The sequence below is a fragment of the Promicromonospora sp. NPDC059942 genome (assembly GCF_042731755.1).
Classification (GTDB): domain Bacteria; phylum Actinomycetota; class Actinomycetes; order Actinomycetales; family Cellulomonadaceae; genus Promicromonospora.
In genome coordinates this window covers 1-43,667 of record NZ_JBHWLR010000031.1, presented here as the reverse complement: position 1 = coordinate 43,667, position 43,667 = coordinate 1, and the positions used below count along the sequence as shown (strand labels likewise).

Below are 43,667 nucleotides of genomic sequence, written 5' to 3'. Positions count from 1 at the left end.
CCCATGTGGGGGCCCTTCCCCCGTGGGGTCTTCCCGAGGAAGGGGGGGGGTGTGGAGTTTTTTGTTGTTTTTCGGTCTCTCGACCACCCCCCCCGAGGCGCCGACCCCCACCCGCTTCTACGACGCCGCCGGGAACGTGGTGCGCGAGGCGGTGCTGTACGACGCTCCCCCGGTGCCGGGCGCGCCCTACCCCGGCAGCCTGATGGTGGGCCAGCAGCACACCGAGGCGGCGCTGCGCGAGCGGCTCACCTCGCTCGGCACGCGGGTGGAGCTCGGCACCGAGCTCGTCGGGCTCGTTCAGGACGACGACGGTGTGACGGCGTCCGTGCTGGTCGGCGGGCGCCGGGAGCAGATCCGGGCGCGCTACCTGGTCGGCTGCGACGGCGGCGGCAGCACCGTGCGCAAGCAGGCGGGGATCAGCTTCCTGGGCGAGACGTGGGACCGGCAGCGGATGCTGTTCGGGAACCTCGTCGTCGACGGGCTGGACAACTCGGTGGCGCACATGTGGGCCCAGGGACCTGGCGGGATGCTCACGCTGTCGCCGATGCCGCGGAGCGGCACGTGGTTCTTCACGGCGCCGCTTCCGGCCGACGAGGGCGTGGGGGCGTCCGCGGTGTCGGTGGAGACCTTCGCCGAGATCTTCGCGCAGCGCGTCGGGCTGCCCGGGGTGCGGTTCCGCGACCCCGTCTACCTCTCGGTGTACCAGGTCAACATCCGGATGGTGGACCGGTACCGGACCGGTCGCGTCCTCCTGGCGGGCGACGCCGCCCACGTGCACACCCCCGCCGGCGGCCAGGGGATGAACACGGGCGTGCAGGACGCGTACAACCTGGGCTGGAAGCTCGCGCGCGTGCTGCGCGGCGCACCCGAGGCCCTGCTGGACACGTACGAGGAGGAGCGCCTGCCGGTAGCCGAGCACGTGCTGGCCTCGACCACCGCCCGGGGCAGGTACTGGACCGGCTCCGACACCGCGCGCGTCTCGGAACGCATGGTCGGCACGTTCCAGGGCCGGGACCCGTTCAGCGACGTCAGCCAGCTCGGTGTGACCTACCGGGGCGGCAGCCTGGCCCGCGACCTGGACGAGGCGCTGGGCGTCCGCGCCGGCGTCCGCGCCGGCGACCGCGCCCCGGACGCCCGGATCGTCGACCCCGCGACCGGGAAGAGCGTGCGGCTCTTCGACCTGTTCCGCGGAACGCACCTCACGCTGCTGGTGTTCGGCTCCCGGCCCGTGCCCCCGGTGGACGACGGCGCGTACGGCGAGGTCCGCGCGCACCGGATCCTCCCCGTCGGCGAGGCGCACGACCTCTACGGGGTCGAGGGCGACGGGCTGGTGCTGGTGCGCCCCGACGGTTACATCGCCCTCGCGGGAGGCGACTGGGACGACCGGTCGGTGTCCGAGTACCTCGAGCACCAGCTGGGTCGACAGGCGGCGCCGGCGATACAGTGACCACGCGCCCACACTCCCGTGGTCGAACGCCCTGCGCCAGCCGCCCGGAGGAGGACCATGCCGACAGGTGTCGCCCTCCCCGACGCACGCGCGCAGCTCTTCGCCGCCGTGGAGCGGGTCCTGGTGCGCGACGGCGCGGGCGGGCTGACCAGCCGCTCCGTGACGGAGGAGGCCGGGGTCGCCAAGGGCGTGCTCTACCGCCACTTCGCGGACTTCGACGACGTCCTGGCCGAGCTGGTCCGCGGCCGCATCGCCCAGGTCGAGGCGGACCTCGCCGCGCTGACCGACGACGCCGGCCCGGACGCCCGTCCGGCCACGCTCGCCGACGGCGTGTCCGAGGCGCTCACCCGCATCTTCACGCCGGTGAACCTGCGGCTGGTGAGCGTCGTGATCGCCCGCGACGACCTCCGCGCCCGGCTGCGGGCGACCGGCACGCCCGGCATCCCGCTCCTCACCGAGGCGGGCACCTTCCTCAGGGCCTACCTGGAGGCCGAGCAGCGCAGCGGGCGGATCACGGCGGAGACCGACGTCGCCACGCTCGCGCTCACCCTGATCGGCACCGGCCACCTGCTGTTCGCCGGCGAGGTCGGCGCGCTCCCCGACGCCTCGGCCGTCCGAGAGGTCGTCGAGACGATCACCGCCGGCGTGGAGCCGGGCGTCCGCCCCTGACGGATCAGCCGGCGTCGTCGGCGGGAGCGGGCGCGCCGTCCGCCGGAACCGTGACGACCACCGTGAAGGTCTCGTCCCCGCGCCGCACCTCGAGCCGGCCGCCCGCCTCCGCCGCCCGGCGCGCGATCCCGTCCAGCCCCGCGCCGCCGCCGTCCTCGGCGGTGGCGGTGGCGGTGGCCGCGACGTCGTTCGAGATCTCGTAGCGCCACACCCCGTCCGCCCGCGTCAGGCTGAGGTGGGCCCGGCGCCCGCCGCCGTGGCGCAGCACGTTCGTCGTCGTCTCCCGGATCACCGGCCCCAGGGCGGACGCCGGGGCCGACGCCGCGTCCGGGTCCACCGTCGCCGCGGCGTCAGTACCCGCGGCGCGCAGCAGGTCGACGGCGTTGGCGAGCTCGTCGGGCAGCGGGACGGAGCGGAAGCGGGTGGCCAGGTCGCGCGTGCCCTGCCGGGCGGCGTCCACGCTGACGCGCGCGGCGCGCAGCTGCTCCAGGCCCGCCTCCGGGTCGTGCGGCATGAGCCGCTCGGAGAGCTCGAGCTGGAGCGCGATCACCTGGAGGTGGTGCCCCTGCAGGTCGTGCACGTCCGTGGCGACCCTCAGGCGCTCCTGCGTCGCGGCGAGCCGCGCCTCCGAGGCGCGGGCGCGGTCGAGCGCGACCAGCACGTCCCACCACCACAGCGACGAGACGGTGACGGCCGGCAGCGTGGCGGCCAGGAAGACCAGCTGGGCCCAGCCCGCACCACCGGTCTCCTCCAGGACGACGGCGGAGTCGATCAGGGACAGCGCCACGAGCAGGGCGGTCGCCGCCAGCACCACGCGGAACCGCACGCCCGGCGGCCAGTTCAGCAGCATCGCCGCCTGGATCACGGGCAGGGCGCCCAGCACCCACAGGTCGGTGACGAGGCCTGCGGCGAGCCCGTAGGCCAGGCCGATCAGCAGCGCCGGGCCGTGCCGGCGCCAGACCAGCAGCGGCGCGGCGTCCGTCCGGCGGCGGTAGTCGGCCAGTGGTACGAGCGTGGCCAGCCACCACAGCAGCCCGCCGACCGCGACTGCCGCGACCTCGGCGGTACCGACGCCGCTGCGGACGAGGGTCTCCACCGAGACGACCACGAGCATGAGCTCGAAGACCACGATCGCGACGGCCATGTACCACCACGTCGCGGTGATGTTCCGGGTGAGCCGCACCGCACTGCGGGCCTCGGCGGCCGCGGACGCGGCGTCAGACGCGGCGTCACGCACCGGTAGGGTCGTCATCCGCCCAGGCTACGGGCATGACACATGTCATGGACCGGGCCGGCGACGCGCCCCGACGGCGGGGTCAGGCGACCGGCGCCCCGAGCACCTGGTGCACCGACGCGACGGCGCTGGAGCCCTCGCCGACGGCGGCGGCCACGCGCTTCATCGAGCCCCGGCGTACGTCGCCGACCGCGAAGACCCGTGGCACGGAGGTCTCGAACGGGAGCGGGCCGCGCCCCAGCGGCTGCCACTGCGCCAGCGCCTCCGGCGAGACGTCAGCCCCGGTGCGGATGAACCCCGCCGGGTCCCGGTCGAGCGCCGGGAGCCAGGACGTCGCGGGCTCGGCGCCGATGAAGCAGAACAGGCCCCGCGCCGCGACCTGGCCGGCGGTGTCGATCGCGACGGACTCCAGGTGCCCGTTGCCGTCCAGGCCCACGATGTTCGACTCGCGGTGCACCTGGATGCGCGGGTCCTCGACGAGCCGGTCGACCAGGTAGGAGGACATCCGCGCGCCCAGGTCGCTGCCCCGGACGACCAGGTGCACCGGGCACCCGTTCGCCGCGAGGTACAGGGCGGCCTGGCCCGCGGAGTTCGCCCCGCCCACGACGACCACGGGCGACTCCGTGACCTGCTTGAGCTCCAGCGGGGTGGCCGCGTAGTGGATGCCGGCCCCTTCGAAGTCCGCCCAGCGCTCCAGGCGGAGCCGGCGGTAGGCCGCCCCCGACGCGACGATCGCGGCGCGGGCGCGGATGACCCGGCCGTCGGTGAGCGTCACCGCGAGCTCGTCGCCGGCCGGGGCGAGCGCCGCCGTCTCGCACGGGGCGCAGACCCGCACCCCGAACTTGATCGCCTGCAGCGTCGCCTGCCCGATCAGTGCGCCCCCGCTGACCCCGAAGGGGAAGCCGAGGAAGTTCTCGATGCGGGACGTCGACGCCGCCTGCCCGCCGGGGGCGATCGCCTCCAGCAGCAGCGTGCTCAGCCCCTCCGACGCGGCATAGATGGACGCAGCGAGGCCGGCCGGGCCGCCGCCGATCACCACGAGGTCCACGACGTCCTCGTCGGTGGCCTCGTAGCTGAGCCCCAGCTGCTCGGCGATGATCCCGGGCGTCGCCCGCAGGACCGGCTCGCCCTGGACGAAGGCGATGGGCAGGTCGTCGACGGCGTACTCGTTGTGCAGGGGGTGCGTCAGGGCGCTGCCGGGGTCGAGGGGGACGGCGGTGTGCACCAGGTCGAGGCGTTCGGCGAACCGGCGCAGGGCGAGGAACTCCCCCGAGCCCTCCAGCCCGACGAACTTCAGCGTCAGCGCCGCCGGGCCGCGCCGCAGCAGCTCCCGGCGGGCCCACAGGGCGTGCAGCACGGCGTCGCCGAGCTCGTCCTCCTGGGCCAGGAGGCGGCGCAGGTCCGGGCGGGCAAGGAACCAGACGCGGCCCGGCCCGGTCGCCCGCGCCGAGAGGAACGCGCTCTGGCCGTTGAGCAGCCCCAGCTCGCCGACGAACGACCGCGGCCCCATGGTGGCGACGACCTCCTCGCCGACCCAGCGCAGCGCGTCGCGCACCACCTCGATCTCGCCGGACTCGACCAGGACCATCGGGTAGTCGCGCTCGCCGGACCGGAAGACGTAGTCGCCGCGCTCGACGTCACGCGGCGTGGCGTGCGCGACGAGCTTCTGCCACTGGGCGTCGGTGAACCGCAGGTCGAGCGCCGGATCGGTGAACTGCTGGTCGGTCGTGGTCATCTCAGCCTTCCTCCGCGGGGCAGGGGGCCAGGATATCGCCGGCCCCCTGCCCACGGTGGGGCGGGCGCGAGGGCCGGCGTCAGGCCTGCCGCTCGTCGAGCGCCGTCGCGAGCGCGGCGAGCGACCGCCCGGCGACGGCCGGGACCGTCACGCCGTGCAGCACGTCCAGGTCCGCCGCCTCCGGGGCGCTCCCCGCGGCGCCGCACAGCGCGCCGACCAGGGCGGGCAGGCTGTCCTGGTGCCGGGTGACCGACAGCGCCAGGGGCAGCGCCGTCTCGTGGTCGCCGTCCGCGAGCACGAGGATCGCCACGGCGAGCGGCAGGGTCTCGGCGACCGTGCCGGGGTGGCTGTAGGTGCGCGGGGCGAACCGGGCCACGAGCGACGGGACCGCCGCGAAGGGCGAGCGCGCCTCGGCCGCGATCCGCAGCGCGTCGCGCACGCCGTCGGCGAGCCAGTCGTCGGCCGCGAGGTCCTCGTCGACGGCGCCCAGGGCGTCCCCGATCGCCGCACCCTGGAGCAGGTGGCCCAGGAGGCGGGCGAACGCCGCGGCCGCGTGGACCCCGACGGCGTCGTGGGTGATCGTCGCGTAGGTGCGGGCCAGCCCGGCCGCCGACGCCGGGTCGGCCGTGGCGATCGCCGCGGCCAACGCCCCGGGCAGCGCCGTGTCGTCGTAGAACGCCGGGTTGTCGGCCCCGGTGTGGGGCGGGCGCAGCCCGGCGGCCGCGTTGAGCAGCGCCGAGCGCTGCGCGGCGCCGGTCCACGTGTCGGGGGTGTCGAGCAGGGCGCGCCAGGTGTCGAACAGGCCGTCCTGGTCCCACCCCGGGGCCTCCAGCAGCACCCGGGCGGCCACCGCGAACGTCTCGGCGTCGTCCGTCGCCACGAGCGACGGCGAGTCCACGGCGGTCAGCACGAACGGCACCACCGGGCGCAGCACCCGGGACTCGTCCAGCTCCAGCGCCCCCTTGCGGAGCATCTGCCGCACCCACGGGTCGCGGACGGTCCGGTGCTCGCCGGCCGGCGCACCGAGGGCGTCGCCCAGCGCCAGCCCGTGCACGGCACCGACGGCGCGGTCGAGACGGTGGGTCATGCTCGGTCCTCCTTGTCCGCGGCCGCGCGCCCGGCCAGCGCGTCGGCCAGGTCCACCAGGTCGGTGCCGGCCGTCGCGGCGATGCACTGGCCCGTCACGGACCGCACCTGGGCCACGTGCGCCGGGTCGAACGCGCTCTGCCCGTGCAGGGCGCCGGCGACCGCGCCGGCCATCGCCGCGATCGTGTCGGAGTCGCGGCCGATGTTGACACCCGACTCGATGACGCTCGTCGCGCCGTCGTTGGCCCGCAGCAGGCCGATGGTCAGCGCCACGGCCTCGGGGGCGACGTCGGCCCACATGTAGTGCCGCAGCGGGATCGTCTCGAAGAGGGCCTCCTCGGCCTCCTCCGGGGATCCGGCGCGGGCCGCGATGTCGAGCGCGCGGCGGGCCGTGCGGGCCGACCAGGAGTCGGCGGGCATCGCGGCGAGCATGGCGTCCAGCACGGGGTCGACGTCGTCGGCGACCATGGCGACGGCCACACCGGCGGCGATCGCCTGGGCGCACCAGATGCCGTCGCGCGAGTGGCTGACCTGCGCGTCGGCACGGGCCATCCGGATCGCGAGCGCGGGGTCGCCGGCGGCGTAGACGCCGATCGGGGCGACCCGCATGGCGGCGCCGTCGCTCCACGTCTCGGCGTTGCGCTGCCCGCTGGCGGGCGGGGCCATGCCCGCGTGGAGGTTGGCGATCGCGATCATCTCGCTGAAGCCCGCGCGGTTGAACCCGGTGCGCTGCGCCTCCAGCGCCTCCAGCCACGTGTCCGCGACCACCTCGGACGTCAGGTCCGCGCCGGCCCGCAGCACGCCGCGGGCACACAGGACGGCGTACTCGGTGTCGTCGGTCCCGGCGGCGTCGGGGTCGACGAAGCCGCGCACCCGGCCCCACTTCTCGCGGATCGCGGGAAGGGTCATGCCCTCGGTCGGTGCGCCCATGGCGTCGCCGATCGCCAGGCCGAGCAGCGCTCCGCGCGCACGGTCGTTGTTCATGCTCCTCCGGTCTTCCGCTGTCATTTCTCCGGCTTCGTTGCCGCAGAACGCAACGTTTTGCATGCAGCAAGCAGGCTGAGCATGCGTGGCGCCGAGGTGTTTGCGCACCTATTTGCGCTTGTGTCTTGCATCACAGGGTGACTTTGCAGGATGCTACTCCAAAACCTTTTGCGCATGCTGAGGCGAACGGCGGGTCGACGAGGAGCGGGTGATGGTCGGAATACGCGAGGTGGCCGAGGTCGCGGGCGTGAGCATGTCGACGGTCTCTCAGGTCGTCTCCGGCAACCGGCCCGTCTCGGCCGCGACCCGGGCCCGGGTGGAGGCCGCGATCACGCACCTCGGGTACCGCGCCCACCCCGGCGCGTCGCAGCTCCGCGGCGGGCGCACCGGCACGATCGCCCTGATCGTCCCCACGCTGGAGAACCCCTTCTACCCGCTGGTGGCCGCCGGCATGCAGGACGTGCTCGTGCCCCGCGACATCCTGCTGACCGTCACCGACGCCAGCGGCATGGACCGGTCGACGAGCGCCATCCACCGCCTCCTGTCGCGCCGCGTCGACGCGATGGTCGCCGCGCCGTTCGGCATCCCCGCGGCAGGCCTAGCGGAGCTGCACGACGCCGGGATCCCGTTCGTCACCCTCGGCGAGGAGCCGCCGGGCGGCGGCGACTACGTGCACAGCGACGACGTCCGCGGCGCCCGCGACGTCACGGCGCACCTCATCGCGCGCGGACGGCGGCGCATCGCCTTCCTCGGCGGCGAGGAGTCGGTGATCCCCACCCAGCAGCGCCTTGAGGGGTACCAGTCCGCGCTGCGCGCGGCGGGCCTGCCGCTGCGCGACGACGACGTGGTGTTCACGCGGTACACGCGCCAGGGCGGTCGCGACGGCGCCGCCGCGCTGCTGGACCGGGACGACAAGCCCGACGCGATCGTCGCGGCCAACGACCTGATCGCCATCGGCGTGCTCGACGCGACCCGGGTCCGCGGGCTGCGCGTGCCCGAGGACGTGGCGCTGACCGGTTACGACGACATCGACGCGGCGTCCCTGGTCAACCCGCCGCTGACGACCATCGAGAACCCCGCCCGCGAGATCGGGCGCGCGTGCGCGCGCCTGCTCCTGGAGCGGCTCGACGGCGAGGTCACCGAGGTGACCCGCGCCGTGGGCCTGTCCAACCGTCTCATCGTGCGCGACTCGACCTGACCGTACCTCCGCAGTTCGTTCCACCCGCTCTATCCGCCAGGCACCATCCACCCTCGCGAGAGAGACACGAGAACCTTGAGAATCACCAAGCACGTACTGGCCCCTGTCGGCTTCGCCGCCGCGCTGTCGGTCGCCCTGGCCGGCTGCGTGAGCGGCGGCGGCAGCAGCGGCAGCAACGGCGAGGTCACCTACTGGGGCGCGTTCTACGCGCCGACCACCGAGGAGGCGTTCCAGGAGATCTTCGTCGACTCCTTCAACGCGGAGAGCGACGTGCAGGTCGACATGGAGGTCAAGGAGCTGACCACCATCGGCCAGCTCACCGACACCGCGGTCTCGGCCGGCCAGGCCCCCGACATCGTGTACTCGGACGGCCCGTCGTCGGCCTCCGACTTCGCCCGCGCGGACCGGACCATCGCGCTGGACGAGTACGCGGACGAGTACGGCTGGAAGGACACGTTCCTGCCCTGGGCCTACGAGCTCAGCACCGTCGACGACAAGGTCTCGTCGGTCCCGGCCAGCTACGGGTCGATGGTCCTGTACTACAACACCGAGGTCTTCGAGGAGCACGGCTGGACCCCGCCGACCACGCTGGCGGAGTTCGAGAAGATCGCCAAGGAGGCGGACGAGGCCGGCATGGTGCCGCTCGGCGGCGGCAACTCCGGCTACCAGGGCATGAGCGAGTGGCTCGTGACGGCCGTCCTCAACGCGGCGGTCGGGCCCGAGAAGATCCACGACGTGCTGACCGGCGAGGCCGAGTTCACCGACCCGGAGTTCGTCTCCGCGATCGAGCTGATCCAGGGCTGGATCGACAAGGGCTGGCTGGCCGGCGGCGCGGAGTCCTACTTCACCACCGACGACACCGCGAACGTGACCGGCCTGGCCAACGGGACCACGGCCATGTACCTGAGCGGCACCTGGTCGTTCAACTCGCTCTCCGAGGTCTTCGAGGACCCGTCGGTGTGGGGCTGGGCGCCCCTGCCGTCGCTGAGCGACGCAGTCGAGCCCGGCGTGTTCCCCCTGGCGATCGGCACCGCGCTGTCGGTCAGCGCCGACTCGGCCGACCCGGACGCCGCGGCGTCGTTCATCGACCACGTGGCCGGCGACGTCGACCGGGCGCTGTCCTACACGGCGGCCACGGGCGAGAACCCGCCGCCGCTGGCCGTGAGCGCCGACCAGTTCCCCGAGGAGGTCGACGAGCGCACGGTCCAGCTCTACAGCCAGATCCCCGAGTCGACCAACGTGGGCTACGCGACCTGGACGTTCTTCCCGCCCAAGACCGACTCCTACCTGATCACCGAGTTCGACAAGGTCGTGACCGGTGACAGCACCGCCGAGCAGTACCTGTCCGGGATGCAGGACGTGTTCGACGAGGAGTTCGAGGCCGGTGCCACCCTGACCCCGTTCACCCCCCAGACCGGGGACTGACGGGTGACCACCGAGACGGCGACCACCGGGACCGCGCTGGCGGCGGCCCCGGTGCGTCGCGGACCGCGGCCGCCCCTCCGGGCCCGCCCGCTGGGGGCCAGGAGGCAGCGCCGGCTGCTCGCCTGGGTGTTCGTGGCACCGCTGCTCGTGGTCAACCTGCTCGTGATCACGGGGCCGGGACTGGCCTCCGTGTACTACTCGTTCACCGACTGGGACGGGCTGAGCACGCCCCGGTTCGTGGGCCTGGCGAACTACGCCGAGATGCTCCGCTCCGGCGCGGTCGGCGGCGCGCTGGTGCACAACGTCGTCTGGACCCTGTTCTTCCTGGTGGTCCCGATGACGATGGCGCTGGTCGGCGCGTTCCTGCTGTCCCGGCTGCGCCGGCACCAGACGTTCTTCCGCGTCCTCTACTTCGTGCCGTACGTGCTGGCCACCGTGGTCTCGGCCGCCGTCTGGCGCCAGATCATGGACCCGGACGGCGGGATCGGCGCCGCCCTGGCGACCCTCGGCATCCCGTTCCTCGCCGACGTGAACTTCCTCGGCAACCCGTCGCTCGCCCTCGGCTCGGTGGCCTTCGTGAACACCTGGCAGTGGTGGGGCTTCCTGCTCGTGATCTTCCTGGCCTCGATGCAGTCGGTGGACCCGGCGCTCTACGAGGCCGTGCGGCTCGACGGCGCCGGGCCGGTGCGCGAGTTCTGGCACATCACGCTGCCGATGATCCGGCCGACGCTCGTGTTCCTGGGCCTGATGACCGTGATCTGGTCGTTCCTCGTCTTCGACTACGTCTACGTGCTGACGCAGGGCGGACCGGCCGGATCCACCGACGTGCTCAGCACGGTGCTCTACCGCGAGGCCTTCCAGAACCAGCGCCACGGCTACGCCTCGGCCGTCGCGATGCTGCTCTCGGCCATCAGCGCCGCGACCGTGCTCGGCTACCTCGCGCTGCGCCGACGACTGCGATGGGACATCTGATGGCCGCCACCGCCCGCAGGGCGCAGCCCGTCACCTGGATCGTCCTCGGGCTGCTCGGCGTCTACGCGCTCGGTCCGCTGCTCGTGTTCGCCTCGAACTCGCTCAAGTCCGCCCGCGAGATCGACAGCAACCCGCTGGGCCTCCCGCAGTCCTGGAGCTGGGGCAACTTCGCGGTGGCCTGGGAGCGCGCCCACATGGGTGGCGCGCTCCTGAACAGCCTGGTCATCGCGGTGGCCACCGCGGCGGGCGTGGCGCTGATCGCCACCATGGCCGCCTACGCCATGACCCGCCTGGACCTGCCCGGCGGGGGCGGCTGGATCCTGTGGCTGCTGGTGTCCTCGTCGCTGCCGATCCAGCTCTTCCTGGTCCCGCTCGTGAGCTGGTGGTCGACGCTGGGCCTCTACAACCAGCCCATCGGCCTGATCATCATCTACTGGGCCGTGTACAGCCCGTTCGCCACCCTGCTCGTGCGGGCGTTCCTGATCGGGATGCCCCGGGAGTACGAGGAGGCGGCCCGCCTGGACGGCGCCGGCGAGCTGGGCGTGTTCGCCCGCATCGTGCTCCCCATGATCCGGCCCGCCGTCCTGACCGCAGCCCTCGTGTCCGGGCTGCAGGCCTACAACGAGTTCATGCTGGCCGTCACCTTCATCCAGGACCGCGACTTCCAGCCCGTCGCACTGTCGCTCTACTCGTTCCAGCAGGGGTTCACGACCGACTGGTCCCTGGTCAGCGCGGCCGGCCTGATCATGGCCCTGCCCGTCGTCGTGCTCTTCCTGACCATGCAACGCACCTTCATCGACGGCTACGTCTCCCGCGGGATCGCCGTATGAGCCGCCCGTCAACGCCTCAAGAGCCCCGACCAGCCCAAGGAGTGTCCATGCCTTCCGCGAAGGAAATCCTGCGCACCACCGCGGCCGACCAGATCGACCTCGGCCTGGTGGACCTCGTCACCGTCGAGAACTACAACCGCCTGGTCGGCGCCATGCTGGTGGCCAGCGACAACCACCGCCTCATGATGGAGGACCTCGGCGACGAACGGATCCACCTGTGGTCATGGACCCCCTGGGTCGACGGCCGGTTCGGCGAGACCGGGATCACCCGGGACGAGGTGGTCGCCCGGTTCGCCGTCCAGCAGTGGCTCACCGACGCGCCGCCCATCCAGCGTGAGCAGGAGTACGACATCTCGTCGGTGCTGTCGGCGGACGAGGACTGGCGCTGACCGTGCGGCCCGCGCACGCGGCGGCCGGGTGAGCTAGTCGGCGCGGTAGCGGTGCCCCTCCGTCATGTTCAGCGCCACGAACCGCCGCTCGCCGCCCGTGCCCGGGTCGAGCTCCGCCAGGACGTACAGGTCGTAGCGGGCGCCGGGCAGCCCGGCCCCCGGGTCGGCGAGGCACGTCCGGCCGGGCTCGCCCATGGGCAGCTCGGCGAACGCCTGGCGCTCGCCCTTCTCCCGGAGGCGCACCACCGGCTCGGACCAGACGTCGGTACCGACGTCGACCACCCGCCCGTCCAGCAGCCAGACCAGCGTGAACGGGGTGCGGGTGGTGCCGGCGGGCTCCTCGTGGGCATCGTCGAAGGTCAGGCCGATGTCCCTGGCACCTTTCCTGATGATCACCAAACCCTGCGCCAGCCTGTCGTCCGCCGCGGCGCCCGGGATGGCCTCCGCCCTGACCCCGCAGGCCAGGCTCGTGCCCTCCAGCCATGGCGGCTGGTAGCCGTCCCGGATCTCGACGGGCAGCGGCCGCACCTCCGGGACGTCGATCGCGGGGACGTCCATGGTCACCGGCTTGCTCACGGCCAGGCCGACGGCGCCGACGACGTGGTCGCTCCACAGCACGGCCGCGTACACGTCGTAGGTGCCTGCCGGGCGCTGCTCCAGGTACGTCTCGGTCTGCCCCAGGTCCATGGTCCAGGGGCCGCACGCCGTGGTGGCCGCCGCGTCCGCCCGGCCGGCGGCCGACCCGCCGGCCTCCGGCAGCTCGTACCCGTCCCTGCCCGCGGCCGGGCCGAGGCCCAGGTCGACGACCTTGCCGTCCTGCGCGAAGACCAGCACCGGTGTCGTGCCATGGAGCGTCGGCCCCGCGGTGGCGCTCCGGGTGATCCGGACGGGCACCTCCAGGCGGTCGCCCTCCTCCTCGTCGCCCACCACCACCTCGACGTCGCCGGTGATCGCGATCCGCGCCTCGTCGGACGACGACGCCAGAGCCGCCACGTCCGCGCCGCACTCGAACTCCGGGTGGTCGCCCCGCCAGCCGGACGGCGCCCAGCCCTCGGCGCCCACGGCCGACACGGCCGACGTGTCGGGGCTCGGGGTGGCGGGCGGCACCGGTTCGGACCGCAGGCGCCCGGGGCCCCACACCGCTGCCGACGCCAGCAGCACGGCCAGGACCGTCACCCCGCCCGCCACCGCCCCGACCTTCGCCGCACGACGACGGCGCACCGCTCCCGTCACCGCGCCCAGGCGCTCGTCGAGCGCGGTCTCCACCTCCGGCACCGAGACCTCCGCGAGCGCCTCGCGCAGCACCGCCATCGCGTTCGACAGGTGCCGCTTGATCGTTCCCGGCCGCGTCCCCAGGGTGCGCGCGACCTCCGCGATCGTCATGTCCTCGAAGAACCGCAGGACCACCGCCTCCCGCTGGCGGGGCGAGAGCCGGGCCAGGGCCACCCCCACGTCGACGCGGGCCGTCGCCACGCGGTCCGCCGCCGGGGCGTGCTCCTCGTCGGCGAGGAGGTGCTTGAGTCCCGACCAGTGGTTCCCGCGCCGGTACCCGTCCAGGTAGATGGTCAGGACCGCGCGCCGCACGTACGCCTCCGCGTTGGTCAGCCGGGGCTGCTCCAGGGCGATGACCTGCTGTCCTGCGTCCGAGGGAGCGGGCGGACGGCGCAGGCGCGAGTACACCTTGACGAGCGCGTCCTGCACCAGGTCCTCGGCCGTACCCCGGTCCCGGCACAGGGTGTACGCGTACCCGACGAGCGCACCGCCGCGTCGCGTGACCAGCTCGGTGAGCTCCGACTCCCACTGCGCCATGTCCGTCACCTTTCCCTCTCATGCTCTCTGACGGACGGGAGGGGCAAAGGGACGATGCCGATGCCGAAGAGATCGCGGGCGAGATCTGTCAGGCCTGACCTAGCAGGCGCTGGACCAGCAGCCCCGTCTCGTACGGGACCTCGCCCGCGTACGTCCCGGCCGCGTTCGCCCGCAGCTCGGCCGCGGACCGCTCGGCCGCCCGGGCGTCCGCCCCCTCGCCCAGCCGGTCCAGCACGGGAGCGCTCCGGTCGAGCGTCCGGGCCAGGGCGCGCTGCGGCCCCACGTCGTGCTCGTCCGCGAGGCAGGCGCTGTAGGCGAGCCCGACGGCGCGGCGCAGCAGGTGGACCGCGCCGTCCCGGTCGCCGGTCCCGGCCTTCAGCCCGGCGATGGTCAGCAACGTCGCGCAGAGCGGTTCCGTGTACGACAGGTCGGCGTCGCGCATGACCTCGCCGACGATCATCGCGGCGCCGTGGCAGAACAGGGCCCAGTTCGACGCGCCGAGGCCGACGAGCTCCCGGCCCGCCTCGTCGCACCAGTGCATCAGCTCGCGGAGCAGACCACGTTCGTAGGGGTCGATCTCCTCGCGGACCAGGGCGAGATGGCCGCGCCGCAACCAGCTGCCGTACGGCGAGTCGATACTGACCGTGGCGGCGAGGAGCACGCCGGCGACCTTGTCGAGCGGCACGATCAGCCGGATGCCGTCCCGCTCCGCACACACCGAGACGACGAGTGCCTCGGCGAGGTAGCGGGCGGCGGCGAACGGTAGTCCCGCGTCGTTGCACAGGTCGCCGAGAGAGGCGAGCGCGAGCGCCAGGTTCGGCACGCCGGCCCGGTCCTGCGCCGCGCCGACGCGGGCGACCGCCAGGGCCTCCTCGTCGAGGTCCAGGACCGCGCGGGGTCCCTCGCGGTCGAGCAGACGGCGCGACGCGGCCTGGAGGGCCACGAGCCGGCTCGTCATCCGCTCGACGTCCGCGTCGAGCACGGCGTGGTCGGGCGCGGCCTGGTCGGCGAGGTCGCCCTCCGCCGCCCGGGGCGCGATCTCCCCGGCGGTCAGCAATGCCTGGGCCTCGTCGACGCGCCCGAGCGAGGTCCAGCAGCCGGCCAGGTCCCGGAGGGCCGTCCGGGTCCCGGGAGCCCCCGCGCCGTCGAGGTTGGACCTGATGCCCAGGGCAAGCCTCAGCAGCGGCTCGGCGTCGCGGTGGCGTCCGGCTCGCTCCGCGGAGCGGGCGAGGTCTGCGAGCGCGGAGAGCTCCTCCTCCACGCGCTGCCGGAACTCCCTCAGCAGCGCCCGTTCCTCTGCCGTCAAGCCCGGGTCGGGGAGGTCGAGCAGGGCGACCGCCCGGGCGATCGCCGCGGCGTCGGACGACGCGTCGCTCCCGGTGCCCGGGTCGGCACCCCGGACGACGGTCCGGTCGACCTGCCGGCGCAGTTCTTCGCGGGCGAGCTCGGCGTCGAGGAGGCGCAGCCACGGTGCACCGACGCCCTCGGCGCCGTCGCCGAGGTCGAGGTCGGCGCCCGTCCCCGCGGGCACGGCGTCCTCCGGCGTGCCGGGGTCGAGGGGTCCGCCCTCGACGGGGAGCTCCAGCTCCCAGTCGAGCACCCAGTCCCGCAGCCTGCCCAGGCTGTCGAAGGTGGTCAGCGCGGCGCCGTCGGGGGCGAGCACGAGGTCCTCCGCCGGGTGCGGCGCCAGATCGACGGACCGGACCAGCTCCCCCGTGACCAGGTCCCACAGGTCGACCCGGTAGTCCCGGGCGACGGCGGCCAGGTCGAAGCCGGGTGTGACCGTCAGGGCGGTCACGCGGACCACCCCCTCCGCCAGGGTCGTGGTGCACCGTCCGCTGTCGAGGTCCCAGGTGCGCAGGGCGCCCGCCCGGTCGACCGTGAGCGCCCAGCGGCCGTCGGCGCTGATCGTCACCCGCCCGCCCTCCTGGTCGAGGTCCCAGAACTCGGCGCGGCCGGGCTCGTGGGTGGTGACGTACCGGGAGTGGGGGCCGGAGCTGGTCGGCCTGCCCCCGCGGGGTGCGCTCAGCACGGCGAGCGTCGCGCCGTTGCGCGGGCTCCACAGGCGCAGCTCGTCGTCGGTCGTCCAGAGCACGGCGCGGTGCCCGGTGCGGCTGAGCGCGGCCCGGTGCGCCCACGCGTCGTCGAACCGCAGGGTCTGCAGCAGCGCCCCGGACGTGAGGTCCCAGGAGCGGACGCTGCCGTCCTCGGCGCTGGAGAGGCCGATCTCGCCGCCCGGGGCGATGGCCAGCGCCCGCACCGAGCCGGCGTGCGCGTCGGCGAGGGCGAGCAGCCCGCGGCCGATGTCGATGATGCCCACCTCGCCAGCCGGCGAGCCTGTCATGGCCACGCCCCGGCCGGCCGCGACGACCCGCGGGGGGCTCCTGTGGACCTCGACCAGGCGCCGCACGGAGCCGTGCGCTGCGTCCCACACGATCACGCGTGCGTCGGACGCCGCAGACACGGCGACGGTGCCGTCCGCGCTGAGGGCGGCGGCGGTTACCGGCCCGGCGTGGAGGCGCAGCGGGCGAGCCGCCTCGGGCGCTGTGCGGTCGACGACCCACGGCGTCCGGTGGCGGGGGCTGTGGGCGAGGACCAGCGGTCCGTCGGACGCGGCGCTCAGCAGCCAGTCCTGGCCCGGCGGCGCCCGCAGCTCCCTGACGGGCCAGGCGTCCTGGAGGTGCAGCCGCCGGGCGCGGGTGCCGAGGTGGCGCCACCGTTCGGTGAGCCGCGGGTCGCGGCGCAGGCCGGGGAGGTCGCGCGCGTCCCGGACGACCTGGGCAGCCTCCTGGAGGCGCCCGGCGGCGGCGAGGCTCGCGGAGCGCGCGAGCGCACGGCTCGCCGCGTCGGACTCGGACGAGAGCAGGACCGCGTCCCGCGGGCGGGTATAGCTCCAGGTGGCCTGGACCGACTCCGGCCGGCGGTCCACCGTGGCGCTGGTGCCGGACGCGCTGAGCGCCACCCGCCCGGCGTGGTCGACCGCCGACAGGTCGCCGCGGTGCGTCCCGGTGTGCAGGCACCGCCCGACGGAGAGATCCCACCACGCGCCGGCGCCGTACGCGTACCGGCCGTCGCCGCTCGGGGCGATCGGCCAGCGCGCGCCCCGGAGCTCGGCCGTCGGCCTCCGGGGTGCGACCAGGTCGGCCTCGCTCGCACGGGGCAGGCCGTCCCCGGCCGGCGCGAACACCCGGACGGACCCGTCGTCGGCGACGGCGAGCGCCGTGCTCCCCGCCGCGGTGAACCGGACGTCGGCGTTCCAGCCGTGCAGCACCTGGCAGTCGGCCGGGTCGTCGATCGTCGCGAGGACCACGCGGGCGCCGTCGTGGAGGTCGGCCCGCCGGGTGCCGGTCGGGTCCAGGGCGAGGGGCCGGACGTCGCCCGCGGCGGCCGGCGGCTCCCACGTGTCCAGGAGCGCGCCCGTGGCGGGGTCCCAGGCGCGGACCCGGCCGTCGACCCCGAGCGTCACGACCCGCGTCCCGCCGGGCGCGACGGCCACGTCGCGGACGCGGTCGAGCCGCGAGCCGAGGCGTACGGGCGCCGTCGGCCGCGCGAGGTGCCAGACCCTGGCGTACCCGATGCCGTCGAGCACGACCGCGAAGGAGCCGTCGGGGGCCAGCACGACGGTTACGCCGCCGTTCTCGGCCGCCGGTACCGCGGTACGGCGGTCGCCCGTGCCGAGGTCCCAGACGCGCAGCACTCCGCTCCCGTCCAGGGTCGCGCCGACCGTGCCGTCCGCGCTGACCGCGACCGACACGATCGAGGAGGAGTGTCCCTCCAGGGTCAGCGCGGGGGGCGGGTCGCCGCGCTCCTGGTGCAGCAGGCCGAGCAGGTGCTCGAACGTCCCGTCGTCGTCGCCCGGGCCGGCTGCCAGGAGCTCGTGCTGGACCTCGACGTCGTCGGCCCGGCCGTCCCGCCAGCGGTGGAGCCCGCGGTTGTACACCGTGTGCAGGTGCCGCGGGTCCACGTCGAGCGCCTGCTCCCAGAGCCGCTCGGACTGGTCGGGGCGCCCGAGGTCGAGCATCGAGAGCGCCCGGTTCGAGAGCCCGTCGGCCAGCAGCCGCGCCTGGGACGGGAGCCGCCGCGGGTAGGCGCGGTCCGTCAGCTCGGCGTACAGGGCGACCAGCCGGTCGGCCAGGGCCTCGAGGTCGGCGGGCCGGTCGGCGGGGTCCGGCTGGAGGCACTCGGCGAGCAGGTCGGCCACCGGGCCGGGCAGCGCGGGCAGACCGTCGACGTCGCCCCGGCGCCGGAGATCCGCGAGGACCGTACCCGCCTCCTCGCCGTTCCGGTCCGGGCGCTCGCCCCGGAACATCTCGACGACGGTCACGGCCCAGGACCACACGTCGGTCGCCGCGGTCAGCGTGGTCCCGGCGTCGGCCGTGGCCTGCTCGGGCGAGCGGTACGGCATGCTGAACCCGACCGGTCGGACGGCCGCGCCGGCCGCGCCGGCCGCGCCGGCCGCGCCGTCCGGGGTCTCGCCGGCGAGACGACGCATCCTGGCGAGGCCGAAGTCGGTCACCTTGACCGACCCGTCCGCGGTGAGCATCAGGTTGGCGGGCTTGACGTCCTGGTGGACCATCCCCTGGCCGTGGGCGAACGCGAGGCCCCAGGCGGACTGGATCGCGACGTCGAGCACGGACCCGACCGGGTCGTCCGCGTAGAGCCCGCCGGAGCGGACGGCTTCCGCGACGCTGCCGCCGGAGGCCCACTCGGCGAAGACGGCGGGGGTGCTCCCGATGCGGCGCACGTAGGCGCAGTTCACGACATGGGGATGGACCCCCAGGCCGGCCCAGGTCTCCGCCTCGGTCTCGAACTCGCGCACCGCGTCCGGCGAGTGCAGCAGGGCCGCGCGCGGCACCTTGACGGCCAGGTCGATCCCCCACACCGGGTGGTGCACCCGGTAGACCACGCCCATGGCACCCTTGGCCTTGCCGCGCACCACCTCGTAGAGGTCGAGGACGACGTCGCCGGGCCGCCAGTCGGACGATCCGTCGGCACCCGGCACGTCGGCTCAGTCCACCAGGGCGACGTACAGGGGCGTGCCGAGCAGCACCGGCCGCTCGGCACCGGGGCTGCCCGAGTCGCCGTGCAACAGGCGCTTGGCGACAAACTCGAACGTCTGTGTCGGACCGCGCAGGCCCGCCACCGCCTTCCTGACTGTCTCCAGCGCGTCGAGGTCACCGTCGATCTCGTCCTGCACGGCGTCCACGACGAGCTCGTCCTCCAGCTCCGACGAGGCGATCCCGCCCAGGATCCCCGGGGTGATCGAGCCGGCCGAGAACCCGGCGTCCTCGGCGCCCCCGATGAGGAGGTGGCGGCTCGACCCGCCGAGACCGACCGCCGTGCCCTCCCAGGTGCCGCCGAAGAAGGCCAGCGGACCGCTGAACTCGGTCGGGATCAGCCGCGAGCGCATCGGCATCATCCCCCAGAAGTAGCTCTCCGGGGCATCCAGGGACCCGACCGACCGTGTGTCGCTCAGGTAGCGCAGGACCTGTTCGAGCCGGGCGAACTGGGCCGACCCCGCCTCGGACGAGACCGTCCGCCGGCTGCCGAACATGTTGAGGCCGAAGGAGAACTCGGTCTGGTGCCCGTCGGTCGAGCCGGGATCGATCTGCTGCAGCATCATGTCGATCTTGGCGTCTGACACGTACACGTAGTAGCTGGTTGACACCGTGGCTCCTCGTTCCGGGTTCAGCGGATCATGCTATCGGCTGCCTCTCCCCCGCGACCTGCGAAAACGGGGGCTGACAAAGGCGCGATCTGCGGGATGATGGGACGCATGCCCTTCGGGACGCGAGGACGCGACGCCGATGCAAGCCGCCCTACTCTCCGGACCGACTACCGTCCCGCGGCCTTCGGGCCGCCCAGCGGCGACGGCGTCCCGCACGACGAGGTCTCCCGCTTCGTCGACCACGCGCTCTCCGTCGGCGGCGACCTGCTGCTGGAGTCGGACGCCGCGTTGGCGGAATATCTCGGGGCGCGAGCGAGCGCCCCGACGCACCTGGCCGCCGATCTCTGCGACGGTCCGGGTCGCGACGGGATCGTCCAAGGGCTGGCGGCTCGCGGGACGGAGGAGGCCCGAGCGGTCCTGTACGCGATGGCCGCCGCCAACGACGGTGAGACCGAGGAGCTGGCCGGGGCTGCCGCGCAGTCGATGGCTGCCCCTCCGCTGGACCCGCCCTGGCTGGGCGAGGCCCGGGCGCCGATTGAGCTGCTGCGCGTCGTCGGACTGGTCGGCCGCCGGGACCCGGCCGAGCAGGCCGTGCTCTATGTCTTCCGGCGCGCACGCCGCACGCACGGCTTCCTGGCCGAGGTCGAGGAGGGCGCCGAGCTGCCCCGGGAGATCACGTGGTCCTCGGACCGGGGCGCGGCGGACTGGCTCCGGGAGCTCAGGAAGGGGACGTGGACCAACCAGATCCCCTACCGGGTCAGCTTCGACGACGTCGGCCGGGGCGCCGACCTGCTCGAAGGCATGATGCACAACACCGTCCTCGCGCAGCTGCGGGACCTGGCCGACTGGCCGCTCGCCGCCGACCTGGTGCGCTCCGGGGAGCTGTCGAGCCTCCCGTCGCTCTTCGTGCTCCTGCGGAAGTCGCTGACCTCGGCGCTCGGGCTGGACGAGTGGGCCTACCTCCCCGGGACGCCGTGGGCGCCGTGGCGGCCCATCGGCTCGGTCCGGTCCCGGCCGGCCGCCCATACCGCCGAGGGCCGCGTGCTCACCACGGTGTCCACCGAGCAGGGCATCGGTCCGGTCCGGGAGCTCGCCGGGTCGTCCGCACCGCTCCGGCGCGCCGTGGACGACCTGTACGCGGCCGAGGCGCTGGCCCTGGCGGGCGGTGACGGTTCAGAAGCCGCCGACGCGGCGCTCCGGGTGGTGCGGTTCGAGACGCTCGACCGGCCCGACCTCGTCCCGGTGCTGGCCTGGGCGCTGGCGTCGGCGGGGCAGACCGCGCTGGTCCGGGCGTCGTCCGTCGCGGCCGCCGTGCGGTTCACCGAGGCGGAGGAGCTGGTCGCCGCCGTCGAGAACCCGGTGGTCGACCGGACCGAGCTGCGGCGAGGGATCAGCGTCGCCGCCCAGCTCCTGCACATGCGCCTGCACAACATGCTGTCGCCGCAGTTCGATACCGCGGCGGTCCTGTCACGCCTGCCCGACTCCGAGGTGGAGCAGGCGCCTCGGCTCATGGACCGGCTCCGGCGGATCGGCAGCACGTTCGTGACGTCCGGACAGTGGGAGCCCGCGACCCTCTGCCTGGACGCCGCGGGCATGGTCGGCTTCGTCACCCGCGACGTCAGCCCCCTGCACCGCCTCGCCTACGTCCGGGTGATCGGCGCGATCGCTGACTCGAACGCCCGCCAGGGGGACCTCCTGCAGGGACTGCGGGTGACCACGGACGGGCTCGGCGAGGCGATCGAGGCGATGACGATCGAGCCGGGTCCGGAGAGCATCAGGATCCTGCGGGCCGCGCTGGGCACGGAGGCCCTGATGCCCCTGATCCTGTCCGCCCCGACCCGGCTGCCGATCGTCGCGGAGTGCGAGGACCTCCGGCACCGCGCGGACCTCTCCGGCTTCGAGTCCGGTCCGGGTCTCGACGAGGCGGCGCGCCGGCTGCTCCACGACGCCAGGGCCATCAGAGCGACCTTCGACCAGATCATCGCGAACAACGAGCGGCGCTGACGGACCTCAGCGGCGGCCCCGGTCCAGCCGGTCCTGGGCGGCGAGCAGCACCGGGGTGTTGTCCCCCGCGTAGACGTCGTACCCGCCGGTGCGCTGGAGCACCTCGAAGCACACGCTGCCGACCCGTGGCGTGTAGAAGTGCCAGAACTCGCCGGCCGCGGAGCGGTCGTACATGAGCTGGTGGTCGCGCAGGCGGACGAGCGTCGCGTCGTCGAGCCCGAACCGGGCCCGCAGGTCGTCGTAGTAGTTGTCCGGCACGGGCACGCGCGGCAGCCCGCGCTCCTCCGCCCGGCGGGCGACCGCGAAGATGTCGGTGCAGGCCAGCGCGATGTGCTGGGGGTGGGCGACGTCGAGCGGGGCGACGTTCAGCGAGATCCGCACGGCGCCGTTGCCCGTGCGCATGACCTGGCTGCGCACCAGCCCCTGGGGACCCGCCGCCTCGGTCGCCGTCGGCTTCTGCAGGCCCAGCACGCTGGTCCAGAAGAGCACCGCCTCGTCGTGCGCGTCCCAGCCGTGCGAGACGTTGACGTGATCGATGCCGGCGATCTCCCGTGCGGGACCGGGGCGGCCGTGGCCGAACTCGGCGGCCCACTCCGGCTCGACGCCGGTGTGGGTCTCGGTGCGCCGGTCGTTGAGGAACACCTCGAGCCCGCTGGGCGCGACGAAGCCGGCCAGGTCCAGCTCCCCGGCCTGGGTCCGGCGCGGCGCCGCCCGCACGGCCAGGGCGCGGGCCCGGTCGCTCGCCGCCGCCGCGTCGGCCACGCCCAGGCCGATCCCCGCCAGGTGCGGCTCCAGGTCCCGGGCGTGCTGCTCGTTGAGCACGACGCGCGCCTGGCCGGACGACCACAGCCGCACCGGCTTGGTGCGGTGCTGGCCCCGGAAGGACAGGCCGAGCTGGTCGAGCACGACCTCGACCGCTCCGGTGTCCTCTGCCTTGATCTCCACGTAGTCGTAGCCGGTGGGCACGTCCACGTCCGCGATCCGGTCGAGCGCGGCGCCGGCGTCCGCGGCCTTGCCGTCCTCCTTGGCCAGGAGCCGGGCCGCCCGGTCCTCCAGCCAGACCAGGGAGCGCAGGGCGTGCTCGGCGGTCCGGCCCGTGTCGGTCTGCCGGAAGACGTCGTTGACCTCCAGCGACAGCGGCCCCGTGTACCCCGCGCGGACGACATGGGTGACGAACCGGCCGAGGTCCCAGGCCCCCTCACCGGGGAACAGCCGGTGGTGCCGGCTCCAGGAGAGCACGTCCATGGTGAGCGCCGGGGCGTCCGCAAGCTGGACGAAGAAGATCTTCTCCCCCGGGATCTCCTCGATCCCCGCCGGGTCGTGCCCGCGGGAGAGGATGTGGAAGCTGTCCAGGCACACCCCGACCGCCTCGTGGTCCGCGAGCCGCACGATCTCCCACGAGTGCCGGTAGTCGTCCACGTAGCGCCCCCAGGCGAGCGCCTCGTAGGCCACGCGGACGCCGTACGACGCCGCGAGGTCGCCCAGGCGGCGCAGCTGCTCGGCCGCCACCCGGTCGGAAGCGACGGTGGCGGTCGCGACGTTGCTGCAGACCAGCACGGTGTCGATGCCGAGCCGCCGCACGGTCTCGAAGCGCGCCCGCGCCCGGCGCAGGTTGTCCTCGAGCTGGTCCGGGCGCACGCCCTCGAAGTCGCGGAACGGCTGGTACAGGTCCAGGCTCAGGCCCAGCCGGTCCGCGAGCGCCCGGATCTCCTCGGGGCTGCGGTCGGTGACGACGAGGTCGGGCTCGAAGATCTCGACGCCGTCGAACCCGGCGTCGGCGCAGGCGTGCAGCTTGTCCTCCAGGCTGCCGCTGAGGCAGACGGTCGCGATGGACGTGCGCATGTCAGGCCTCCAAGGGGTCGGGTCCGGCGGGGGCGTCGGGTCCGGCGACGAGCCGGCGGAAGTGCGCGTGCATGCGCGCGGTGTCGGGTTCGAGGCCGGTGATCAGCCGCAGGCTCTCGGCGGCCTGGCCCACGGCCATCCCGCCGCCGTCGAGCGTCGCCAGGCCGCGTGCCCGCGCGCGGCGCAGCAGCTCGGTCTCCAGCGGCCGGTAGACCACCTCAGCCACCCACGCCGTGGGGGCGAGCCGGTCGACGTCGAGGGCGACCCCGGGGTGCTCCGCCATGCCGACCGGGGTGACGTGCACGACGCCGTCGACCCGGGGCAGCCAGGCGTCGAGCGCACCGCCGCTGGGCAGGAGGCGGGGCGGGGGCACCGCGGCGAAGCGGTCGAGCAGTGCCGCGACCGCCGCCGGGACGGCGTCGTGCACGACGACGGTGTCGAACCCCAGGTCGAGCAGCGCCGCGACCGTGGCGAGGCCCGCTCCCCCGGCGCCGACCTGGAGCACGGTGCCCGCCTCGGACCCGGCACCGGCCTCGGCACCGCCGGCGGCCAGGAACGACGCGAGGGCGCCGCGGAACCCGGGGCAGTCGGTGTTGTGCGCGACGCGCCGGCCGGAACCGAGCAGCACCAGGTTGGCGGAACCGAGGCGCCGCACGGTCGGGCTGAGGTCCGTCACGTGGTCCAGCACGCTCTGCTTGAAGGGGTGGGTCACGTTGGTGGCTGCGTAACCGTCGTCCTCCAGCCGGCGGAGCTCACCGCCGAGGTCGACGGCGGTGCGGTCGATGAGGTCGACCGTGCGGTACTCGTAGTCGAGGCCGAGGTGCCGCGCCTCCGTCATGTGCAGCGCGGGCGACAGCGACGCGCGGATGCCGTTCCCGAGGAGCGCCACCCGGTACCGGCGGGCCGGCCCCGTCACCGTGCGGAGCCCCGGATGGCCTCGTAGACCACGAGCGAGTCGCCCTCGAGGTTCTCCCGGAACCAGGTGTCGGTCTGCTGCGCGAAAGCCTCCTGGTCCACGTCGTCGACGACCTCGACGGCGCCCTCCTGCGCCCAGGCGTCGAGGATCTCCTGCTCGGCCTCCTCGACGCAGCCGGGCATCTTCTCGACGGCGGCCGCGACGGCCGCGTCGAGGGCGGCACGCTGCTCGTCGTCCAGCTCGGTGTCGTACGAGGGCGCGGCGACGATGAGGTTCGAGTTCTGCCCGTGGTCCGACAGGCTCAGGTAGTCCTGCACCTCGACCAGGTTGCTCGCCTGGATGTTGGTGATCGGGTTCTCCTGCCCGTCCACGACCCCCTGCTGCAGGGCGAGGTAGAGCTCCTCGTAGGCGACCTCGGTCGCCTGGGCGCCCAGGGCCTCGGCGTTGTGCAGGTGCTGCGCCGAGCCCGGGAACCGCATCCGCAGGCCGTCGAGGTCCGCGGGCTCGCGGATCGGCCGGTCCGCGGTGAACTGCCGCGCCCCGGCCGACCACGCGCCGAGGATCGACACGCCGCCGGAGGCCTCCTTGAAGTCCTGCGCGAGCTGGTCGGCCGAGCCGTCGGCGAAGAACCGCTCCAGGTGGGCGGCGTCGTCGAACACGTAGGACGCGTCGATCACGCCGGCCGGCTCGTAGACGGCGGCGAGCGCCGACGCGCCCTGGATGTCGATGTCCACGTCGCTGGCCTGCACGGACGCGATCCGGTCGGCGTCCCCGCCGAGCTGGCTGTTGGGGTAGACCTCGACGGTGATGCCGACGTCGGCCGCCTCGGCCTCCTCCTTGATGACCTGGGCGCCGCAGACGTGCTGCGGCTGGTCCTCGGTGTAGCTGTGGGCGAGCGTGAGCACGACCTCGCCGCCTCCGGCAGCGCCGTCAGGCCCGCCGCCCGTGCCTCCGCAGGCGGTCAGCAGGACGAGGGGCAGGGCCACGGCCGCGCTCGCGGCGGCGGTGCGACGAACGATCATGAGGGAGTCCTTCCGGGTCAGAGGCCGAGCAGGCCCGGCAGCCAGGTGGCGAGGCCGGGGAACAAGATGATCAGCACGCAGACGAGGGTCAGCGGCACCATGAACGGGAGGGTGCCCCAGAACACCTCGGCGACCGGCACCTTCTGGGTCGAGCTGAGGACGAAGAGGACCGTGCCGACCGGTGGCGTGAGCAGCCCGATCATCAGCGAGATGATCATCACGACGCCGAGCACGAGCGGGTCGACGCCGAGGGTGGTGGCGATCGGCATGAGGATCGGCACGACGAGCACCAGGATGGGCGTCGCGTCGCCGACCGTGCCGAGCACGAGCATCAGGAGCAGCACCAGCAGCAGGAACACGGTGCCGTCGTCGGTGATCCCGAGCACGAGCTGCGCCAGCGCCTGGGGCACCCGCTCCAGGGCCAGCACGTACCCGAGCAGCGCGGCGGACGAGACGATCAGCATGATCGCCGCCGTCGTCAGCACGGTCTCGACGAAGATCTTGGGCAGGTCGCTCACCCGGAGCCTGCCGTAGGCGAAGCCGAGCACCATCATGTAGGCCGCGCCGACGGCGGCGGCCTCGGTCGGCGTGAAGAGGCCGCCCAGGATGCCGCCGAGGATGACGACCGGCGCCCCGAGGGGGAGCACGACCCGCTTGCCGGTCTGCGCCACGAGCCCCCAGGAGAACCCGACGTGCCGGATGCCGGGCTGGCGGCGCACCAGCAGGAACACCACCACGCAGAGGCCGACCACCATGAGCAGGGCCGGCACCACGGACGCCGCGAACAGCGCCCCGGTCGAGACGGTCGCCAGCCCCGCGAAGATGACGGCCGGGATGCTCGGCGGCATGACGGGCGCGATGAGCGCGGACGCGCCGACGACGCCGAGGCCGAACCGCCGGGAGTAGCCGGCGCGCAGCATCGGCGGGATCTCGACCTTGCTCAGCGCCGCGGCGTCGGCCACCGCGGAACCGCTCATCCAGGAGAAGCCGAGGCTCACGCCGACGCTCACGTAGCCGAGCCCGCCGCGGACCCGGCCGAACAGCGCGAGCGCGAAGTCGAACAGGCGGTCCGCGATGCCCGCGTGGTTGGCGACCACGCCGAGGAGGATGAACAGCGGGATGGCCAGCAGCACGAAGTTGCCGGTGGCGTCGGCGACCAGCCGCATCGGCAGGCCGAGCGATTGGCCCTCGACGAGCAGGTAGCCCAGGCCCGGCCCGAGGAACGAGAACGCGACGGGGACGCGGAGGGTCAGCAGCACCATGATCGTGATCACCAGCAGGAGCGAGGTCATCGTCACGCCTCCGTCGCCGGGTCGTCGTGCTCGGGCGGCGGGGGCCCGAACCGGGCGATCAGCACCGCGCCCACGGCCGCCCGGACCGTCGCGCTCACCAGGCCGACGAGCGCGACCGCGTAGACCCACGCGATCGGCAGCCCCAGCGCGGGCGAGGTGAGGAAGCCCGCCGCGGTCACGAGCTCCCAGCACGCCCAGGTGAAGGCGGCGGAGATGACGGCGACCAGGGCCGCCGCGACGGTCTGCACCACGCGAGCCAGGGCCGGGCCGCCCACGGTGTCGATGAGCTGGACGGCGATGTGGCCGTTGCGGGTGACCAGCACGCCGGCCGCGACGAACGTCAGCCAGATCAGCCCGAACTGCGACACCTCGCCCGCCCACACGATCTGCGGCACGGGCAGGTAGCGCTGCGCCGCCTGGAACAGGATGAGCGCGAAGATCAGCGCCGTGGCCAGGCACGCGATGGTGAGCTCCACGCCGGTGAGCAGCTTGACGAGACGGTCGATGCCTTGCTTCATGCGTGGTTCACGTACATCGGGACGATCCCCTTCCGTCCGGCACGGCACGTCGGTGTGCGGCGCGGTCGTCGCCGCACGTCGGTGTGCGGCGTCGTAGCTGCGGCGACCCTAGAAACTGCCCGGCAAGTTGCGCAAGCAGTTGCCAAAGTTGCCAGCGATATGGCTAGATGCCCAGGTGCAGCCCACGATCTACGACGTCGCGAAGGCGGCGGGCGTGGCCGCCTCCACGGTCTCCCGCACCTTCAACAAGCCCGGCCGGGTCAACGAGGCGACCCGGCAGCGGGTGCACGCCGCGGCCGCCGAGCTGGGCTACGAGCACAGCCCGCAGAACCGGGCCCTGCCGGGCGGGCGGCACCGGACCATCGCGATGGTCCTGTCGGACATCACCAACCCGCACTTCTTCGAGCTCATCCGCGGTGCGGAGCAGCGCGCCAGGGCGGCCGACGTCACGCTGGTGATCGTCAACGCCGAGGAGTCGCAGCGCATCGAGGAGAACCAGGTCCGCGACCTGTCGCCCACGGTCGACGGCTTCGTCCTGGCGGCCAGCCGGCTGACCGACGACGCCCTGGTCACCCTGGCGGAGAAGCACCGCGTGGTGCTGCTCAACCGCGAGCTGGCCGGGCTGACGAGCGTGACGATGGCCGTCGCGACGGGCTGCCAGCAGATCCTGGAGCACCTCGCCTCGCTGGGGCACCGGAGCTTCACCTACTGCGCCGGGCCGCCGGGGTCCTGGATGGGTGCGGTGCGCTGGGCGGCCCTGAGCGCCGGCGCGGAGGAGCACGGCCTGACGGCGCACCGCGTGGGCCCGTACACCCCGAACGTCGCCAACGGCGGCGCGGCGGCCGACGGCGCGCTGCGCACCGGGGCGACGGCGATCGTGGCCCACAACGACCTGCTGGCGTTCGGCGTCGTCCGCCGGCTCACGCAGCGCGGCATCCGGGTACCCGACGACGTCAGCGTGGTCGGCTTCGACGACATCTTCGCCTCCGAGTTCGTCCACCCGTCGCTGACCACCCTCGGCGGCCCGGGCGCGCACGCCGGCCGGCTGGCCGTCGAGCTGCTGATCGACCAGTTCGCCGGACGCGCCGCGCAGGACGCCGAGCAGGTCAGGCTGCCGACGGAGCTGGTGCTGCGCGAGTCGTCGGGCCCGGCGCCGGAGCCGACGGTTCTGCCTGGCGCAGGCGGCTAGAACAACGGGTCCGACGAGAGCGCCGTCGCCCTGACGTCCACCGACCGGGGAGTGAGTCTCGGCAGCGGCTTCGGCGGTGGCCAGCTCTTTCCGTTCTTCTGGAAGAACGGCTGCAGAACACGCGTGGGAAGCACTCCCCCGTGGACCTGGTCATTGGCCCAGTACGTCCGCGCGAGGGCTCCCCACGAGGTCTCCGTCAGGCTCCCCAGTGCCACGACCCGCTTGGCCGCAGCCTCCGCAGAGTAGTAGTCCGAAGCCGTCTCGAGTGCCTTCATCAGGCCTTCGACGATCCGGTCGGTGAAGTCCGTCGTCCGCTCCAGCCACGCGAGGATCTCGTGGGCGACCTGCCTGGCAGAACGCTTGGCTCCGCTGGGCCACTGGGTCGACGCCGCGAAGCCGTCGGGATTCGCGCCGAACCTGACCAGGAAGCACGGCAACCCCCGTCCGTTCGCCCAGCCGAGCTCCTGCTGGCACCACGCGCTCTCGTTGAACCGTGGGTGCACCAGTCCGACGAACGCCTCAGCGGTACGCAGAGCGACCTCGATCTGCGCCTGCCAAGGACGCTCGATCTGCATCGTCTCGTGCGCGACGAAGCCGTGGACGCCGACGACCGCCAGCTCGTTCGACACCTCCGCGACGAACTCCCGCTCCGTCGCGGAGTGCGAGAGGAAGACGCGGACCTGCCCGTCGTTCCACAACCCGTGATCGTCCGGGACCAGGGCTCCGGAGAGTGCCTGCTCCTCGTCGATGTCCAGGACCGTCGCATAGACCCCGATGAGCGTCTCGTCGGCCGCACCGCCGACGATCCGGGCAAACTCCGTCTCCCGGCCGGCTGGGTCGCGCTGAGGATCGATCGACTCCAGGCCGTACTGCTGGAGCAGGATGATCAAGCTGGTGGTGGACCAGAGCCCGCCGTCCTCGACACGTTCCACGATCTTGCGGATCATCTGGAATCGCTCGCGAGGCGTCAGACTCATGAGCCGAGCCTACGGGTGAAATCGGCCCGGCAGTTGCCCGAGGAAGCATTCCGGCCCTGCCGTTCTCACGGCCCGACGCTCGCGGCCACCACTGGTCGCAGAGCCGAGAGGCCGTCACGGGTCAGGCGGGATGTGACCACGGACCCTGCCCGTGGGCTCGCAGGAGCAGCGGCAGGCTGACCACCAGCACGACGGCGCGGAGCGCTCCCGCGATCGGATAGCCCGCGCGGACGCCGAGCTCGTGGGCGATCAGCCCCCCGGCCAGCGCGCCGAGCGGGATGAGTCCCCAGCCGAGCAGCCGGTAGACGCTGTTGACCCGGCCGAGTAGCGCGAGCGGGACCAGCTCCTGGCGGAGCGTGACCGTCAGGACGTTCCAGACCGCCGTGGCCAGTCCGCTGAGGGCGAGCAGCGCGGCGAGTACCCACGCGTCGGGGCTGAACCCCAGGAGGACGAACACGACGGCGTTGAGGCCCAGGGCCGCGATGAGCGCCGGTATCTGCCCGAACACCGTGACGAGTCGGGCGGCCAGCAGCCCGCCGAGCACGCTCCCGACGGCGGCGACAGCGAGGAGCACGCCGTAGCCGGCCGCGCCGACGCCGAGCTCGCCGGTCGCCAGCAGCACCAGGGTGACGTTGCCGAGCCGGAAGCAGAACGTGTTCACCCCGAGCAGCAGGGCCAGCGTCCGCAGCAGCCGGTGGCCGACGAGCCAGCGCAGCCCCTCCAGGACCGCCGGTCCTGCCGACTGGACGGCTGCCCGCGGCCGCGCCCCGCCGCGCAGCCTCGTCAGCAGGAGCGCGGAGACGATCAGGGTCAGGCCGTCGAGCCCGAACGGCAGGGCGATCGCCAGCCCGAACAGGAGACTTCCGGCGGGCGGTCCGACGAAGCCCTGCCCCACGGTCGTGGCCAGGTACTGGCGGGCGTTGGCCCGGGCGAGCAGCCGGTGCTCGACGATCTCCGGCACCACGGACTGGCTCGCAATCCCGAAGCCGACCTGGCCGACGCCGACGAGGAAGGCCGCGACCGTCAGCGCCACGATGTCTACGGCTCCGACGGCGACCAGGACCGCCAGGGCCGTGACCACGACCGCCTGGAAGGCCTGGGCGAACCGCATCACACCGATCCGGCTGAATCTGTCCACGATCGCTCCGGCCGGGAGCGCGAACAGCAGCCACGGGACGAAGCTCGCCGCGGCGACCAGCGAGACGAGCCGGGGATCGGCGGTGAGGGTGACCGCGAGCAGGGGCAGCGCCGTCACCAGCGCGCCGTTGCCGATGCTGTCGACCGCCCCGGCCCACCACAACCGCCAGTAGCGGGCGGGCAGCCTGTCCTCTGTCGAAGTCATGCCCCGCAGCCTGCGAGCGCCCCGGGGGACGCACCACGGTTGAGCGCTGCGCTACATCATGAGTCGTTGGTCGTGGCTCGATGATCATGGGGTCATGGCACTGAGCATCGAGATCAGCGCGACCGACCTGGCGGGCACCCGGTTCGCCGTCTCACCGCTGGCCGAGACGATCTCCGGGCTGCACCAGCTCGCCCGGCCCGAGCCGTCTCCCCGGGCCAGGGGCTGGGTGCGGTGGGCCCGCGACGAGCTCGCGCGGCAACCGCTGCGGCTGGCGGCTACCTGGCCACTACTGGTCAGCGACCGACCCTCCTGGCCCCAGTTCCTCCTGCCGGCACCAGCCACCACCCGGACCAGCATCGACGACGACCTGGACGCCTTGCGACGGACCACGCCTCAGCAGGTGGCCGTGAGCCTGCACCGCGTCTTCGGGGACGCTCTGCCGGCTGCGGCCCGCGAGCTGGCCGATGCTCCCAAAGAACGGCTCGCCCTGGTGGCAGCCGAGCTCCGTGCGGCGCACGACCGCCTCGTGCTCCCGCACTGGCCGCGCATCCGTGCCCTGCTGGAGACCGACATCGCCCACCGCGCCGCACAGCTCACCTCCGGCGGCGCCGCCCGGCTCTTCGCCGACCTGCACCGGGACCTCGACTGGTCCGACGGTCGCCTGACCGTGCTGACCGACCAGCGCGACGCCGCCACCGCGCACGGAGGACTCGTGCTGCTCCCCGTGGCACTCGGACCGGACCGAGTGATCGTCAAGCGCAACACCACCACCTGGACGACCCTGCGCTACCCCTGCCGCGGGATCGCCGGTCTCGGCACCGTCCTCGACCGGGCGCCCGCTCCCGACGACACGGTCCGGCTCGTCGGCCGGAGCAAGGCCGCTTTGCTCCGCGCCCTGACCGCACCCGCCACGACGACCGACCTCGCCCGAGAGCTGGGCACGACACCCAGCGCGGTCGCCCAACACCTCGCGGTACTGCGGGCCAACGGGCTCGTCGACCGCCAACGGCACGGCCGCCGCGTCATCTACGCCACCACGCCGCTCGGCCGTGCGCTCCTCGACGCCGGCGGCCGCGACCAAGACAGTTCGCGCGCCGTCCCCTAGAGACGCCGACCTGTGACAACCGGCCCGGACCGAGGTCAGGGCGCGATGCGCACGAGCGACGGGTCCGTGACCAGGCCCGCGACGGCGCTGCGGTGCTGCGCGAGCCGGGCGAGCTCGCCGTCGAGCTGCGTGAGCTCCTCGACGAGGAGCGGGTCGAGGCAGGGTTCGACGTCGCCGGCGCCACCGCACGCGCAGTCGAGGATGGTGCGGATGGTGCGTGTGCCGAGGCCGGCGGCGAGCAGCCGTCGGATCCGGCGCACGGTCCCGACGTCGTCCGCCGCGAAGACCCGCTGGCCCGAGGGCGTCCTGCCGGGCGCGAGGAGGCCCTGCTCCTCGTAGTAGCGCAGCAGCCGGACGCTCACGCCCGTCGTGTCGGACAGCTCCCCGATCCGCATGCCGGTGATCTGGCTCACGTCGCTTGCCCCTCTCATCGATGTCAGGTCCTAGCGTCGCCGCCATGAACCCGAACAACACCCCTGGCCAGCCACTTCCTGTCTCGCGCATCGGCCTGGGCACCATGCGCTTCGCCGACGCCCCGGACCTCCGCAGGGGCGCCACCGCGCCGATCTGGCATGCTCCCACAGACCGGGACGATCTGGTCTCCCTGGTGCGCCGAGCCGTCGAGCTGGGCGTCGACCACTTCGACACCGCGGACGCCTACGCGCTCGGCGAGGGTGAGCGGCTGCTCGCGAAGGCGCTCGGGACCGCCGACGTCACGATCGCGACGAAGGTCGGTGTCGCCCGCCCGAGCCCTGCCGAGTGGGTCCCGGTGGGCCGGCCCGCCTACCTGCGCCAGCAGATCGAGGCGAGCCTGCGGCGCCTCGGCAGGGAGAGCATCGACCTGCTCTACCTGCACCGCGTCGACCCCGACGTCCCCGTCGAGGACCAGGTCGGTGCGCTCAAGCAGGCGCTGGACGAGGGCAAGGTGCGGCGGATCGGGCTCTCGGAGGTCGACGTCGCCACGCTCGACCGCGCGCACGCCGTCGCTCCGCTCGCCGCCGTCCAGAACCTCTACAACTACGCCGCCCGGGACCACGACCCGGTGCTCCGGCGGACCGCCGAGCTGGGCATCGCGTTCGTCCCGTTCTTCCCCGTCTCTCCCGGCGACGCCGTGGCGGGGTCCCCCGTGCCGTCGGTCGCCCGGGAGACAGGTGCGACCAGCACCCAGGTGCAGCTCGCCTGGCTGCTGCGCCGGGGCGCCCACGTCCTGCCGATCCCCGGGACCACGGTGGCCGGGCACCTGGCCGAGAACGTCGCGGCGGCCGACCTGGACCTGTCGGCTGACCAGCTCGCGCGCCTCGACGGCTGGACGCCTGCGGCCGCCGGCGCCTGAGACGGCCTCAGCGCGCGAGCGCGGCCGCCATGAACTCCTCCGGGTACGGCGAGCGCGCCAGGGCCTGTTCCCGGCCGAGCCGGCCGGCCGCGACCTCGCGGCAGAGCTCGGCGACCAGCGCCAGCTCGGCGCGCTGGGCCCGGACGAAGTCGCGGTCCACCGGGTCGCCGTGGCCGGGCAGGACGGTCGCCGCCCCCAGGGCGAGGACGCCGTCCAGCGCGCGGGCCAGCCCTGCGGGAAGGCGTCACCGAACTGGGGCGGCGCGCCGTGCTCCACGAGGTCGCCCGCGAACACCACGTCCGCGTCCGGGACGTGCACCACCAGGTCGTGATCGGAGTGCGCGGGCCCGAAGTGGCGCAGCCCGACGCGGCGGCCACCGAGGTCCAGCTCCGCGCTGTCGTCGACCAGGTGGTCGGGCAGCACCGGGCGCACGGCGGCGATGCGGTCGGCGACCTCCGGCTCGCCGCGGTCGCGGTAGCGCCGCGCCCACGTCTCCCGCTGCTGCGCGCCCGTCGCCACGAGGTCGGCGCGGCAGCGGCGCTGCGCCCAGACGGCGCACGGCGCGAAGGCCTCGGTGCCGAAGCTGTGGTCGAAGTGGGAGTGGGTCAGGACCACCTGCCACGGCAGCGACGTCACCTCGCGGACGGCGGCGGCGAGCTCGGCGCCCTGCCCCGCGTCCCCGCCCGTGTCCACGACCAGGCAGGAGTCGCCGCCCACCACGAGCCCGACCGAGAGGTCCAGCTCGGCGTACCGCCGCACCAGCACGCCGTCCGCGACCTCGATCCACCGTCCCATGGCCCGACCCAAGCAGACCGACCGGGCCGGATCAACCGGCGCCGTCGCATAGGGTCCCGCTCATGAACGAGACCCGTCTCGTCGATCCCGAGGGCGTACGTTTCACGCCCGACCGCCCGAACGGGGTCGGCGTGCTCGTCCTCGCCGGGTCCAGCGGACGGATCGATGCGGGCCGCGCGCGGCTGCTCGCGGGACGGGGCGCGTCGTGCGAGTCGGTGCGCTGGTTCGGCGGCCCGGGACAGAACCCTGGACCGTGGGAGATCCCGCTCGAGACCTTCCTCGTCCGGATCGACTCCTTGGCGACGGACTGCGACCGGATCATCGTGGTCGGGACGTCGTTCGGGGCTGAGGCCGCGCTCCTCCTCGGCGCGGTGCACCCGCGTGTCGACGGGGTCGCCGCGTTCGCGCCGACCGACGTCGTCTGGGCCGGAATCGCACCCAACGGGCGACAGACCTCGCACTGGACGATGGCAGGCACACCGCTGCCGTACGTACCGTTCGACCGCTCCTGGACTCCTGAGACGGACCCGCCCGAGTTCCGGGGCCTGTATACGGCCTCCCGTGAGGCCCACCCGGACGAGGTGGCCGCGGCGGCCATACCCTTCGAGCAGGTTCGCGAGCTTCTCGTGGTCGCCGGCGGAGACGATCGGGTCTGGGACTCCGTCGACCACGCCCACCGCATCGCGGCGCGCCGGGACCAGGCCGGGCTCGCCACCACGGTCGTCGAGGATCCGCTCGCCGGTCATCGAGCAGTCCTGCCGGGTGAGGCCGCCCCGACCGGCGGGCAGCGCATGGCCCGAGGCGGGTCCACATCCGCCGATGCGCAGCTCGGCACGAGGGCCTGGACCGAGCTGATCCGACTACTCGACCGGTAGCCGCTTTCCGGTCGCGACCTGGCGATCCGAGGCCGCCCAGCCGTCGTCGAGCAGGCGGTACCGCGTGATCAGCCCGCGGGGGTCGACGGCGACGTCGAGCACGAACGTGCCTACCACCGCCAGACCCGTCGCACGGACGGTCGCCCGGACCGTACCGGTCACCACGGCCCGGTGACCGGAGGCACGGATCGTCACGAGATCGAACAGCTGGAGATCAGCCTCCTCGCCGAGCCGGGCGAAGTGCTCGGCGGCTCGCGCACGGCCGGATCCGCGGCCGGTCCAGGGCGGTTCGCCGGCACCGCCGCGCACCGTGAGGTCCGCGTCCGCGTCGAACCGCTGCGCCAGGTCACGTGGCGAGGCGCCCGCGATCCTGGCCGCGAACAGCTCGATCACGGCCACGCGGACCGCGGACCCGTCAGGCGCTCCCGGCTGCATGGAGGCTGTCTAGCGACCAGCACCCGCCCACGGCAAGGGCACGTCGGACCGGCTGAGGCCACTGGCCGGAACCGGCCACGACTGTTTACCTGGGCGTCACGCGACGGCGCGCACCGCCGACCGGTTTCACCCGGGGACTGTCCGAATCGTCCGAACTCATCTACTGTCGATACTCCAAGTCATGAAGTGGCTTTCCGATCTCCGTCGGAAACGAGTACCTCATGATGCCTGCGCACCGACAGTCCTGGACCGCGGACGACCGCAGCGACGAGCCACGCCTGGCCGTGCGGGACGACCGCGACGAACCACTGCGGGCCGACCGGACGGTGTCACCCGGCCGCGTCGGACAGGTGATGATCGAGCGGGCCAAGAGCGTCGTCGTCGTGGCGCGCCGCGTCGACGAGGAGACGGCCGCCCAGATCCTGGCGGACGCCGCAGACGACGCCGGCATCCCCGTGCGCCTGGCTGCCGACCAGATCGTGACGGCGCTGCAGGCCCCGGACAACCGGGAAGAGATCACGCAGGACACCCTGACGCACGCCGTGGAAGCCACCCACCCGGTCGACCCGGCGCCGGTCAGCCCGGCCCCGGCCGGCTGACACGCGAAGTGCTCGGCACAAGGATCGCACCGAGCACCGCACGAGCTCCCGTCCCGCACCACCTCGCGGAGACCCTTGACCACATTCTCCCCGGAGTGCTTTCGGGGGGCGGGAGCCATCTCGCGGCAATTCCCGCCCAGAACGGGAACCGTCGAGATCAAACATATCAGGCCGCCATTCGATCGCTTCGCGAGCACTATTCGGGAGCCGGTCGACTGCTGTACATTTCAAGCATCCGACTGCCCGAGACGCCCGGTTCCGCGCCGAAGAAATGCTCGTTCCGGGGAATTCTGCTGTTTTTCTCACCGGCTCAGGAAATATGCCCCCCGGCCGGTCGACCTCGGCGGACACGACGCCTTCCCTGAATTCGCCTCGAAAGACCGCCCGCGGCCGGTTGAATTTCATCCGGTGCGCCAGCCGTGCCGCTGCCCGGACCTGGCCGCCAGGGATGCCGGGGTGGGCTGTCGACCATGACGTGCGGGCCGGCGAACGTCTGTAGCACGCCATGCCCACGGGTGACGGCGGCTCACCGGGATCGTGGGCCGCTCGGGCGCTCTCGACCGCTTCCTGCCGATGTGTCAGCACGGGTCTAGTCAGGCTAGGGTTACCGCGGGTCAGGACGCGGCTCGTCGGCGCACAGCGCACGAGGAGGCTTGCCGTTGACCGCAGAACCGATGGAAGTGGAGCGCGCGCTCACTGTCGGGATGAACCACACCGTAGGCCGGTACCGCTACGACGTCGCCACGGACGAGTGGTGGTGGTCGGACGAGATGTACCGGATCCACGGTTTCGAACCCGGTGACGTGGTTCCCACCACGGCACTGATCCTCGCGCACAAGCACCCCGACGACCCGCCCGCCGGACGGCAGGCTCCGGCCGGCGTGGTCACGGCGACCGGTCAGCCCTTCAGCAGCGTCCACCGCATCATGGACGCGCGGGGCCAGGAGCGGACGGTCGTCGTGGTCGGGCAGGGCCGCCGCGACCCGGACACGCGCCGTGTCGTCGAGCTGGTGGGGTACTTCATCGACGTGACCGCCGGGATCAAGGCCCAGGCGAACCGGGCCGCGAACTCCTCCATCCAGGCCGCGGCGGCGACCCGCGCGCCCATCGAGCAGGCCAAGGGCATCATCGCCTTCGCCCTGGGGATCGACTCGGCCGAGGCGTTCCAGCGGCTGCGCAGCGCCTCGAACGACACGAACGTCGCGGTGCGGGACGTCGCCCGCCAGATCGTCGAGCTGACCGGCAACGGGAGCGCGGCGGCGGACGTCGTCGCCGTCCTGAGCGCGCCCCAGGCAGCTGAAGCACCCGAGCCGCCCGTGTGACCCCCGCCGTCGGCGGCGACGGGGTCCCGCCGGCCCGCGGCCGCCTCGGGAGCGGCTCGGGAGCGGCCGCCTCAGGACGGGCTGAACGACCGCAGGAACTCGTCGACCAGGGCGCGGTTCTTCGCGGTCGCCGGCACGGAGGACGACACGAACCTCACCAGCGCGTCCGCGATGTCCCGCACGGGGACGTTGGTGTCGTTGGACACCCGCCGCAGCAGCTGGAACGCCATGTCGTGGTCGACGGAGTAGACCATCATGAGCATCCCCCGGGCCTGGTCGATGACCGCCCGGCGCTCCGCGGACGCCTTGATGGAGACTGTGGCCTCCCGCGCGGCCGCAGCCCGGTGGGAACCGGTCACGTCGATGAAGTAGCCGTACAGCTCGGTGATCTGGCCGGTGCTCGCGTCACGTCGGCCCTGTCCGGTGATCACCAGGACGCGGGTGTCGCCCTTGGCGTCGATGATCCGGTGCACCGAGCTGAACGTCTCGCCGGACTCGGCCGCCTGCTTGAGCACGCCGTCCGTCTGGCCCAGGTCCTCGGGATGCTTGTGGGAGAGCATGAGCGCCGTGGTGGGCACCACCTCGCCGGGCGCGAACCCGTGCATCGCGTACACCTCGTCGGACCACGACCACTTCTCCGTCACCAGATCGAGCAGGTAACGGCCGACCGGTGGCATGTCGCCGCCGTCGAGCACTTCCTCGATCTTGCCCTCCATCTGCGGCTCCCTAGAAAGCGTGCGGCGGGACGGGCAGACCCCGGGGCGCCCTCCGCAACTCTCGTCACGCTACTCCGCCACTCGCACCCCGGGCCGCCATTTCCAAGCCGGACCAGCGCAGCAGCCCTTGCCTACGCGCGCCCGGCCGTGCGGTAGCGGTGCTCGGGGCGGCCGGTGGAGCCGTACCGGAGCTCGACCACGAGGTGCCCCTGGTGGGCGAGCGCCGAGAGGTAGCGCTGGGCCGTCGCCCGCGAGACCCCCACCCGGTCGGCGACCATCGGGGCCGAGAGCGCCGCACCGGCCTCGGCGAGCGCCGCCAGCACCGCGGTCTCCGTGGGCGAGCGGCGCGCGGCGCCGTCGCGCCCGCCCGCGCCGTGGAGCACCCGGCGGGCGCGGTCGACCGCCTCCTGGTCGAGCTCGGCCTGCGAGTCGACCAGGTTGCGGTAGCGCCCGTAGGCGCGGAGCAGCTCGGTGAGGTCGTCGTCGGCGAAGGGTTTGATGAGGTAGCCGAACGCCCCGCGCTGGAGGGCCTTGCGCACGGCGGCGGTGGCGACGGCGGCCGAGAGCACGATGGCGTCGACGTCCCGCCGGGCGATGACGTCGAGCCCGGAGCCGTCGGGCAGGTAGATGTCGGCCAGCACGAGGTCGGGTTCCTCGGCGTCGATCACCGCGGCCGCCTGCGCCGCCGTGCCCGCCGTCGCGACCACCCCGAAGCCCTCGACCGACTCCACGATGCGCGTGTGCAGCCGCGCCACGTGGAAGTCGTCGTCGACCACGACGACGCGGAAGCGCACCGCGGGACCCGTGTCCTTCGTCGTGCTCATCGGCCGTCCTCCTGTTCGAACTGCTGCTCCAGGCGGGCCACGAAGACCGCGCCGTGCCGCTCGGTGCGGCCCATCGCGAGCCGCAGCTCGCCGCCGTGCCGCCGGGCCACCTCGGCCGACAGGCGCAGCCCGATGCCGTGACCGTGCGCCGGCCCGGCGGCGCCGGTCTCCCCCGGCCCGGTCGTCCTCGGGCCGCGCTCCCCCGGCCCCGGAACTCTCGCCGGCAGTGCCTCGGGCGTGAACGGGTCGGCCGCCGCGCCGTCGCCGGAGTCCATGACGGAGAGGTGGAGCTCGTCGCCGTGCCGGAGCGCCTCCACCTCGACCCAGCGCGGCGTGCGCTCCGAGGCCACCGCCGCCGCGATGCCGTTGTCCACGAGGTTGCCGAGCACGGTGGTGACGTCCTCGGGGTGCAGCAGCGACCCGCCGACGTCGGCGTCGGGACCGACGCGCAGCGTCACACCCTGGCGTTCGGCCTCCAGCGCCTTCGCCCCGAGGAAGGCCTGGAGGTAGGGCTCCCGGACGAGGCCCGCGTTGGCGACCGGGAAGCGCACCGGGCCGTGCTCGCCGACGCGGTCGAGGTAGTCGAGGGCCTCGGCCGTGTCGCCGGCCCGCACCAGCCCGGTCACCACGTGGATGCGGTTGGCGAACTCGTGCCGCTGCTCCCGGAGCGCGCCGGCCAGGGTGCCGACGGCGGTGAGGCGCCGGGACAGGTCCTCGACCGCCGTCACGTCCCGCACGATCACCACGCGCCCGAGCAGCCGGCCGTCGCGCCGCACGTCGTGCACGTCGACGTAGACCAGCCGCCCGTCGACGACGAGCGGAGGGGCCGGCGGCGCGTCGGGCGCGACGTCGGCCGCCGCCGTCGCCACAGCCGCCGCCGTCGCCGTCGGCGTCGAACGGGCGCTCTCGATCCGCGCGAGGACGCCCGCGTGCCCGATCGCCTCCTCGACCCGGCGGCCCACCGGGTCGTCGAGGCCGAGCAGGGCGGCGGCGCGGTCGTTGCACACCGTGACGACGTCGTCGGCCGACAGCCCGACCACCCCGTCGTCGACCCCCTGGAGCACGGCCTGCTGGTCGTGCACCAGCTCGAGCAGCTCCTCGGGCTGGAGCCCGAGCGTCCGCTCGCGCAGCCTGCGCGTGATGAACCGGGCGAGCAGCCCGCCGACGCCGAGCGCGAGCGCCGTCGAGAGCACCACCGGGACGGCGTCGGCCAGGACGGTGGACCACACCTCGGTGGGCGGCAGCCCGACGCTCACCTCGCCCACGACGGTCTCCGAACGGTCGAGCCCGTACACGGGGACCTTGGCCCGCGCCGAGACGCCGAGGGTGCCGCGCTCCCAGCTCACCGTCTCCTCGCCGCGCAGCGCGGCGTCGGGGCTGGTGGAGACCGGGTCGCCGATCTCGTCGGGGCTGGGGTGCGCGAGACGGCGCCCCGTGTCGTCGGTGATCACCACGAACAGGGCGCCGGTGCGGTCCTCGACCTCGCGGGCGTAGTCGTCGAGGGTGCCGGCGACGAGCTCGGCGTCGGTGGACGGCGGCTGCCGCTCCGACTCCGCCTCGGCGCCCGCCCGGACGCCGGGAGTCTCTGCCACGGTCTGCGCGATGCGCAGCGCGGACTCCTGGGTCTGCTGGACGAGCCGGTTGAACCCGGTGAGGGCGAACAGCCCGAGCGTGAGGAGCGACACCACCATCATCGCGGCCACGATCGACCGGTTGACCTGGGTGGTGAACTTCGTCGCCATGCTCGCATGCTAACCACGCGGAAGGTCCCGGCAGGAGCCGTGAGCAGAATGCGCACAACGAGTTCTGTGCGGTATTCCGCCACAACGCGCAGTAGCGCGCGGTGAGGGGCGACCCGTTCCTAGGGTGACCGGGTTATCGCACCCGCCGCCCCCCAGCCGGCCAGACGAAGGAGTCTCCCGTGCTTGTTCTGCTCGGATTCGGAATGGTCGCCACCTTCATGGTGCTGATCATGACCAAGCGCATGACCCCGGTGCTCGCACTGATCATCGTCCCCACGATCTTCGGGCTCTTCGCCGGTGCCGGCCTCGGGATCGGCGACATGGCGCTGGACGCCATCGGGGGTCTCGCCCCCACCGCCGCCCTGCTGATGTTCGCCATCATCTACTTCGGCCTGATGATCGACGTGGGGCTGTTCGACCCGCTCGTGCGCGTCATCCTGCGGCTGGTCGGCCACGACCCGGTGAAGGTCGTCGTGGGCACCGCCCTCCTGGCCGCGGTGATCTCGCTCGACGGCGACGGCTCCACCACCTTCATCGTGGTGACGAGCGCCATGCTGCCGATCTACCTGCGGCTCGGCCTGAGCCCCGTGGTGCTCACCTGCGTCGCGGGCCTGGCGAACGGCGCCATGAACATCCTGCCCTGGGGCGGCCCGACCGCCCGCGCCGCGGCGGCCCTCGACCTGTCGCCGAGCGACGTGTTCGTGCCGATGGTGCCGTCGCTGGTGGCCGGGCTCGTCGTGATCTTCGCGTTCTCGTGGCACCTCGGCCTGCTGGAGCGGCGCCGTCTCGGCACGATCGACCTGCCCGGGGAGGGCCTGGGCGGTGGTGCAGGCTCAGGCGGCGGCGCGGCCACCCGGAGCACCGGCCCGCGCGGCGGCGGAGGCACCGCAACCCGGGTCGAGCCCATCTCGACCGTGGCGATCCAGACGCTCGTGCGGCCGGACGACACCGCCATGGCCGACAGCATGCTCGACCCGCAGCGCTCCACCCTGCGGCCGAGGATGTTCTGGTTCAACCTCGTCCTCACGGCCGCCGTGATGGTGCTGCTGGTGGCCGACGTGCTGCCGCTGGCCTACGTGTTCATGGCCGGCAGCGCCATCGCGATCATCGCCAACTTCCCCCGGGTCTCCGACCAGGCGCAGCGCATCGTGGCCCACGCCCCCTCCATCGTCGGCGTGGTCTCGATGGTGCTGGCCGCCGGCGTGCTCATCGGCGTCCTGGAGGGCACGGGGATGGTCGACGCGATGGCCGCGTGGGTGTCGGGCAGCATCCCCGACCAGCTCGGCGCGTTCTCGGCGGTGATCACGGGGCTGCTGAGCATCCCGATGACCTTCTTCCTCTCGAACGACGCCTTCTACTTCGGCATCCTCCCGGTGCTCGCGGAGAGCGCCGCGGCCTTCGGCATCGCGCCCGTCGACATGGCCCGCGCGTCGATCACGGGCCAGGTGGTGCACATGCAGAGCCCGCTGGTGCCCGCCATCCTGCTGCTGATCTCGCTCGCCGGGGTCAACCTGGGCGACCACCACAAGAAGGTCCTGTGGCGGGCCGTGGTGGTAGCGCTGGTGATGCTCGTGGTCGGGATCGCGGTCGGCTCCATCGGCATCGGCTGACCGTCGGGCGTGCCCTCCCGGTGGCGGGAGGGCACACCTAGGATGAAGCGTTGTGAACGAGACATTCCTGGAGCCGGCAGCCGACACCCTGCGCGCCTGGGCGCTCGACGAGGACCTCAAGCGCACCGTCCTCGCCTCGCCCCCGCTCGCCGCGGCCGCGGAGCGCATCGCGCGCCGCTACACCGCGGGCGCGACGGCGGACCACGCGATCGACGCGGTGCGCGCGGGCGTCCGGCGGGGGCACACCGGCAGCATCGACTACGCGGGCGAGAGCATCCGCGACGCCGCGACCGCACGGCACGAGACCGACGTCTTCCTCGGGCTGATCGACGCGGTGCGGGCCGCGGACGTGCCCACCGCGATCTCATTCGACCTCTCGCACGTCGGCTCGCTGGTCGACCCCGGGCTCGGCCTCGCCCACGCCCGCGAGCTCGCGGCGGCCAGCGCCCCACTCGGGACGGCGCTCATGATCTCCGCCGAGGGGTCCGACCGCACCGACCTCGTGCTCGACCTCTACGAGGCGCTGTCCGCGGAGTTCGACCACGTCGGCATCACGCTGCAGGCCCGCCTGCACCGGACCCCGGCGGACCTGCGGCGGATGCTGCGCCGTCCAGGGCCGGTGCGGCTCGTCAAGGGCGCCTTCCTGGAGTCGGACGACGTCGCCCACAAGCGCGGCAGCGCGGAGCTCACCGCCGCCTACCTCGACCTGGCCGGCGAGCTCCTGGCGGCGCGGCACCCCGTGCTCCTCGCCACGCACGACGAGGCGCTCGTCGACGCCCTCCGGGAACGCCACGGCGACGACGCCCTGCAGGCGCCGGGGGTCGAGTTCGAGATGCTGCAGGGCCTCGGCACGGAGCTGCTGGACCGGCTCCACCACGAGGGCTTCAGCACCCGGGAGTACCTCATCTTCGGCGACAACTGGTGGCTCTACGCGCTGAACCGCATCGCGGAGGACCCGACCCGCGTCATCACGGCGCTCGCCGACCTGCGCCAGGCATGACACATGTCATGGATCGGGGGTGCACAACGCCCCGGGAGCCGGTGACAGCCCGACACTTCTGAGCGGCGCGTCCACGCGGTGGACTGGGGTCAGCGCCGAGGAGACACCCCGGCGGACGTACTGACAGGAGCACCCCATGGACCTCGTCGCCGCCCTCCAGAACCTCATCGGGCAGGTGCCCGAGCTTCTCCAGCCGCTGATCGTCGCCCTCGCGGGCGCCATCCCCTTCATCGAGGGCGAGGGCGGGGTGGCCATCGGCATCCTCGGCGGCATCCCGCCGGTCGTCGCCGCCGTGGCCGCGATGATCGGCAACTTCCTGACCGTCGCCGTGCTCGTGCTGCTCAGCACGGGAGCCCGCAACGCCGTCGTGACCCGGCACCGCGCGAAGGTCCAGACCCGCGACGCCGTGACGGTCGGCGGCGGCACCACCCTGCGGACGGCGTCGGAGGTCCGCGAGAACGACCGCAGCACCGCCCGGCGCGCCAAGTTCCAGCGCGCCTACGAGCGCTACGGCGTGCCGGGCGTGAGCCTGCTCGGCCCGCTGCTGCTGCCGACCCACTTCACGGCCACCATGCTCGCCGCCTCGGGCGTCGGCAAGGCCCGCATCCTCGTCTGGCAGGCCGTCGCGATCGTCGGCTGGACCACGCTGACCGCGCTCATCATCAGTGGGGTCCTCCAGGCCGTCCAGTGAGGTCGGCGCGGTCGGCCCGGTCGGGCCGGTCGGCGCGCAGAACGGGCGGGGGTGGTGGGTGCGGTTCTCCGC

General features: G+C 73.5%; 37 protein-coding genes and 1 pseudogene. 17 read left to right on the top strand and 21 right to left on the bottom strand.

Translation table 11 applies throughout. The features are described from left to right. Nucleotides 1-64 precede the first annotated feature (64 nt). Entirely contained in the window at nt 65-1,447 is a 1,383-nt protein-coding gene (locus ACFV9Q_RS27610) for an FAD-dependent monooxygenase (RefSeq protein ID WP_377237091.1), read from the top strand. A gap of 57 nt (nt 1,448-1,504) precedes the next feature. After that, a complete protein-coding gene (locus ACFV9Q_RS27605; protein WP_377237090.1) occupies nt 1,505-2,116 on the top strand; it encodes a TetR/AcrR family transcriptional regulator in 612 nt (203 codons plus the stop codon). A 4-nt stretch (nt 2,117-2,120) separates the two neighbouring features. Here ACFV9Q_RS27605 and ACFV9Q_RS27600 read toward each other — a convergent pair whose 3' ends face one another. From ACFV9Q_RS27600 to ACFV9Q_RS27585, 4 genes are all read right to left on the bottom strand, one after another. Beyond that, entirely contained in the window at nt 2,121-3,368 is a 1,248-nt protein-coding gene (locus tag ACFV9Q_RS27600; protein WP_377237089.1) for a sensor histidine kinase, read from the bottom strand. Nucleotides 3,369-3,432: 64 nt separating this feature from the next. Further along, nucleotides 3,433-5,085 (bottom strand): FAD-dependent oxidoreductase, encoded by a 1,653-nt coding sequence (locus tag ACFV9Q_RS27595; protein ID WP_377237088.1) that lies wholly within the window; start codon nt 5,083-5,085, stop codon nt 3,433-3,435. 79 nt (nt 5,086-5,164) lie between these two features. Continuing rightward, nucleotides 5,165-6,172, bottom strand: a complete 1,008-nt coding sequence (locus tag ACFV9Q_RS27590) for an ADP-ribosylglycohydrolase family protein (protein WP_377237087.1) — start codon at nt 6,170-6,172, stop codon at nt 5,165-5,167. Then, a complete protein-coding gene (locus tag ACFV9Q_RS27585; protein ID WP_377237086.1) occupies nt 6,169-7,155 on the bottom strand; it encodes an ADP-ribosylglycohydrolase family protein in 987 nt (328 codons plus the stop codon). The genes ACFV9Q_RS27590 and ACFV9Q_RS27585 overlap by 4 nt, the downstream gene beginning before the upstream one ends. Nucleotides 7,156-7,366: 211 nt before the next feature. Between ACFV9Q_RS27585 and ACFV9Q_RS27580 the strand changes: the two genes are divergently transcribed. The 5 genes from ACFV9Q_RS27580 to ACFV9Q_RS27560 all read left to right on the top strand — a co-directional run bounded on the left by ACFV9Q_RS27580 (nt 7,367) and on the right by ACFV9Q_RS27560 (nt 11,969). Beyond that, nucleotides 7,367-8,353 (top strand): LacI family DNA-binding transcriptional regulator, encoded by a 987-nt coding sequence (locus ACFV9Q_RS27580; protein ID WP_377237085.1) that lies wholly within the window; start codon nt 7,367-7,369, stop codon nt 8,351-8,353. 75 nt (nt 8,354-8,428) lie between these two features. Then, nucleotides 8,429-9,778 carry an ABC transporter substrate-binding protein gene (locus ACFV9Q_RS27575; protein WP_377237084.1) on the top strand — a complete coding sequence of 450 codons (1,350 nt, stop codon included), beginning with the start codon at nt 8,429-8,431 and terminating at the stop codon, nt 9,776-9,778. 3 nt (nt 9,779-9,781) lie between these two features. Then, complete coding sequence (locus ACFV9Q_RS27570) at nt 9,782-10,750, top strand: carbohydrate ABC transporter permease (protein WP_377237083.1); 969 nt, start codon at nt 9,782-9,784, stop codon at nt 10,748-10,750. After that, the gene (locus ACFV9Q_RS27565; RefSeq protein ID WP_377237082.1) at nt 10,750-11,580 is read left to right on the top strand and encodes a carbohydrate ABC transporter permease; all 831 of its coding nucleotides are present in this window, start codon (nt 10,750-10,752) and stop codon (nt 11,578-11,580) included. Before ACFV9Q_RS27570 ends, ACFV9Q_RS27565 begins: the two co-directional genes overlap by 1 nt. Before the next feature lie 47 nt (nt 11,581-11,627). Continuing rightward, nucleotides 11,628-11,969, top strand: a complete 342-nt coding sequence (locus ACFV9Q_RS27560; RefSeq protein ID WP_285101987.1) for a hypothetical protein — start codon at nt 11,628-11,630, stop codon at nt 11,967-11,969. A gap of 33 nt (nt 11,970-12,002) precedes the next feature. Here ACFV9Q_RS27560 and ACFV9Q_RS27555 read toward each other — a convergent pair whose 3' ends face one another. The 3 genes from ACFV9Q_RS27555 to ACFV9Q_RS27545 all read right to left on the bottom strand — a co-directional run bounded on the left by ACFV9Q_RS27555 (nt 12,003) and on the right by ACFV9Q_RS27545 (nt 19,446). Next, the gene (locus ACFV9Q_RS27555; RefSeq protein WP_377237081.1) at nt 12,003-13,778 is read right to left on the bottom strand and encodes an RNA polymerase sigma factor; all 1,776 of its coding nucleotides are present in this window, start codon (nt 13,776-13,778) and stop codon (nt 12,003-12,005) included. A gap of 88 nt (nt 13,779-13,866) precedes the next feature. Next, complete coding sequence (locus tag ACFV9Q_RS27550; RefSeq protein WP_377237080.1) at nt 13,867-18,780, bottom strand: protein kinase; 4,914 nt, start codon at nt 18,778-18,780, stop codon at nt 13,867-13,869. Nucleotides 18,781-18,786: 6 nt separating this feature from the next. Then, a complete protein-coding gene (locus ACFV9Q_RS27545) occupies nt 18,787-19,446 on the bottom strand; it encodes a DUF7019 family protein (RefSeq protein ID WP_377237079.1) in 660 nt (219 codons plus the stop codon). A gap of 108 nt (nt 19,447-19,554) precedes the next feature. Here ACFV9Q_RS27545 and ACFV9Q_RS27540 point away from each other — a divergent pair, with 108 nt between their 5' ends. Then, nucleotides 19,555-21,450 (top strand): hypothetical protein, encoded by a 1,896-nt coding sequence (locus ACFV9Q_RS27540; protein WP_377237078.1) that lies wholly within the window; start codon nt 19,555-19,557, stop codon nt 21,448-21,450. 6 nt (nt 21,451-21,456) lie between these two features. Here ACFV9Q_RS27540 and ACFV9Q_RS27535 read toward each other — a convergent pair whose 3' ends face one another. Genes ACFV9Q_RS27535 through ACFV9Q_RS27515 form a run of 5 tightly spaced genes read right to left on the bottom strand, consistent with a single transcriptional unit; the run spans nt 21,457 to nt 27,040 of the window. Next, nucleotides 21,457-23,292 (bottom strand): TIM barrel protein, encoded by a 1,836-nt coding sequence (locus ACFV9Q_RS27535; RefSeq protein WP_377237077.1) that lies wholly within the window; start codon nt 23,290-23,292, stop codon nt 21,457-21,459. Nucleotide 23,293: 1 nt separating this feature from the next. Continuing rightward, entirely contained in the window at nt 23,294-24,208 is a 915-nt protein-coding gene (locus ACFV9Q_RS27530) for a shikimate dehydrogenase (protein ID WP_377237076.1), read from the bottom strand. Then, the gene (locus tag ACFV9Q_RS27525) at nt 24,205-25,230 is read right to left on the bottom strand and encodes a DctP family TRAP transporter solute-binding subunit (protein WP_377237075.1); all 1,026 of its coding nucleotides are present in this window, start codon (nt 25,228-25,230) and stop codon (nt 24,205-24,207) included. Before ACFV9Q_RS27525 ends, ACFV9Q_RS27530 begins: the two co-directional genes overlap by 4 nt. Nucleotides 25,231-25,247: 17 nt before the next feature. Next, on the bottom strand, nt 25,248-26,522 hold the full coding sequence (locus ACFV9Q_RS27520; RefSeq protein WP_377237074.1) for a TRAP transporter large permease: 1,275 nt from the start codon (nt 26,520-26,522) through the stop codon (nt 25,248-25,250). Between the two features lie 2 nt (nt 26,523-26,524). Then, a complete protein-coding gene (locus ACFV9Q_RS27515) occupies nt 26,525-27,040 on the bottom strand; it encodes a TRAP transporter small permease (RefSeq protein ID WP_377237073.1) in 516 nt (171 codons plus the stop codon). Between the two features lie 175 nt (nt 27,041-27,215). On the opposite strand from ACFV9Q_RS27515, the gene ACFV9Q_RS27510 reads away from it, so the two are divergent. After that, nucleotides 27,216-28,229, top strand: coding sequence for a LacI family DNA-binding transcriptional regulator (locus tag ACFV9Q_RS27510; RefSeq protein ID WP_377237072.1), 1,014 nt, complete (start codon nt 27,216-27,218; stop codon nt 28,227-28,229). On the opposite strand, the gene ACFV9Q_RS27505 is transcribed toward ACFV9Q_RS27510, so the two are convergent. Further along, nucleotides 28,226-29,176 (bottom strand): toll/interleukin-1 receptor domain-containing protein, encoded by a 951-nt coding sequence (locus ACFV9Q_RS27505; protein WP_377237071.1) that lies wholly within the window; start codon nt 29,174-29,176, stop codon nt 28,226-28,228. The genes ACFV9Q_RS27510 and ACFV9Q_RS27505 overlap by 4 nt on opposite strands. 151 nt (nt 29,177-29,327) lie before the next feature. Next, nucleotides 29,328-30,548: an MFS transporter gene (locus ACFV9Q_RS27500; protein ID WP_377237070.1), complete on the bottom strand. Its 1,221-nt coding sequence runs from the start codon at nt 30,546-30,548 to the stop codon at nt 29,328-29,330. A 94-nt stretch (nt 30,549-30,642) separates the two neighbouring features. On the opposite strand from ACFV9Q_RS27500, the gene ACFV9Q_RS27495 reads away from it, so the two are divergent. Further along, entirely contained in the window at nt 30,643-31,653 is a 1,011-nt protein-coding gene (locus ACFV9Q_RS27495; RefSeq protein ID WP_377237069.1) for a DUF5937 family protein, read from the top strand. 35 nt (nt 31,654-31,688) lie between these two features. Here ACFV9Q_RS27495 and ACFV9Q_RS27490 read toward each other — a convergent pair whose 3' ends face one another. Further along, complete coding sequence (locus tag ACFV9Q_RS27490) at nt 31,689-32,066, bottom strand: MerR family transcriptional regulator (protein WP_377237068.1); 378 nt, start codon at nt 32,064-32,066, stop codon at nt 31,689-31,691. A gap of 44 nt (nt 32,067-32,110) precedes the next feature. Between ACFV9Q_RS27490 and ACFV9Q_RS27485 the strand changes: the two genes are divergently transcribed. After that, nucleotides 32,111-32,986: an aldo/keto reductase gene (locus ACFV9Q_RS27485; RefSeq protein WP_377237067.1), complete on the top strand. Its 876-nt coding sequence runs from the start codon at nt 32,111-32,113 to the stop codon at nt 32,984-32,986. Between the two features lie 7 nt (nt 32,987-32,993). On the opposite strand, the gene ACFV9Q_RS27480 is transcribed toward ACFV9Q_RS27485, so the two are convergent. Further along, complete coding sequence (locus ACFV9Q_RS27480; RefSeq protein ID WP_377237066.1) at nt 32,994-33,146, bottom strand: hypothetical protein; 153 nt, start codon at nt 33,144-33,146, stop codon at nt 32,994-32,996. A 143-nt stretch (nt 33,147-33,289) separates the two neighbouring features. After that, nucleotides 33,290-33,781, bottom strand: a pseudogene (locus ACFV9Q_RS27475) (MBL fold metallo-hydrolase); the annotation flags it as partial. Nucleotides 33,782-33,843: 62 nt separating this feature from the next. On the opposite strand from ACFV9Q_RS27475, the gene ACFV9Q_RS27470 reads away from it, so the two are divergent. Next, nucleotides 33,844-34,656 (top strand): acyl-CoA thioester hydrolase/BAAT C-terminal domain-containing protein, encoded by an 813-nt coding sequence (locus ACFV9Q_RS27470; protein ID WP_377237065.1) that lies wholly within the window; start codon nt 33,844-33,846, stop codon nt 34,654-34,656. Here ACFV9Q_RS27470 and ACFV9Q_RS27465 read toward each other — a convergent pair. After that, on the bottom strand, nt 34,642-35,091 hold the full coding sequence (locus tag ACFV9Q_RS27465) for a nuclear transport factor 2 family protein (protein ID WP_377237064.1): 450 nt from the start codon (nt 35,089-35,091) through the stop codon (nt 34,642-34,644). The two genes, ACFV9Q_RS27470 and ACFV9Q_RS27465, sit on opposite strands and share 15 nt — an antisense overlap. 224 nt (nt 35,092-35,315) lie before the next feature. Between ACFV9Q_RS27465 and ACFV9Q_RS27460 the strand changes: the two genes are divergently transcribed. After that, complete coding sequence (locus ACFV9Q_RS27460) at nt 35,316-35,690, top strand: ANTAR domain-containing protein (RefSeq protein ID WP_377237063.1); 375 nt, start codon at nt 35,316-35,318, stop codon at nt 35,688-35,690. A 704-nt stretch (nt 35,691-36,394) separates the two neighbouring features. After that, nucleotides 36,395-37,012: a PAS and ANTAR domain-containing protein gene (locus ACFV9Q_RS27455; RefSeq protein ID WP_377237062.1), complete on the top strand. Its 618-nt coding sequence runs from the start codon at nt 36,395-36,397 to the stop codon at nt 37,010-37,012. A 71-nt stretch (nt 37,013-37,083) separates the two neighbouring features. Here ACFV9Q_RS27455 and ACFV9Q_RS27450 read toward each other — a convergent pair whose 3' ends face one another. The 3 genes from ACFV9Q_RS27450 to ACFV9Q_RS27440 form a co-directional block, all read right to left on the bottom strand. Further along, nucleotides 37,084-37,728 carry a PAS and ANTAR domain-containing protein gene (locus ACFV9Q_RS27450; protein ID WP_377237061.1) on the bottom strand — a complete coding sequence of 215 codons (645 nt, stop codon included), beginning with the start codon at nt 37,726-37,728 and terminating at the stop codon, nt 37,084-37,086. Between the two features lie 131 nt (nt 37,729-37,859). Beyond that, nucleotides 37,860-38,552, bottom strand: a complete 693-nt coding sequence (locus tag ACFV9Q_RS27445; RefSeq protein WP_377237060.1) for a response regulator — start codon at nt 38,550-38,552, stop codon at nt 37,860-37,862. Further along, the gene (locus ACFV9Q_RS27440) at nt 38,549-40,294 is read right to left on the bottom strand and encodes an ATP-binding protein (RefSeq protein ID WP_377237059.1); all 1,746 of its coding nucleotides are present in this window, start codon (nt 40,292-40,294) and stop codon (nt 38,549-38,551) included. Before ACFV9Q_RS27440 ends, ACFV9Q_RS27445 begins: the two co-directional genes overlap by 4 nt. Nucleotides 40,295-40,497: 203 nt before the next feature. Here ACFV9Q_RS27440 and ACFV9Q_RS27435 point away from each other — a divergent pair, with 203 nt between their 5' ends. The 3 genes from ACFV9Q_RS27435 (at nt 40,498) to ACFV9Q_RS27425 (ending at nt 43,595) form a co-directional block, all read left to right on the top strand. Further along, nucleotides 40,498-41,904, top strand: a complete 1,407-nt coding sequence (locus ACFV9Q_RS27435) for a CitMHS family transporter (protein WP_377237092.1) — start codon at nt 40,498-40,500, stop codon at nt 41,902-41,904. Between the two features lie 52 nt (nt 41,905-41,956). Next, nucleotides 41,957-42,904, top strand: a complete 948-nt coding sequence (locus tag ACFV9Q_RS27430) for a proline dehydrogenase family protein (protein ID WP_377237058.1) — start codon at nt 41,957-41,959, stop codon at nt 42,902-42,904. 136 nt (nt 42,905-43,040) lie between these two features. Next, a complete protein-coding gene (locus ACFV9Q_RS27425; RefSeq protein WP_377237057.1) occupies nt 43,041-43,595 on the top strand; it encodes a small multidrug efflux protein in 555 nt (184 codons plus the stop codon). The last annotated feature ends 72 nt before the right edge of the window (nt 43,596-43,667 follow it).

What these genes read in the sequence shown, in the direction of transcription:
- ACFV9Q_RS27605 (WP_377237090.1), top strand. Translation starts at nt 1,505, where the DNA reads ATGCCGACAGGTGTCGCCCTCCCCGACGCACGCGCGCAGCTCTTCGCC.
- ACFV9Q_RS27600 (WP_377237089.1), bottom strand. Translation starts at nt 3,368, where the DNA reads ATGACGACCCTACCGGTGCGTGACGCCGCGTCTGACGCCGCGTCCGCG.
- ACFV9Q_RS27595 (WP_377237088.1), bottom strand. Translation starts at nt 5,085, where the DNA reads ATGACCACGACCGACCAGCAGTTCACCGATCCGGCGCTCGACCTGCGG.
- ACFV9Q_RS27590 (WP_377237087.1), bottom strand. Translation starts at nt 6,172, where the DNA reads ATGACCCACCGTCTCGACCGCGCCGTCGGTGCCGTGCACGGGCTGGCG.
- ACFV9Q_RS27585 (WP_377237086.1), bottom strand. Translation starts at nt 7,155, where the DNA reads ATGAACAACGACCGTGCGCGCGGAGCGCTGCTCGGCCTGGCGATCGGC.
- ACFV9Q_RS27580 (WP_377237085.1), top strand. Translation starts at nt 7,367, where the DNA reads ATGGTCGGAATACGCGAGGTGGCCGAGGTCGCGGGCGTGAGCATGTCG.
- ACFV9Q_RS27565 (WP_377237082.1), top strand. Translation starts at nt 10,750, where the DNA reads ATGGCCGCCACCGCCCGCAGGGCGCAGCCCGTCACCTGGATCGTCCTC.
- ACFV9Q_RS27560 (WP_285101987.1), top strand. Translation starts at nt 11,628, where the DNA reads ATGCCTTCCGCGAAGGAAATCCTGCGCACCACCGCGGCCGACCAGATC.
- ACFV9Q_RS27555 (WP_377237081.1), bottom strand. Translation starts at nt 13,778, where the DNA reads ATGGCGCAGTGGGAGTCGGAGCTCACCGAGCTGGTCACGCGACGCGGC.
- ACFV9Q_RS27540 (WP_377237078.1), top strand. Translation starts at nt 19,555, where the DNA reads ATGCCCTTCGGGACGCGAGGACGCGACGCCGATGCAAGCCGCCCTACT.
- ACFV9Q_RS27535 (WP_377237077.1), bottom strand. Translation starts at nt 23,292, where the DNA reads ATGCGCACGTCCATCGCGACCGTCTGCCTCAGCGGCAGCCTGGAGGAC.
- ACFV9Q_RS27525 (WP_377237075.1), bottom strand. Translation starts at nt 25,230, where the DNA reads ATGATCGTTCGTCGCACCGCCGCCGCGAGCGCGGCCGTGGCCCTGCCC.
- ACFV9Q_RS27520 (WP_377237074.1), bottom strand. Translation starts at nt 26,522, where the DNA reads ATGACCTCGCTCCTGCTGGTGATCACGATCATGGTGCTGCTGACCCTC.
- ACFV9Q_RS27515 (WP_377237073.1), bottom strand. Translation starts at nt 27,040, where the DNA reads ATGAAGCAAGGCATCGACCGTCTCGTCAAGCTGCTCACCGGCGTGGAG.
- ACFV9Q_RS27505 (WP_377237071.1), bottom strand. Translation starts at nt 29,176, where the DNA reads ATGATCCGCAAGATCGTGGAACGTGTCGAGGACGGCGGGCTCTGGTCC.
- ACFV9Q_RS27500 (WP_377237070.1), bottom strand. Translation starts at nt 30,548, where the DNA reads ATGACTTCGACAGAGGACAGGCTGCCCGCCCGCTACTGGCGGTTGTGG.
- ACFV9Q_RS27495 (WP_377237069.1), top strand. Translation starts at nt 30,643, where the DNA reads ATGGCACTGAGCATCGAGATCAGCGCGACCGACCTGGCGGGCACCCGG.
- ACFV9Q_RS27485 (WP_377237067.1), top strand. Translation starts at nt 32,111, where the DNA reads ATGAACCCGAACAACACCCCTGGCCAGCCACTTCCTGTCTCGCGCATC.
- ACFV9Q_RS27470 (WP_377237065.1), top strand. Translation starts at nt 33,844, where the DNA reads ATGAACGAGACCCGTCTCGTCGATCCCGAGGGCGTACGTTTCACGCCC.
- ACFV9Q_RS27465 (WP_377237064.1), bottom strand. Translation starts at nt 35,091, where the DNA reads ATGCAGCCGGGAGCGCCTGACGGGTCCGCGGTCCGCGTGGCCGTGATC.
- ACFV9Q_RS27460 (WP_377237063.1), top strand. Translation starts at nt 35,316, where the DNA reads ATGCCTGCGCACCGACAGTCCTGGACCGCGGACGACCGCAGCGACGAG.
- ACFV9Q_RS27455 (WP_377237062.1), top strand. Translation starts at nt 36,395, where the DNA reads ATGAACCACACCGTAGGCCGGTACCGCTACGACGTCGCCACGGACGAG.
- ACFV9Q_RS27450 (WP_377237061.1), bottom strand. Translation starts at nt 37,728, where the DNA reads ATGGAGGGCAAGATCGAGGAAGTGCTCGACGGCGGCGACATGCCACCG.
- ACFV9Q_RS27445 (WP_377237060.1), bottom strand. Translation starts at nt 38,552, where the DNA reads ATGAGCACGACGAAGGACACGGGTCCCGCGGTGCGCTTCCGCGTCGTC.
- ACFV9Q_RS27440 (WP_377237059.1), bottom strand. Translation starts at nt 40,294, where the DNA reads ATGGCGACGAAGTTCACCACCCAGGTCAACCGGTCGATCGTGGCCGCG.
- ACFV9Q_RS27435 (WP_377237092.1), top strand. Translation starts at nt 40,498, where the DNA reads ATGGTCGCCACCTTCATGGTGCTGATCATGACCAAGCGCATGACCCCG.
- ACFV9Q_RS27425 (WP_377237057.1), top strand. Translation starts at nt 43,041, where the DNA reads ATGGACCTCGTCGCCGCCCTCCAGAACCTCATCGGGCAGGTGCCCGAG.